Raw genomic sequence first — 54,064 nt, forward strand, 5'->3', positions numbered from 1 at the left:
GATCGCCAGCGGCCTGTCGCGGGGTGCAAACCGCGGCAGGCCATTCCTCACGGAACAGGTCGAGAATAACTGATCGCGCTATTACAAGGGTGGGCAAAGGCGCGCAGCGCCGTGCCCACCATCTTTCCGCGATTGCATTCGAATGGGTGGGGCACGCTTCGCTTTGCCCACCCTACGGCACACTTTCTTACTTCGCCAATTCCTTCGACCGCTTCGTCGCCGCCGCGATGGCGCGGATCATCAGATCGCGCAGGCCGGGCTCGCCCATCAGCACGCCGAGTGCCGCGGCCGTGGTACCGCCGGGCGAGGTGACGTTCTGGCGCAGCGTGCCGGAGGCAAGCTCCGACTGGTGGAGAAGTTCACCCGAGCCGGCGACGGTTTCGCGCGCGAGTTTTGTCGCGAGCGCCTCGGGCAATCCCGCCTCGACACCGGCGCGCGCGAGTTCCTCGGCCAGCAAAAACACATAGGCCGGACCCGAGCCGGACACCGCAGTGACCGCGTCCATCAGGCTCTCATCGTTGACCCATTCGACCGAGCCGGTGGCGCGTAGCAGCGCATCGGCCACCGCGCGTTGCTGTGCGCTGACATTGTTCGCGGCGACAGCCACCGTGATGCCGCGACCGATCGCGGCCGGCGTGTTCGGCATCGCGCGCACCACCGCGCCGCCGCAGACCTCCTCGAGCGAGGCGATCGTGGTTCCCGCCATGATCGACACCACCGCGGTCTTGTCGGAGACGAATGGCTTCAGCTTGGCGCCGGCCTCGCGGAACATTTGCGGCTTCACCGCGACGACGAGCGTCTCGACCTGGCCTGCCGTCGTCACATCAGGATTGAGCGCAATCCCCTTGGCGGCAAGTGCGGTGATCTCGGCCGAGATGTGCGGATCGATCACCGCGACGCGGCGCGGATCGAGCCCGCCCGAAAGCCATCCGGTCAGCATCGCGCCGCCCATCTTGCCGGCACCGGCGAGCAGGATGGTGCCGGTGATGTTCTCGAGAGTGTTGTTGCTCGTCATAGCCGTTGCCACAAACTCAGTGTCGTCCCGGCGAAGGCCGGGACCCATAACCACAACTGGTTTTAATGGATGGAGGTGTTGGCAACAAGCAGCGTGCCACAAGCGAAATCACGCGGTATGGGTCCCGGCCTTCGCCGGGACGACGGCGAGCAGGGAGCGACGCCTTCCTCACGCGCTGGAGAGCTGAGTGCGCTTACGCCTCGCCCACCGTGTCGAACATGGCCGCGTCCATGGCTTCCGTCGTGGACTTGCCTGCCCACACCACGAACTGGAACGCCGGGAAATAGCGTTCGCAGGCGTGGATGGCGCCTGCGAGCATGGCTTCGCACTGGCCGGTGGAGGCGATGAGCCCGCCCGGCAGCACCAGGGCCTGCCGGTGCATGATCATGCCGGTGGTGGTCCACAGGTCGAAGTGCCCGACCCACAATTGCTCGTTGACCGCGGCCACGAGCCGCTGGACCTCCGGTCGCCGCGCAACCGGGATCTTCATGTCAAACGCGCAGGCCAGATGCAGCGCCTCGATCTCGCCCATCCAGGTGAAGGAGATCTGGTAGTCGGTCCATTGTCCCTTGGAGACAATCGTGAGTTCGTCTTCGCCGGAGCGTTCGAACGGCCAGTTGTTGCTGGCAGCGATATCCTCGACCACCGCGAGCGGATGGTTTTTGGAATCGATGGTGCCTTCGAGCAGGGACATGCCGTCTCGACCTCTTGCCTTTTTGTTGTCTTTGATACGCACGCGGTTGGTCCGGCGCGCGCTCCCTTAAATCTTGCTAAGGCGATCCATTCGGATCAGCGCGGGCTTGTCGCGGATCAACTGATGTGATTTGCGGAATCTGCGCAACTGGCTGCCGAGTCCGTCCACAAGTCAGGACTCGTTCGTCCACAGCTCATCTCCGCCACAATTATTAACGCCGGTGAGGCCGAACCGGATGGAGAAGAACAAACCGGAATCGGATTCGCCAAAGGCCTGCCAATCGCTAATTCCGTCGCGTGCCCCCTGGACCGCCATGGCGGCATGGGACCATGCGGTTTTCCCATGCGGAACCCGCTTGCCGCGGCCCCGAACCGGCGTCATATTCCGGTCAGGCCGTTCATCCCGGGCGGCCGATGTTCTCAGGGCGGGGTGAAAGTCCCCACCGGCGGTAAGGGCCGTAAGGCCTAAGCCCGCGAGCGCCTTCCTCAAAGCCTTGCTGAGGGGAAGGGTCAGCAGATTCGGTGCAACTCCGAAGCCGACGGTTAAAGTCCGGATGAAAGAGAACGGTCGGTGGCAGACGCATCGCAGGATGCGGCTGTTTGTCGTTCCGTGTGCCCTGATTCTGGTCCTTAACTGAGGAAAGCCATGAATCAGATGTTGCAAGATCCCCAAGCCGAAACGTCCCAACCAACTCAAACGCCACCGCCGGTTCCGCAAGATCCGGTGCCCGACCATCCGCGCTTCGCGAAACCGCAGCGGGTGGCCTTCGTGCAGGCCTGCTGGCACCGCGACGTGGTCGAGGAGGCCCGCATCGCCTTCGCGAAGGAGGCAGAAGCGCGCCACCTCAATCATGTCGACGTGTTCGAGGTGCCGGGCTCGTTCGAGATCCCGCTGCATGCGCAGATCCTGGCCAAGACACGACGCTACACCGCGATCGTCGCGGCCGGCCTCGTCGTCGACGGCGGCATCTACCGCCATGAGTTCGTCGCCGATACCGTGATCAAGGCGTTGATGGACGTGCAGCTGCGCACCGAGGTGCCCGTGTTCTCCGCGGTGCTGACGCCGCAGCAATTCCACGAGACCGAGGTGCACTACGATTTCTTCCGCAAGCATTTTGCCATCAAGGGCGTCGAAGTGGCAGCCGCCTGCGCGGAGACACTGCTCGGGCTCGAACGCCTGCGCGGCCAGGTCGCCGCGGGAATCGTGTAACGCAGCGCAACGACCATCCCTCATCCCGAGGGGCGCGAAACGCGTCTCGAAGGATGAGGGCGATCGCCGCCGTCATCACCCCAGTGACACCCCCGCTTTGGCGCGGCTGATCCCAAGCGTCAGGATGCGCTGCAGGAGAGCCGGATATTTCAGTCCGTCATGTAGAGCGGCCGTGGCGAACTCCTGGCTCTTGGCGATCTCGGGATTGGGATTGGCTTCGATGAAATATGGCGTGCCGTCGGCAGTGAGACGAAAATCGATGCGCGCATAGCCGTCGAGGCCGAGCACCCGGTAGATGCGTTTCGCGGCCCGCTGGATCCTGGCGGTCACTTCCGGCGCCAGATCCTTCGCAGGCCCGTCGACGATGCCGACCTTCTCCTGATAGTCGGTGTCGTGCTTGGCCTTCTCCGTGGCGATATGCCGTGACGAGCGGCCACCCATGCTGCCGAATTTCAGCTCCCAGACCGGCAGAACGCGCAAGCGATTGTTGCCGAGCACGCCGACGTAAAGCTCTCGCCCCTCGATGAACTGCTCGGCGATGGCGGCGGATTCGACCCGCTCGTGGATGAAGGCAACCCGCTCGGCCAGCTTCTCGTCGGTGTCGACGATGGAGGCTTGCGAGATGCCGAACGAGCCATCCATGTTCAGGCTCTTGACGATCAGCGGCAGCGCAAGGCGTGTCGGGCGTTTCACCTTGCGGCGCATCGGGAAGACCGCAAAGGCCGGCGCAGCGATCCGGCGGTGATGCACCAGCGTCTTGGACAAATCCTTGCCGCGGGCCAGGGTCAGGCCGCGCGGATTGCACCCGGTATAAGGGACCTTCATCAGCTCGAGATAGCTCGCGATGTGCTGGTCGAAGGCGACGTTGTTGTGGAATTCCTCCAGCAGCGTGAACACCACGTGCGGCTTGAACTCCTCGATCGCCTCGCGCACCGGCTTGATTTCCTCCTGCGCGCCGAGTGGTCGAACCTCGTGGCCGGCTGCGCGCAAGGTACTCACGACGTCGTATTCGGTTTTCCACGCGTTGATCTCCTGCACGGTGTGTCCGTCGCTGGAGTCCGGCGGCACGAAGTCCGGATGCATGAGCACCAGAATGCGCAGACGTCTCATAGCGCGATCCATTTTCGTTGAGACGGGCCAAACATCGTGTGCATCGTCTTGGCGGTCACGAGGACGATGAAGTCGAGAACGAGCTTCTGTTCGGGGCCGACGGCACGCAGATCGAGCTCGCGGCAGCGAGAGATCATCTCGTCGAGCACGGCATCGAGTGTAAGCTGATTCTCGCCCGTCCATCGCGCCACCAGCTGCCTGATATGGGCGCGGTGCCGCCGGATCAGGGCCGAAGCCGGCTTCGAGCGGTGATGCCGTGGATCGGCTGAAAACAGCCGGGACAGATCGCGGTCGTAGGTCTTGGGGGGCGTGAAGGCGTAGAACGCCTGCTTCTTCTTGTAGTGCTCTTCGAGCGTCTGGCTCAGCCGACCCAGCGTATCGACACGCTCCCGCGTCGTGATCAGCGGTCGCTTGCCCGCGATCTCGCCCATCAGTTCGTCGACATATTCGAGCTTCTTCAGCGCCGGCCAGCCGGCGTATCGTGTCCGCCAGTTCGAACGGGGCCGCAGCCACACCGCAAAGGTCTCGGCGAAATCCTCGTCCGGATGGCTCTGCGCGTACCAGAGCCGCAGATGCTGGACATAGCGCCGGCTGGCCGGATTGGGCCGGTAATAGCGCGGATAATGTTTCGACGACGGGCCGAACAGTTGCTGCCAGCGCCGGCGGCGCTGCAACTGGTAGCCGTGCTGTATGGCGTGGCCCGCTTCGTGACGGAGGATGGCCATGCATTCACGCCAGGTTCCGCCCTCGACGTCGAACATCATCTTCTTCTCGAGCTTCATCAGGCGGGGATGAGCGAGATAGAACGGAATGGCGATGCCGGGAACGCCGCCCGGACTGAACCATTCGCTCGACATCCAGGTGTGCGGCCGCAGCCGGATGCCGCGCTCCTGGAGCTCCTCGTACAGCGCGCTGACGCAATCCTCGAGCCAGGTGCCTTCGACCGTAACCCTCAGGCTGGAGAGGCGTTGCTTGAGCAACTCATCATCCGACAGCTTCTCCCAGGCAAATTTCCGGCGTGGCATCGGGCATCCAGAGGGCAGAGATGACTCGGGATTCGGATGATGTCATGGGCGCTCGTTGGCAACAACCCGGGGGGCGGCGGCGCGTGAGGCCGTAGGGGGCAAAGCGACTTGTCCGCCGGAACTCGACGAGCGAAGGCGGAAGCGTGCTCACCGTCTTCATGGCCACAAAAAAGGTGGGCACGGCGCGTTGCGCCTTTGCCCACCCTACGATTTTCCGCAAGCGGCCAGAGGCGAAAACCTCAGTCAAACAGGCTCGACACCGACTCTTCCGCCGCGGTGCGCGCGATCGCGTCGGAGATCAGGCTGGCGATCGGCAGCGTGCGGATGTTCGGGGCCTTGCTCACCGCATCCGTCGGCAGGATCGAGTCGGTGATCACCAGCTCCTTCAGCCTGGAGTTCGTGATCCGGGCCGCCGCGCCGCCGGAGAGCACGCCGTGGGTGATGTAGGCGTAGACGTCCTTGGCGCCCTTGGCGATCAGCGCGTCAGCGGCGTTCACCAGCGTGCCGCCGGAATCCACGATGTCGTCGATCAGGATGCAGGTGTAGCCGGCGACGTCGCCGATGACGTTCATGACCTCGGATTCACCCGCCCTCTCGCGGCGCTTGTCGACGATCGCGAGCGGGGTGTTGATGCGCTTGGCGAGGCCGCGTGCGCGCGCCACGCCGCCGACGTCGGGCGAGATCACCATTGTCCTGGAGAGGTCGAACTTGTCCTTGATGTCGCGCACCATCAGCGGCGCTGCGTAGAGATTGTCGGTCGGGATGTCGAAGAAGCCCTGGATCTGGCCGGCATGCAGGTCGAGCGTCATGACGCGGTCGACGCCAGCCTGGGTGATCAAATTGGCGACGAGTTTTGCCGAGATCGGCGTGCGCGAACCCGACTTGCGGTCCTGCCGGGCGTAGCCGAAATAGGGCAACACCGCGGTGATGCGGCGCGCCGAGGAGCGGCGCAGTGCGTCGGTGATGATCAGCAATTCCATCAGATGGTCGTTCGCCGGAAACGAGGTCGACTGGATGACGAAGGCATCCGAGCCCCGCACGTTCTCCTGGATCTCGACGAAGATCTCCATGTCGGCGAAGCGCCGTACCACCGCCTTGGTCAGCGGCAGGTCGAGACCTTGCGCGATGGCCTGAGCGAGAGCCGGATTGGAGTTGCCGGCGACGAGCTTGATGGAGCCGTTCTTGGCCGACATGGACGCTTCCTCCCGCGCTTTGCTGGACACGATGTTCAACATCAAACAATACCCACTGGAAGCACGGTTACGACGGGCGAGGAAATATCAGGCCGGGGGCTGCAATGGCAACCCGGGGCACTACGTTTTCCCTGCGAAATCCCGAGTCCGGCCAACGGTTTGGCCGGAAAACGGGGCCGTGGTTTCGCGGGGGTTAGCGCTCGGCATAGCCCAGCGCCGAGGCCGGCATGTCGGCCAATGGAGCCTCCGGGATCACGCTCGCCACGGCCGGCCCGCGCAAGCCGGGCGCCGAGTTCGGCGCATCCGGTGTACCGTTGATCATGTTGGAAAGTCCGCTGAATCCGGCCTGGGCGATCTTCCGCAGCACGAGGTCGTCGGCAGCGCCCCAAGGATCCCGGCCGCCCTTGGCCGCGGTCGGTTCCTCGCCGGAAAGGCGCAGCGCCCGCTGCTGGTTGGCGTCGTAGACGTCCCAGACCCAGGCGATCACGGTCTTGCCACGAACGATCTGGGCGGAGAGGTAGCTGCGCACGCGGTAGGCAGCCGTCCCCTCGCGGGAGACCACGGACAGGCTGCGCAGCTTGGATTCGCTGTCGAGCACGCCGACCATGCGGTCGAACACTTGCGGCGGCGGCCCGTCGATCGATTCGAACGCGACTGTCGCCCCCGAGCCGGCGCTCGGCGCCATCGCATAGGAGTTCGCGGCGCCACCGCCACCGGCACAGCCGCCAAGCGCGGCCGTCAGCAGCATGACCGCGAGCACGCGCGAACCCGCGCGGCGCAAGATGAATGACGCGTCCCTCATTATGGAGGGCAGCGATATCGTTAAAACGCATTAACGTCTAGGGCGGGGGCGCCACAGGCCACTATCATCGCGCGCAGGCATCGCCCCGGAATGACACGGGGTTGCCTTTGTGTTCACGCTTCGAGCGCGATCGCGTGAACGTGGCGGCCGTAATCCGGCTCCTTGCGATGTACCGAGCGGCGGTAGCTGAAGAAGCGTTCGTCGGCGTAGGTGTCCAGACCGAGATCGTCGATCATCAGGATGCCCGCGGCTTCCAGACGCTTGCGGATGAAGCCGGCGAGGTCGAACATCGCGTGTCCCTCGCGCACCGACGGGATGAAGAACATGGCGTTGTCTCCATCCGCCTCGATGAAGCGCGCCACGAACTCGTTGCCGACTTCATAACTGTCCTGGCGGATCAGCGGGCCGATCGCGGCGATGATGCGGCTCCGCGAGGCGCCGAGTTTTTCCATCGCCGAAATGGTCTGCTCCAGCACGCCGGTGAGCGCACCCTTCCAGCCGGCATGCGCGCCGCCGATCACGCCCGCATTGGGATCGACGAACAGCACCGGTCCGCAATCGGCGGTGGAGACGCCGAGCGCGATGCCGGGCACCTTCGTCACCAGCGCATCGCCCTTCGGCCGCGGCCCGCTCGGCCACCGAGCTTCGGCCACGAGCACGTCGGGCGAATGGATCTGGTGCAGGCTGAGAAAGCGTTCGGGTGCGACGCCGACATGCTCGGCCATGCGGCGGCGGTTCTCCGCAACAAGGGCCTGGTCGTCATTGGAGCCGAGCCCGCCGTTCAGCGCGGAATAGATGCCGCCCGAGACGCCGCCCTCGCGGGTGAAGAAGGCGTGGCGCAGGCCGGGCACCGCGGACAGCAGCGAGGAGGCAAGCGTCATGAATCGTCTCCGGCGCGTTCGAGATCGCTGAGTCCCGCAAGGCCCGTCAGCCGCGGCTCGGAGATGCCGAGCACCTTGAACATCGAACCCATGCCGCTGCGCCCGGTTTCGGTCAGGCGCTTGAGCGCGATCGAAATGTCGGTGGCGACGTCAGGCGCCGCCTTCTGCATCAAGGCGGCTGCACGGGTCTCGATGCCGACGCGTTTGAGGAAATCGCCCTGCGTCACCGGCCCGTGCACGCGGGCGCCGACGTCCTCCGCCCCGCGCGCGAGCGCCTGGAAGTCGACATGGGCTGTGACGTCGGCCTGGCCCGGCGCCTTCAGGGGATCGGTGAAGGTGTGGCGCGCGATCGCCTGGAAGGTGTCGCCGGCATCGCTGCGCAGATGACCGTAATCGATGATCAGCGCCGCGCCGTCCTGGTCGCGCACGCGGCTGGCGAGCTTCATGATCTCGGCATCGGGCCGCCATTCGAACACGGCCCCGACGGGCGCGGCGCGCACCAGAGGCGGCAGCAACACCTCGAAGCGCGGCGTCGGCTCGGCCGCCGCGCCGAATTGAAGTTTTCCGTTGGCGTCGACCTCGATCACGCGCTCGTGCCAGCCGTTCTCGTGTCGGACCATCTGGTGGATCGGCAGCACGTCGAAATATTCGTTGGCGAGGATGATGCTCGGTCCCTCGGGCACGTCGTCGATGCTGTCGTGCCAGGCGATGTTGCGCACGCCCGACAGCGTCGCACTCTGCCGCTCGCGGAGGACGGGATTGACCTCGACCATGTGGATGTGGAGCGCCTGGTAGAGCGGCGGCAGCACGCGGAGCGCGCGCAGGGCGTCGGCCATCATGGTGCCGCGGCCGGGGCCGAGCTCGATCAGCCGCAGGAATTGCGGCGAGCCCATCTGCTTCCACACCGAGGCGGTCCACAGGCCCAAGAGCTCGCCGAACATCTGGCTGACCTCCGGCGCAGTGGTGAAGTCGCCTTCTCGTCCCAACGGATCGCGCGAGACGTAGTAGCCATAGCGCGGATGCATCAGGCACAGTTCCATGTACCGCCAGACCGGCATGGGGCCCGAGGATTTGATCAGCGCCTTGATCTCGTCGAGTAACGGCTGGTCGGTCACGGCCTATCTTCTCAAAAGGAATTAACGAATAGCCCCTACGGGCTCGGGCGCACCGCGCCTCACTGCCAATACAATAAGTATGAGGCCTACAATAAGCATCGGGATCGACAACAGCATGCCCATGGTTAATCCGCCCCAGAGGAAGCCGAGCTGGACGTCCGGTTCGCGGAAATGCTCGCCGGCGATCCGGCTCAAACCATAGATCAGGATGAAGGCGCCGAGGATCATGCCCGGCCGTTTCAGGGCGCCGAAGCGGATCATGATCGCGAGGGCGGCAAACAGCAAAATGCCCTCCATGCCGGCCTCGTAGAGCTGGCTCGGATGGCGTGGCAGCTGGGTGGGATCATTGGGGAAGATCATCGCCCAGGGCAGCTCCGGGTCGGCGGCGCGGCCCCACAATTCGCCGTTGATGAAATTGGCGATGCGGCCGAGCAGCAGCCCGACCGGAGCGACGGCGGTGGTGATGTCGCCGAGCGACAGGATCGAGATGCGGTTGCGATAGGCGAACCACATCACCGCGACGACGCAGCCGAGGAAGCCGCCGTGGAAGGACATGCCGCCTTCCCACAGCCTGAAAATCGCGGCGGGATGGTCGATGAAGAAGGGCAGGTTGTAGAACAGCACATAACCGGTGCGGCCGCCGAGGATGATGCCGAGCGTGACCCACAGAATGAAGTCGTCGATCTGCACCAGCGACATCGGCGCCGGGCCGCCCCACAGCCGCTCCCTTTTCAGGAGCGAGCGCGCATAGAACCAGCCGAACACGATGCCGCAGATATAGGCCAGGGCATACCAGCGGATCGCGAACGGGCCGATCTCGATCGCGATCGGCTTGAAGGCGGGAAAGTCGATGAGCAGAAGTTGCATCGCGCCTTCTATGTCTGGACGAGATTGCGGCGATAGAGCGCCAGCAGACGCTCCCAATGCCGCTCGGCGGCGTCGCGGTGATAGACCGGACGCTTGGGGAAGGCGAAGCCGTGATGGGTGCCGGGATAGATCTCGACTTCGGCTTTGGCGCCGCTCATGCCCTGCTTCACCTTCTCGATGATCTCGGCGGGCGCGTAGATGTCGGTCTCGGCGCAGGCGAAGTAGAGTTCGGCCTTGGTCTTGGCTGCCGCGAGATGCGGGCTGTCGTCCTGGTCGGTTGCGAGCTGCGTGCCGTAGACCGAGGCGGCGGCCTTGACGCGATCAGGGAAATGCGTGGCGGCGTTGACGGCGTAGCGGCCGCTCATGCAGTAGCCGACTGTACCGATCAGTTTGGTGTTCGCGGCCGCCTGGCCCTCGGCATAGGTGAGCAACGCCCGCGTGTCGTCCATGATCATGGCGATCGTGAGCGATCCCATCAGCGCGAACATGCGCTTGCGTTCCGGGGCGTTCGGATCGGCCGGCAGCGCGCCGAGCTCCATCACGCCGGAGCGGTAATAGAGGTTCGGCAGCATCACGTAATAGCCCGATGTTGCGAGCCGGCGCGCCATGTCGCGCAGCTCTTCGCGGATCGCCGGCGCGTCCATGTAGAACAGGATGACCGGAAACGGCCCGCCGCGTTCGGGATGGCTGATGAAGGTTGCGGTGTGACCGTCCTTGGTGGGGATCGCGATCTGCTGATCGATCATCTCGAGCGCCTTTTGTGATTCTTCTTATGCAGGGACGTTGAATACGATTGCAAGGAAACCGGGGCATGACAAGGATACCGCCGATCGGCCCTTGAACCTGCCCAATCGGATTGCCATTGTCTCCCCGCGCGTTCGCGCAGAGTTCATCGAAAGCCGCCAGGAGACCGACATGACCCAGACCAACAACCGGTTTTTCGACGAGATCGGCCGCCTGATGAACGATGCCGCCGGCGCCGCGCAGGGCGTCAAGCGCGAGTTCGACACGGTGATGCGCACCCAGGCCGAAAAATTCCTGCGCGATATGGACCTGGTCAAGCGCGAGGAGTTCGAGGCGGTCAAGGATATGGCGCGCTTGGCGCGCGAGGAGAACGAGGCCCTGAAGGCGCGCATCGCGGCGCTGGAGGCCAAGCTCGGCGGGTAACTCCGCCGGCTCCGTCCGGGCGATCCGGTTCCTTCCGGCCGCCCATTCTCCTTGTTATTTCCGCGTCTTCCGGGTAAAAGCCCGCCACGTCCGCAGCCCCCGCACCCCTGGAGGCTTGCTGCGGCGTATGCCATGGGCCGCGTTGCGGCCCATTAACTTTTGCAAAAACAAGGACTTAACGTTATGGCGACCGTCAAGGAATTGAAGGCGACCGCACGTCCGAAGAGCGGCAAGGGGGCCGCCCGGGCTGAGCGTCGCGCCGGGAGAGTGCCCGGAGTGATCTACGGCAACAACCAGCCCCCGCTGACCATCTCGGTTGACGATCGCGAACTGCGCTCGCGCATCCTCGCCGGCCGGTTCCTGACCACGCTGGTCGACATCGACCTCGAAGGCAACAAGCACCGCGTGATTCCGCGCGACTACCACCTCGATCCGGTCAAGGATTTCCCGATCCACGTCGACTTCATGCGGCTCGGCGAAGGCGCCACCATCCGCATCAGCGTTCCCTTGCACGTGGTGAAGGCTGAAGGTTCGCCCGGCGTGAAGCGCGGCGGCGCCGTGAACATCGTTGCGCACGCGATCGAGCTCGAGTGCGGCGTGGAGAACATCCCGCAGTTCATCGAGGCTGACGTCGGTTCGCTCGAAATCGGCCACTCGCTGCATCTCTCTGACATCAAGCTGCCGGCAGGCGTAAAGGCGCTGACCGCCGAGGACGCGACCCTCGTCACCATCGTGCCGCCGTCCGGCTACGCCGAAGAGCTGAAGGCCGCGGCTGCTGCTCCGGCTGCAGGTGCTGCTGCTCCGGCGGCTGGTGCTGCCGCTCCTGCTGCGGGTGCTGCTCCGGCAGCGGCTGCCAAGGCCCCGGCTGCCAAGGCTCCCGCCGGCGGCGACAAGAAGAAGTAATCTCTCAAAGCTGGCGCGCGGTCCCTGATCGCGCGCCGAGCGAGGGGCGCGCCGCGTCATGCGACTGTTTGTTGGGCTCGGCAATCCCGGCCCGAAATTCGCACGTAACCGGCACAATGTCGGCTTCATGGCCGTCGACGAGATCGCGCGGCGTCATGGTTTCGCACCCTGGCGCCGCAGGTTTCAGGGCGAGACCTCGGAAGGCACGCTCGGCACCGAGCGCGTGATCCTGCTCAAGCCGATGACCTACATGAATGATTCCGGCCGCAGCGTTCAGGAAGCGGCAAGCTTCTTCAAGATCGCGCCGGGCGACGTCACCGTATTCCATGACGAACTCGAACTGCCGCCGGGCAAGGTGCGGGTGAAGATTGGCGGCGGCATCGCCGGCCACAACGGCCTGCGCTCGATCTCCGCCCATATCGGCAACGAGTACCGCCGGGTGCGGCTCGGCATCGGTCATCCCGGCGTCAAGGAATTGGTGCACGGCCATGTGCTGTCGGACTTCGCCAAAGCGGACAACGACTGGGTGGCGACGCTCTGCGAAGCGGTGGCCGAGCACGCGGCATTGGTTGCCAAAGGCACGGACGCGACCTTCGCCAACAGGGTGCACCTCGCCATGCAGGCGAAGGGATTTTTGACCAAGGACGACAACGGCAAGGAATAACGCTCGTGGGATTTAAATGCGGGATCGTCGGGTTGCCCAATGTCGGCAAGTCGACCTTGTTCAACGCGCTGACCGAGACGGCCGCGGCGCAGGCGGCGAACTATCCGTTCTGCACGATCGAGCCGAATGTCGGCGAGGTCGCGGTGCCGGATCCGCGGCTCGATAAGCTCGCAGCGATCGCCAAGTCGGGCCAGATCATCCCGACCCGGCTGACCTTCGTTGACATCGCCGGCCTCGTGCGCGGCGCGTCCAAGGGGGAAGGCCTCGGCAACCAGTTCCTCGCCAACATCCGTGAGGTCGACGCCATCGCGCATGTCGTGCGCTGCTTCGAGGACTCCGACATTACCCATGTCGAAGGCAAGATCGCCCCGCTCGCCGATATCGAGACCATCGAGACCGAGCTGATGCTCGCCGATCTCGACAGCCTCGAGAAGCGCGTCGACAATTTGTCCAAGAAGGCCAAGGGCAACGACAAGGACGCCAAGGAGCAGCTCGACCTCGTCAATCGCACGCTGGTGCTGCTGCGCGAAGGCAAGCCCGCGCGCCTCGTCGAGCGCAAGGTGGAGGAGGAGCGCGCCTTCGGGATGCTCGGCCTGCTGTCGTCCAAGCCCGTGCTCTACGTCTGCAACGTCGAGGAAGGCTCGGCCGCATCAGGCAATTCGTTCTCGAAGGCGGTGCAGGACCAGGCTGCCAAGGAAGGCGCCATTGCGGTCGTCATCTCGGCAAAAATCGAATCCGAGATCGCCACCATTTCGCGCGACGAACGCGCCGACTTCCTGGAGACGCTGGGTCTCGAAGAGGCCGGCCTCGATCGCCTGATCCGCGCCGGCTACACGCTGCTCGACCTCATCACCTATTTCACGGTGGGCCCGAAGGAAGCGCGCGCCTGGACCATCTATCGCGGCACCAAGGCGCCGGGCGCCGCCGGTGTGATCCACACCGATTTCGAAAAGGGTTTTATCCGCGCCGAGACCATCGCGTATGAGGACTACGTCGCGCTCGGCGGCGAAGCCGGCGCCCGCGATGCCGGCAAGCTCCGCCTCGAAGGCAAGGAATACGTCGTCGCCGACGGCGACGTGATGCATTTCAGGTTCAACACGTAAGACGCTGGAGTTCGTGCCCCGGAAGCGCCCTACCGCACCCCGCCGCCCTGATCCCTGATCGCGCCAAGATGCTCGTTGATGCGGAAGATGATCAGGATCAGCTCGGCGAGAATGCGCGAGAACACGATTCCGACGACGACGCTCGCGATCGACGACAGCAGCATCAGGAAGCCGCCGAACGGGCTGATCGCCATCATTGCGAGGCCGGAGAAGATGCCGGAGAGGCCGAACAGGCAGATCAGCGCGATCACCAGCCAGTAGAAGGTCTTGATGATCGTCGGCGTGATAAAGCGGTCCCATTGAAACAGGTCGCTGAATGAAAACATTGCTCTCCCCAGGGCAATTCAGGTGTTGTCGGGCCTTGCAAATGGATCGTGGCCCCTGCTCGATCCGACTCAAGACCGACGCCGGCGCGCCGAATGTAGCACGAGCCATGCGGGCCGGCGGGTTGAGATTGCCGCAAAGTGCGGCCACAATCTGTCGTTCCCTCAAACCTTTCCCAAGATGACCCTGACCTTCGAAGATTTCCCGCCCGGCCGGTTCGGAACATTCGGCCCGCGCCATGTCACGCGCGACGAGATCGTGGCCTTTGCCGCCGAGTTCGATCCGCAGCCGATGCACCTCGACGAGGACGCCGCCAGCAAAAGCATGCTGCGCGGCCTGTCCGGCTCGGGCTGGCATCTCTGTTCGCTGATGATGCGGATGATGGCGGACGGTTTCATCACCCGCGCCGCTTCGCTGGGATCTCCCGGCGTCGACGAAGTGCGGTGGCTGTCGCCGCTCAGACCCGGCGACGATCTCATGCTCGAAGTCGACGTCGTGGAGGCCCGCACCTCGAAGAGCCGCCCGGAGCTCGGCATCGTCAAATTCAAATGCACCGTGCGCAACGCCGGGGGTGATGCGCTGTGCGAGATGACGTCGCCGATCCTGATCAAGCGGCGCGAAGGGGCGGTCTGATGCCGTTTTTCGAGGAGATCGAGATTGGGCATCGCCGTGAGATCGGCGCCTATACGTTCACGGCCGAGTCGATCAAGACATTCGCCGCAAAGTTCGATCCGCAGCGTTTTCACCTCGACGAGGAGGAGGGCAAGAACTCCTTGTTTGGCGGGCTCGCGGCCTCGGGCTGGCACGTCGGGTCGGCCTGCATGAGCCTGCTTGTCGCCGACGGCCAGCGCCTGGCGCGGGAAGCCGCTTCGCGCGGCGAGGAGGTCGCGGTGTGGGGCCCGTCGCCGGGCTTTCGCGACCTGCGCTGGATCAGGCCGGTGCTCGCCGGCGACATCGTCACCTACGTCAACGTCGTCATCGACAAGCGCAGCTCCGCCTCGCGACCCGGTTGGGGCATCCTGACCGCGCGCACCACCGGCACCAACCAGCGCGGCGAGGACGTCTACGCCATCACCGCAACCGCCTTCGTGCCGATGCGTGTGAACGGCGGTTAGATTCGTTCCAGGATGAACGGCGAAAACAGCGCGCGAGTGTTGCCCCCGCGCTATGGACGCGATTCCGGGTGGCTGCCATAAGCCTGCGCAACATGGTTTTCCCGCGAAGCAATGCGCGGAACCATCGAGTTGCTAACCAATTATGAACCTGTCGCTGTCTATTTGAACGAACTGGGCAGAGTACAGGGGACGAGGACCATGGCAGACCGCGGCGCACTCAAGCTGGTCGGATTCATCTTTGCTACCGCGACGCTGGCCGTGATGCTGGTGGCCGGCATGGTGGTGAAGGGCTATGCCGACGGCGCCTACACCCTGGAAGCTTCGACCGTGGAAGCCGCCCGGTAAGATTTCGTTAACTCCGCGGCCTCCGCCTCAGCGGCTATAGACGAACGCCAATATCGCGATCGCAACCGCCAGCAATCCGACAAAACGCAGCATGATCGTGCCGAACTGGTTCGGCGCGGGTCGCAGCGGTATCGGGTCGGTGGTGTCGGGCCGAATGCTTTCCATGAAATGTCCCCAGGCCCGGCCGCGATGGCGGGAGCGCTTGGCGTTAGTCGCCGGATGGATGCGGGAAGTTCAAACCCCTCCGCTGTTATGCCCCGCGAAAGCGGGGCATCCGGTACGCCGCGGCTTCTCGATTCTGGCCTCGCTGCCTCTGGAATACTGGATCACCCGCTTTCGCGGGTGATGACACTTTTCGTGGGGCGCGTGCGCACCGTCACATACCCCACGAATCAAAACCGCCGCGCCCCTTTCGGAACGCGGCGGCTGGTGATGCGGGATGCAGCGATCAGCTGTTGCGCAGGCCGTCGGCGGCGCGCTTCCACTGTGAGACGTTGTCGGCGATCATGCGGGTCGACTTCATCGCAGCCTGGCTGAGCTGGGCGTAGCCGGAGATCTCGCGCTGGACGCGCTGGCCTTCGGCGTGGAGCAGGTCGCGCAGGCTCTCGAGCTCGGAGATCAAATTCTCGATCTCGGCGAGGGAGGTGCCGGCGACGCGCTGGATCAGCGAGTTGACGTTGGTGACGGTGGCCTCCGCGCTCGGATCGAGCGGCGGCGCGTCCGCGGCGGTCGCTGCCGGACGGCGCAGATAGGCGATGTCGTTGCGGACGAAGTCACGGATGCCGGCTTCGACTTCCGTCACTGCGGCAAGGTTGGTGTCGATGGTCTCGGTCTCGGTGGCTTCGGTCTTTTCCGGGCGCATGGCGTTCATCGTTATTCCCCTGTTCGCGTTGAGCGCAGCGCGAGTGTCCCCCGCACGACGACGTCGGTCTGGGACTAGGGCGCCGGATTTTGGCCGCAACTTGGCCGAGGTGCGGCAAGGGCGGTCCATTCGGGGGCTTTGCCGTGGCGTATGGTTACCGGAGTCTGAACGCGGCCGCCGCGCCGAAGTGAATGCGCGGCCGGTCGGTGCTCGACTCCCTCGCCCCGCAGGGGGGAGAGGCGAAAACAGCTACCAGCTCTTCTTGAAACCCGCCGTCAGGCTCTTGTTGATCGCCCCTTGCGAGGTTTCGCCGACCGAACCGGAGACGGTGACGTTGTCGAACAGCTTCTGTTCCGCGCCGACCTTGCGCAGCCATTTGTCGTCCGTGGTCGACAGCGACTGGCCCGCGGTGATGCTGGTGCCGGTATCGGTGAGAGTGACCTTGGCCGACTGCTCGGTCTCGTAATTGCGCGTGACGTGACCGCCGACGCCGGGGAGCGCCGTGGTGCCCTGCTGGTTGACGCTGTAGCCGTTCTGCAGCGTCAGCGACGTGTCGCCCGACAGCGGCACCGACTTGATCAGCGAGGCCCCGAGCTTGCTCTGCTCCGCGCCGGGATCGACGCGAGCCTCCACCGCGGTCTTGTCCCAGATCGCGCCGGCGCCCGGCGCGGTCGCGGCCGCCCAGGCGCTGCCGGACGATTGAGGCACGCTGCCGCCATTGCTGGCCTTCTGTGCCAGCAGCTCGGACATCGTCCGCGGCTCGCTCGTCACCGTCATGTCGGCGCCGATGCGGGCGTCCCAGAATGAGGATACCGACTGCTTCACCGTCACCGCCGAGGAGCCGTTGGCGTTGGCGTTCGTCGCCCAGTTCAGCCCGTCCTTGGCGGCGGCCTGCGCGCGCTTCTTGGCGGCGATGATGTCGTTGAGCGTGCCGGCGTCGATCGCGAGCTGGCCCCAGTCGAGCTTGTCAACGTCGATGCCGCTCAGCACGTCGGGGTCGTTGACGTCGGGGGCCTCCGCCGCTTCGGCGTCGTCGTCGGGCGCTGCGGCCGGGCCGGGGGAGAAGGGCGGAATGATCTGCGCCGAAACCGTCAGCACCGATCCCAAGATCAAAGCGGCCGCCAGCATCGGCAGCCTGGTCCAGCCAAACCCTGTCGCGAATTCCATCGTCCTGCCCGTCAGCCCAGTTCCCGCCGAGGATGCGGAACCATCATTGCGAAATTGTGGCGGTTCCATCAGACGCGAACCAACGGGCCGCGCGAAAGGCGCGCGCCCGATGACGAGCTTCTCCACGATTGCATTCCGGCGGGGCTGGAGGCCAGGACGCGTCGTGGGGTGCATCAGCCATCGGTCCCGAAGTGCGGGGCCCGTTGGTGTTCCGTTCAGCCGACGCTGGTCATCTTCGGCAGATGAATGGCTCGGCCAAGTGCCTGCTCGACCAGATCAAACGTGTCGATCAGCACGCGCATGCTGGTGAGCTTGCCCGCCCTGAACTGGGCAAACTGCGCCACCCGCAAGCTGATCGGCTTGCTGGAATCCAGTGCGGTCAGCGAATAGCGCAGCATCGAGGCGGCGGAATCGACACCGAGCATGATGCTCTCGCGGTCGAAGCGGCGGACCTGGAAATTGTCGGCGAATTGGCGGATGACGTCGAGCACGGCGTCCTTGCCCTGGCGCGCCCCGAGGAACGGAAACATGTCGATCGGCCCATAGAGCGCCCACTCGACGTCCTCGTCGATCAGGGCCTCGATGTCCTCGAAATGCCGGTCGTTGATCGCGCGGTGCAACGCACGCGAGAAACGCCAGAGGCTGTGCTCTGTCATCTTGGGCAGTCCTGAAGCTGGCTTGCGAAAAAGCGAAAAACAACCCCAAGCGCACAGGAAAGGTGCCGCGGGGTCGCTCAACTCATTTGTATGCGAACAAAATACGTCAATTCGGCCAAAACGCAATTCACGTTTTCGCAATGCACAATTGATCCCGGCGTGTGAGATTTACAATAAAACCCCGCATTTTTCCCGGTCCGGGCCGGTTTGGGAGAGAGCTAACGCCCGTCCACCCGCTCGCCCACGATCAGGGGGCCGATCTCACGTTCCAGCACCTGCTGCACCAGATCGTAGGAATCGATGATCTCCCGGATCTGCGCCACCTGGCCGTGGCGAAAAGTGTAGAACACGGCCATGTCGACCTGAATGATGCGGTCGTTGCTGCGGTTCCTGAAGAACACGCGCAGATAGGCCGCGACCGTGTCCCCCTCGGCGACGATCTGCGGCACCTCGTAGCGGATCTCGGCGTATCGCTCCTGCACGGTGCGCCAGAATTCGCCGAGCTCCTGCTTGCCGTGGCACGGGCCCATGTGCGGCAGCACGTCGATCGGCGCGTGGGTGAGGAAGTCGACGTCCTCGGTGCAGCACGACAGCGCGGCCGCGAGATCGCTGCGCGAGATGGCGTCGAGCAGATGCAGCACGCGCTGGCGATTGAGCTTCTCGACCGTCATTCCGCCCGCCCTCATTGGCCGTGTGGAGTTCGCGCAAGGCTAACGCGCTGCCTCGGACACCGGCAATCCGCAAACTACAGGGAATATTGCTGACGTATGACACGCCAGCGCAATGCCAGGTTCATGGCTACAATTTATGATTGAGCGAGCGCGAGCCTTCACGAATTCGTGCAGGCGTTCGGCTGCATGGTCTAGCGAAGCATCGCGTGCGCGCGGGAACCGGGACGGGCCCGTGCCTGTTGAGAGTGCGACACCGCATCCGGAGACATCGATCCATGAAATCCCTCGCCGCCATCGCCGTACTTCTCATCTGTGGCGCGACGTCCGCCGCCAACGCCAAGGGCTGCATCAAGGGCGCCGTCGTCGGCGGCGTCGCCGGCCACTATGCCGGCCATCACGGCGTCCTCGGCGCCGCCGCCGGCTGCCTCTACGGCCGCCACCATGCCAAGGAACAGCAAGAGCAGGAGAGACAGCGGCAACAGCAGAGCCAGGTGAACGGGCAGGGCAAGCTGTAACCCCTGGTCATTCGGGGCGCGCGCGCCTTGTTCCCGCAGAGGAAATGGGCGTGACGCATCTCACATCAGGTCCCCCTGATGACGGCTAGATTCATCTGCATGTCCTCAGGGAGACGTGCCATGGCCGCCGTCGCCAGAGTCAGAAAGTCCAGCATGCACAACGCGCTCGAAGGCCTCGCACTGACCGCGACGCTGCAGAGCTTCCCGACCTTCGCCGCCGCCGCCTTCCTGCTCAAGCTGGTCGGCATCACGACCTGGTCGGCGATCCCGGCGTCGCCATCTTCGTCGTCATCGTCTCGCTCGCCCATGCGCTGCTTGCAGTGAGCTTCGGGCCGAGCTTCCCGCATTTGTTCAAGACCGTCTACGAACCGAAGTCTTCGAGGCCCATCTGTCGCTCGCCGACAAGATCACGGCATGGCGCACCCAGCCGGTCGCCTCGCTGCAACTGATGACAACCGTGCTGCTGCTGTCGGTGATGGCGGTGGTGACGGCGAGCCTGGGGTGAGTTCGCGTTCTCATGATTCTCCGACGCCGCCATGAACAACCATGGGCGGCGCCGGCGCTCCGCGCCCCCTTACCTCTTCTTCCACCCACCCCTATGCCCCGGCGCCCCACCGCTCGACCTCGGCGATGGCCCGAACTCCGGCCCTGACTGCCTTGAATCCGTCGGCTGGATGATGCGGCTCTCGCCACCGAACGGCTTCGACGGCAGCGCGCGGTCGCCCCGATATGGCAACGATTCCGGGCCGTGCATCTCGTCGAGATGCGGCTTGTGGATTCGCGAGCCCTTGCTGCCGCTGGCCTTGAGCGCTGTGGCTGCGCTCTTGTTCTTCAGCGCGCTGACCGGCAAATTGGCGGCGTCGCCGTATTTCTTCGCGCCCGCATAGGCTCCGGCCTTGCCCTGCACCGTGCGCTGCTTGACGGTGGGATCGTCGACCACCGCGAGCTCGGTGGCGCGCAGGCGCTTGACCTCGTCGCGCAGGCGCGCGGCTTCCTCGAAGTTCAGATCGGCGGCGGCCTCGCGCATCCTCGTCTCGAGATCGCCGAGCACGGCTTCAAAATTGTGGCCGATCGAGATGACGTCGTCGGTCATGTCGTGGCCGCCGATCTCGACCAGCACGTGATCGCGCTCGTAGACGCTGTTCATGATGTCGCCGATCGACTTCTTGATGCTCTCCGGCGTGATGCCATGCGCCGTGTTGTACTCGACCTGCTTCTCGCGGCGGCGGTCGGTTTCGGCGATGGCGCGCTCCATCGATCCCGTCATCTGGTCGGCATAGAGGATCACCTTGCCGTCGACGTTGCGCGCGGCGCGGCCGATGGTCTGGATCAGCGAGGTTTCGCTGCGCAGGAAGCCTTCCTTGTCGGCGTCGAGGATCGCGACCAGCGCGCATTCGGGAATGTCGAGGCCTTCGCGCAGCAAATTGATGCCGACCAGCGCGTCGAACGCGCCGAGCCGCAGATCGCGAATGATCTCGATGCGTTCGATGGTGTCGATATCGCTGTGCATGTAGCGAACGCGAATGCCCTGCTCATGCAGATATTCGGTGAGATCCTCCGCCATGCGCTTTGTCAGCACCGTAATCAGCGAGCGATAGCCGGCCTGCGCCGTGGCCCGGACCTCGCCGACGAGATCGTCGACTTGGGTGCGGGCCGGGCGGATGTGGACCGGCGGATCAATCAGACCGGTCGGGCGAATCACCTGCTCGACGAACACGCCACCGCTCTCGTTGATCTCCCAGGCGCTGGGCGTCGCGGAGACCGCGATGGTCTGCGGCCGCATCATGTCCCATTCCTCGAAGCGCAGCGGGCGGTTGTCCATGCAAGAGGGCAGCCGGAAGCCATATTCGGCGAGCGTCGCCTTGCGGCGGAAGTCGCCGCGGAACATGCCGCCGATCTGGGGAACGGTGACGTGGCTCTCGTCGGCGAACACCAGCGCGTTGTCGGGCACATATTCGAACAGCGTCGGCGGCGGCTCGCCGGGCAGGCGCCCGGTGAGATAGCGCGAATAGTTCTCGATACCGGCGCAGCTTCCGGTCGCCTCCATCATCTCGAGGTCGAAGGTGGTGCGCTGCTCCAGCCGCTGGGCTTCGAGCAGGCGGCCCTGATCGTGGAGCTGGTCGAGCCGCATCTTCAATTCGGCTTTGATCGACTTGATTGCCTGCACCAGCGTCGGGCGCGGCGTCACATAGTGCGAGTTGGCGTAGATCTTGATGAATTCGAGCTCGTCCTGCTTGTGGCCGGTGAGCGGGTCGAACTCCTCGATGGTCTCGACGGTGTCGCCGAACAGGTTCACGCGCCAGGCACGGTCTTCATAGTGCGCCGGGAAGATGTCGATGACATCGCCGCGCACGCGAAATGTGCCGCGGGTAAAATCGGCCTGGGTGCGCTTGTACTGCAGCGCGACGAGGTCGGCGATCAGCTGGCGCTGGTCGATGCGCTCGCCCTTCTTCAGGGCAAAGGTCATCGCGGTGTAGGTTTCGACCGAGCCGATACCGTAGATGCAGGACACCGAGGCAACGATGATGACGTCGTCGCGTTCGAGCAGCGCGCGCGTCGCCGAGTGGCGCATGCGGTCGATCTGCTCGTTGATCGAGGAGTCCTTTTCTATGTAGGTGTCGGTGCGAGGGACATACGCTTCCGGCTGGTAATAGTCGTAATAGCTGACGAAATACTCGACCGCGTTGTCGGGGAAGAAGCTCTTGAACTCGCCATAGAGCTGGGCGGCGAGCGTCTTGTTCGGTGCCAGGATGATGGCGGGCCGCTGCGTCGCCTCGATCACCTTGGCCATGGTGTAGGTCTTGCCGGAGCCGGTCACGCCGAGCAGCACCTGCGAGCGGTCGTTGCGGTTGATGCCCTCGACCAGCTCGGCGATCGCGGTTGGCTGGTCGCCGCGCGGCTCATAATGCGACTTGATCTCGAAGCGCACGCCGCCTTCGGACTTTTCCGGGCGCGGCGGCCGATGCGGGGTCCACACCCTGGTGGAGCCGTCGTCCTTGCGGAACTCCGGCCGGCCCTCGCGGATCAGCGATTCCAGCGCGTCGGCGGTGGCCTTGACGCCGAGCGCCTCCATCTTGCTGCGCGGCGGACGAGCCAGGGCTTCGGCATCGTCCTCTTCCGTCGGGAGGCCGAGCTGACGCGCCAGTTCCGGATCGAGCGTCGGTATCGTGGCCGCGGTTCCGTAATTGGCCTGCGGCGCCTCGTCGAAGCCCGCGTCGCGGGCGCCGGGCGGCTGCGGATTGGGCCGCAGCGGCATTGGCCTCGTATTGTCCTGCGGAAACTCTTTCGGCGTCGAGGCCCGCGCGCGATGCGCGGCGGCCTCGCCTCCGGAGCGGCGGTCGCGCGAATTGTCCGGCGGCGGCTGCAGTCCGGTGCCCGATCCGAGCCCGGCATCGCCGCGATTGATCGCGGGATTGAGCAACTCGGCCAACGCCGGCCCGATCGGCTGCACGTCGGGGCGAGACGCCTTGGAATTCGGCGCCTTCGCGTTCGGAGCCTTGGCCTTGGGGGATTTGCCGGATTTTTCGGAGGATGCAGGTTTCTTCGCCATGCTCCGAATATGGGGCGAGTCCGCCTCGCAATAAAGAGCGAATGCCCGGCAATGCTCAGACTGCTGACAGCAGGTTGGCAGCAGGCCTTGGGATCTTGCGATCAGGCCGCCGGCAGCGGTCCCTCATCGTCCCCGGCTGCCTGACGCGGCTCGAGGATGTCGAGATGGATGCCGCCGCAATCGGTGCAGCGCATGGTCCAATACTCGCATCCGGCACGGCCGCCGATCACGCGGAGCACCGTGAGATCGCCCTCGCATTCCGGGCAGCTGGACAACACATTGCGGGTGTAAATCCTCGGCCGCGGCGTGTCTTCGAATTCGATGACTGACATGACCGATTTCCCCCTTTGACCCTGCGCCGTTCCTTGGTTCGCCTGCAGTCCCGCTCGCTTATTCGTCGTCGCTGTCGTCGGCCCGCCGGCGGAAGCGATCGATGTGGTGCTTGGCATGGGCAATCGCGGCATCGGGATCAGGCCAGGCGAAGCCGACTTCCATGGCCGGAAACAGCACGCCGTCGATGGCAACCGGGCTGAAATCGGCACGCCGGATCCGGGCGTGCCACAGCCCCTGGCCAGCTTCGAAGGATTCGATGTCAAAGCCGTCGTAAAGGGTCGTCATTGCAGTCCCCAAAATGTTTTATTCGAGCGCCTTGTTGGAGGGTCAGGGGACCACGTTTGCGGATTTCAGGATGTGAAGCCGTTCACAAGCGGCGGGCTTTTTTGCCAAAGTCCGATAGCAGCGTCAGTTCCGCGCGCTGGTGCGGCCGGGCCGCCGGACGGGACGGGCGGCGGGTTCCGACGCCGCGCGCATGATCCACCGGCGGAACGCGGCAAAGTCGCGCTGCTCGGTCTGGAAGCTGCGATAGAGCAGGTACCAGCGCATGCCCTTGGGCACCGAGAGCTCGAATGGCGCCACCAGCCGGCCGGCGGCGAGGTCGTCGTCGATATAGGGTCGGATGCCCATGGCGATTCCGAGCCCGTCGGCGGCAGCCTGAAGCGCCTGGCCGTAGAACTGGAACTCCGGTCCCCGCGCGTTGACGCGCGCGAGGTTTGCGGCCTTGAGCCAGATCGGCCAGTCCTCGGGCGAATGCGCGACGCGGATCAGGCTCGGTGCCTTGAGATCGGCCGGGCGCTTCAGCGAGGAGGCGAGGCGGGGCACGCAGACCGGCGTGAGGTCGCCGGCGAACAGCGGTTCGGCCACCAGCCCCGGCCAGTCGCCGGTGCCGAGCTGGATGCCGCAGCTCCAGTCCTCGCCGAACGGCACCGACGCGCCGCCGGTGGTGAAGCGCACCTCGATGTCGGGCTCTTCGCTGCGAAACTCCGACAGGCGCGGGATCAGCCAGCGCATCGCAAAGGTGTGGCCGATGCCGATGGTGAGCACGCGGACGCTCGAGGGCGCCGTCACCTGCGCGGTGAGGCTTGCGAGCGCATCGAAGATCGGCGTCAGCCCGCTCTGATAGGCGCGGCCCGCCTGCGTCAGCAGCAGCTTGTTGGCCTTGCGCTCGAACAGCGCGACGCCGAGCCGTTCTTCCAGGATGTGCACCATGCGGCTCACGGCGGCTGCCGATACGCTCAGCTCGAGGCCGGCCGCGGCAAAGCTGCCGGCCCGCGCCGCGGCCTCGAATGCCTTGATGCCGTTGAGAAACAGCAAGCGCCGCAAATGACCGACCCTCAGGAAAGCTGATGCCAGGCCAAGATAACTCAGTTTGCGTAGACGGGGCAAGCGGGGCACGTTTCCTTCGCTTCGCGCCGCGAGCGGGGAGAAGGTCGGGAGATTTTTACGTGACGCCCATCATGATCGCTGCCCTTGGATTGCTGATGGTCGGCACCGCGTTCCTGTCGGGGCTGTTCGGCATGGCGGGCGGGCTGATCCTGATCGGCGTGCTGCTGGCGTTGATGCCGCTGCCGACCGCGATGGTGCTGCATGCGATCACGCAGATGGCCTCCAACGGCTGGCGCGCCTTTCTCTGGCGGACGCATATCCGCTGGCGCCCGGTCGCGAACTATATGGTCGGCGCGGCCTCGCGCTCGCGGCGTGGTCGCTCACGCGCTACGTACCGGACAAGCCGGTCGCGCTGCTGCTGCTCGGGATCACGCCGTTCATGGCGCGGCTGCTGCCCGCCAACATCAAGCCGGATCCCGACCGTCTCTGGCAGGGCACCGTCTACGGCACGATCTGCATGGGCCTCATGCTGATGACCGGCGTGTCGGGGCCGCTGCTCGACACCTTCTTCCTCGGCGGCGATTTCGGCCGGCGCGAGAAGGTGGCGACCAAGGCGATGTGCCAGCTCGTCAGCCATTTCAGCAAGCTGATCTATTTCGGCGGCGTGATCGACCAGGCGGCGACGCTCGATCCCGTGCTCGCGGCCGTCGCGATCGCAGCATCCATGCTCGGCACCACGCTGGCGCGGCGCATCCTCGAAGCCATGACCGACCAGCAATTCGTGGCCTGGTCGATGAAGCTGATCACCACCATCGCCTGCTACTATATCGCCTATGGCAGCTGGCTGCTGGTCCGCACGCCGGTGCTGGCAGCCTTCGACAAGGGAGGTCTGCAATGAGCGAGACTGCCGACCCGCTGGTGCTGGACTTCGTCGAGTGGGTTGCGCGCGAGCCCCGCGCCTATGCCGAGGTGATCGCGACCTGGAAGACGTCGTGCCCGCGCCTCACCATCTGGGAAGACGCCGCCGACCGCGGCTATATCGCGCGCGAGACGCTGCCCGGAATGGGGCTGGTGATCGCGGTGACGGAGGACGGCGAGAGGCTGCTGCGCACGAACGGGCGCTAGCTCTCCACATCCGTCGTTGCGAGCGCAAGCGAAGCAATCCAGAATGCTTCCGCGGCGGCAGTCCTGGATTGCTTCGCTTCGCGTGCAATGACGGAATACCGGGAGACCCTTTCATGTCGCTCAAACTCTTCGAACTCGTCGGCACAGACGCCTCGCGACCGTTCAGCCCGTTCTGCTGGCGCACGCGAATGGCGCTGGCGCACAAGGGCCTTTCGGCGGAAACGTTGCCCTGGCGCTTCACCGAGAAGAGCGCGATCGCGCCACATGGCTCGGAGAAGGTTCCGGTGCTGCTGCATCACGACCAGCCGGTGGTCGATTCCTGGACGATCGCGATCTATCTCGAAGACAAGTTTCCGGATCGTCCGTCGCTGTTTGGCGGCGAGGGCGGGCGCGCCATGGCACGCATGCTCAATGTCTGGGGCGACATCGCCATCGTCGGCGGCATCTTTCCATTGATCATCGCCGACATTCCCAACAATCTGGATGAGGTCGACGCCGCCTATTTCCGCCAGTCGCGCGAGGCCCGTTTCGGCGGCAAAGGCTGGAAGAGATCATGGCCAGCCGCGATGCCGGCGTGGTCGCCTTCCGCAAATCGCTCGAGGTGATGGGGCAGACCCTCAAGAAGCAGCCCTTCATCGGCGGCGCCGCACCGAACTATGCCGACTACATCGTGTTCGGCGGTTTTCAGTGGGCGCGCGCGACGAGCCCGTTCAAGCTGCTGGAAGCGGACGACCCGGTTTACGCCTGGCGCGAAAAGCTGCTGGATGCGTTCGACGGCATGGCACGGAAGTCCCCGGGGCATCCAGTGTAGTTGTCGCGAGCCGTCTCTCCTCAACGTCGTCCTGGCGAAAGCTAGGACCCATACCGCGGACGCGGAGGGTTATGTTGCCTCCGCCGCCGCACGCAAGCACTCCCGGCACAAGCAATCCTCGCCCTTGACCGGCATCGGCAGCCGCGCCGTTTCTTCCGCGCACCAGCAGGTGCCGGAGAGGTCGCAGCCGAACTCGGCGCCGCAACGAGAGCAGGCGAGGCGGCGGGGTTGCTGCGCCGGAATGTCTTGCCGATTTGTCATGATTTGCGCAAAAGCCGCGCTGTCGTTTTCATGCCGGGTTCATCTCCCGCTGCGGTATATTAGGCCTCGCGCACGTATCGGGAAAGCGGTTGGCAGCGCGCGAAGGACATATCGATGGCCCGCGATTCGCAAGCCGCGCTCGTCGCGCTCAACCGTTTCGGCTTCGGCGCCCGCGGCGGCGCATCCGGCGATCTCATCAACGCGGCCTCCGATCCTCGCGGCTTTGTGAAGGCGGAACTCACTCGTCCCAACGGTGTGCTGCTGGAGGCGCCGGGCCTGCAATCCGCGCAGCAGCTCGGGCAGGCCGTGTTCGCCTATCAGGATCAGGTCAAGCAGGCGCGCGAGGCCGCCGCGAAGGCCGGCGCGCCGACTGAAGCGCCGTTGCAAGCGCCGGCCGATCAGAGGCCCGGACCGCGCCGCAATCTCTCGCTGAACGCCGTGGCAACCGAGATCGCCGGCCAGATGGCCGAGGCCAAGCCCGGTAACAATAAGCCGGCTGACAACAAGCCGGCTGACAACAAGCCGGCGGACAATATGGCCAAGCCGGACACTATGCAGCCCAACGCGGCCGCGCCGCCTGCCGCAAAACCCGCCCCGCAGCCGCTCAACGTCATCCAAAAAACCTTTCGCGCCGAGGCACTGGCGCGGTTGCAGCGCGCGACGCTGGTCGAGTGCGGCTTCACCGAACGGCTGGTCGTGTTCTGGTCCAACCATTTCTGCATCTCCGCCAGCAAGGGCGAGCTGGCGCGGATCTGGGCCGGTGCGTTCGAGCGCGAGGCGATCAGGCCGCATGTGCTCGGACGTTTCGCCGACATGCTGAAAGCGGTGGAGCAGCATCCGGCGATGCTGTTCTTCCTCGACAACCAGCAATCGCTCGGACCGGACTCGCGCGCGGGCCAGAACCGCAAGCGCGGGCTGAACGAAAATCTCGCGCGCGAGATCATGGAGCTGCATACGCTCGGCGTCGGCGGCGGCTATACGCAGGACGACGTCACCTCGCTCGCGCGCATCATCACCGGCTGGACCTTTGCTGGCCGGCAGGGACAGCTGGGAGCGCCCGGTTCGTTCGTGTTCAACGTCAATGCGCACCAGCCCGGGCCGCAAATGCTGCTCGGCAAGACCTACGAGCCGACCGGCCTTGCGCAAGGCGAAGCCGCCCTCGCGGACATCGCACGCCATCCCTCGACCGCGAGCTTCATCGCCACCAAATTCGTCCGCCACTTCGTCGCCGACGATCCGCCGCCGGCGCTGGTGGCGCGACTGCGCGATGTCTTCATCAAGACCGACGGGGATCTCAAAGCGCTGGCAACCGCACTGGTCGATTCCGACGAGGCGTGGAAGGCGCCACTGACGAAGATGCGCAGCCCTTATGATTTCCTGGTCGCGAGCGGCCGGCTGCTCGCGCGCGTGCCGGAGGATCCCGGCGCCTATCTCAACAACCTCAATCTGCTGGGCCAGCCGCTGTGGTCGCCGGCCGGCCCGAATGGTTTCGCCGACACCAATGCCGCCTGGGCTGCGCCGGAAGGCATCAAGCTCCGGCTCGACATTGCCGCGCAAATGGGCGCGCGGCTTGGGCCCAACATCGACCCGCTCGATTTGTTGGAATTTGCCGCCGCGGATGCGGCCTCGATCGAAACGCGGCGGACCATCGAGCGCGCGGAGTCGCGGCAGCAGGCGCTGGCGCTGCTGTTGATGTCGCCCGAAATGCAGAGGAGATGATGATGATCGACTGCGTCGAGAACCGGCTCCTCACCTCGCGGCGCGGCCTCCTGCTTGGCGGCGCCTCGTTCGCGGCCTGGGCTTACTTGCCGAAATTCGCGCGCGCCGCGGATGGCCGCGATCCTCGCCTGATCGTGGTGATCCTGCGCGGCGCGCTTGATGGGCTTTCGACCGTCGCGCCCGTCGGCGATCCCGATTATGCCGGCCTGCACGGGGCGATCGCGCTCACGGCGGACGGTGCGCATCCCGCGATCATGCTCGATACTTTCTTTGCGCTGCATCCGGCGATGCCTGAGTTCGCACGCATGTATCGCGACAGGCACGCCGCGGTGATCCATGCGGTCGCGACGCCCTATCGCGACCGCTCGCATTTCGACGGCCAGGACGTGCTCGAAAGCGGCTATGCCGGCCCGGGGCGCGTGCAATCCGGTTGGCTCAACCGCGCGCTGGAAGCGCTGCCGCGCGGCGAGCGGGTGTCGAGTGCTCTTGCCGTCGGCCCGACCATGCCGCTGGTGCTGCGCGGCAATGCGCCGACCGTCGGCTGGGCGCCGGTGGCGCTGCCGCAAGCCGATGACGACACCGCAATGCGTCTGGTCGAGCTCTATCGTCACCGCGATCCCGCGCTGGCGGCTGTGCTGTCGCAGGGCCTTGCGCTGGAAAAGGCCGCGAGCGGCGACGACATGAAGCCGAAGCCGGGCAACGCGGTCGCGCAGATGCGGCAGGTCGCGCGCGGCGCCGCAAAACTGATGGCGTCCGACGACGGCCCGCGCATCGCGGCGCTCGCGTTCGATGGCTGGGACACGCACGCCAATGAAGGCGGCCCTGTCGGTCGCCTCGCATTCCTGCTCGGCGGGCTCGACGGTGCGCTCGCCGAGTTCGAAAGCGGCTTAGGGGAACGCTGGCGCGACACCGTCGTCGTGGTCGCCACCGAATTCGGCCGCACCGCGCGCATCAACGGCACAGACGGCACCGATCACGGCACGGGAACGATCGCGCTGCTCGCCGGCGGCGCGGTGAAGGGCGGCCGCGTCATCGCCGACTGGCCCGGCCTCAAGCCCGCCAACCTTTTCGAGGCCCGCGACCTCAAGCCCACCACCGATCTGCGCTCCGTGATCAAGGGCGTGCTGCAGGGCCAGTTCGGCCTGTCGGATCGCGTGCTGGCCGAGACGGTGTTTCCAGATAGCGCAAGCGCACGTCCGATGAAGGGGTTGGTTGCTTAACCTACGATTCCGGGGCCCGCACCTTGCGGCGCGTCCCGGAATGACGACATGATCGGCCGAACGTCAGGAGACCATCACCCATGTACATCGCCATGAACCGCTTCCGCGTCGCCAAGGGCTCCGAGGCTGCTTTCGAACAGGTCTGGCTTTCGCGCGATACTCATTTGGACAAGGTGCCGGGCTTCGTCGAGTTTCATCTGCTGCGTGGCCCCGAGCTCGAGGATCACACGCTGTACGCCTCGCACACGGTGTGGGCGAACCATGCGGCGTTCGAGGCCTGGACCAAATCGGATGCCTTTCGTGCCGCGCACGCGCGGGCCGGCGACACCAAGCCGACCTATCTCGGCCATCCCCAGTTCGAGGGCTTCGAGGTGATGCAGACGGTGGGGCGCGGCGCCAAGTAGCGCGCGCCGCCGCAAAGATCAGCCCAGCGTGATCTTGTCGATCTCCGCCATCTCCTCCGCACCGAGTTTCCACGCAATCGCCTTCACGTTCTCCTCGACCTGCGCGACGCGGGTGGCGCCGGCAATCACGCTCGACACTTGCGGGCGCGCGGCGAGCCAGGAGAAGGCGAGCTCGAGCATGCTGTGCCCGCGCGCTTTCGCAAATGCCGTGAGCTTCTCGACGATGTCCTCGTTGCGCGGCGTGACATAGCGGTCGCGTAATGCCGGTACCTTGCCGAAGCGCGTATCGGTCGGGGCGGCCGCGCCGCGCTGGTACTTGCCGGTGAGCAGCCCGCTTGCGAGCGGGAAGAACGGCAGCAGGCCGAGCTTGTACTCTTGTGCCGCCGGCAGCAGATCCTTTTCGATGTCGCGCACCAGCAGGCTGTATTCGTCCTGGCAAGAGACGAAGCGGCTGACATTCATCGCGCGCGCGGTGAACTCGGCCTCCGCTAGGCGCCAGGCCGGAAAATTGGAATTGCCGATGTAGCGCACCTTGCCTTGACGGACGAGATCGTCGAGCGCGCGCAGCGTCTCCTCCATCGGAGTCAGCGGGTCGTAATCGTGCTGCTGATAGAGATCGATGTAGTCGGTCTTGAGCCGCGTCAGGCTCGCCTCGACTGCGTTCATGATGTAGCGGCGCGAAGCGCCCTGCTTGGTTCCGTCGGCCGCCATCGGCTTGGAGAATTTGGTGGCGAGCACGATCTCCTTGCGGCGGTCGCCGAGCACGGTGCCGAGCACCGTTTCCGAACCGCCCATGCCGGCATAGATGTCGGCGGTGTCGAACAGCGTGATGCCGAGATCGAGCGCGCCGTGGATCACCTTGCGCGAGGTCTCCAGGTCCGTGCGCTGGCCGAAATTGTTGCAGCCAAGCCCGACCGCAGACACGCGCAGGCCGGAGGCGCCGAGATTGCGAATTTCCATGGGAGATCCCCGTCGGAGATGGGCAGGGGCGCATTGTGACCGCGGTGCCCCGCCGCAGCAAGCCGTGCGCCGCGTTGCTGCCATGCTGACAAGGCTGCCGACAAGGACTGCCGACAAAAAAATGCGGCCCCTGTCAGACGCGGCGACTGACGGGGACCGCTTTGGGGCGCTTGATCGGTGACGGGGGGCTGACCAGACGCAGCTGCAGCCTAGTCCCGCTATGTTACGCGCAGGTGACAGACAGAGTTATCCACAGGCGGCGCGATCGCGAGGATCAGAAGATCTTGCGATAGACGATGAACCCGGAACGCTCGGCGACCTTGTCGTACAGGCGCTGCGCCGTCACGTTGGTCTCGTGCGTCTGCCAGTACACGCGCGGCGATCCCATGAGCTTTGCGCGCTCGTAGACGCCGTGGATCAGCGCCGAGCCGACGCCCTTGCCGCGCGCGGCCTCGGTCGTGAACAGGTCCTGCAGATAGCAGGACGGCTCGATCGCGGTGGTGCTGCGGTGAAACAGGTAATTCGTCATCCCGAGCAGGCGGCCGTCACTCTCGGCGACCAATCCGTGCACCGGCTCATAGGCATCGAAAAAGCGCTGCCATGTCACGCGCGTGATTTCGGGCGAGAGCGCGGTCGGACCGGAGCGGCCGTAGAAGGCGTTGTAGCCGTCCCACAGCGGCAGCCATTGATCGTAGTCCTGCCTGGTGACGGGGCGAATGGTGAGCGACATATGAAATTCCCGCGATCGATGAGGCGTCCTTCATACGTGATGATGGACGTGCTGATCAATCGCGCATCACTCCGCGACGCGCAGATACCGGATCAGCTTGCGGCCCGCGGGATCGCGCAGCGAGCGGTAGTAGTCGGCGCGGGACGGCGCATCGGTGTGGCGCACGAGGTCGGTCACCGGCGTGTAGCTCAGCATGCGGCCGCCGTCGGGCAGCGCGGCACAGACGAAGCGCAACACCTCGCCATTGCGCAAGGCGATGTTGATCGGCGTGGCATCGCCGATCCGGACCATCTCCATGCGCTGAGCGATGAAGGTGCCGAGTTCGTCCTCGGGCAATTCGAACGCGCCGGTGTCGCGGCCGTGATACATCAGCGCGACGAACGGCGGCTTGCCGTCGGCGATGTCGTCCGGCACCGCAAAATAATCGCGGAACGCGCGGTTGATGAATTCGGCGCGCGTCTCGGCATCGAGCAGCACGATGCCGATATCGACCTGGTCGAGCGCGGCCGACAGCCGCGCGGCGATGGCGTGACTCCGACGCTCGGCGGCAAACGTGCCGAGCAGCCGCTGGCGCATCAGGCCGGTGATGCCTGCGGTGCCCGCGGCCGTCGCGGCCAGGAGGCCGAGCTGGATCATATCCGCCGTGGTAAGGCCTGCAACGCCGTGCCGGCTGAGGAGCAGCAGTGCCGCGCCGATGACGGCGATGGCTGCGCTGGCGACGGCGGAAGCGGGACCCGAGAGCGCGCCGGCGAGCGCCACGATGCAGACGAGCAGCGGCGCGGGGGAGGAAGCGGGGACGAAGCGATCGAAAAACATCGTCAGCAGCAAAGTCGCTGCCGTCAGCGCCGGACCGGAGATCGCACGCCATCCCAACCGCATGGGCCTGTCTCGCTCCTTCGTGAACGAGGTAAGGCGGCAACACTGACCGAAGATTGCGCCATTGCGATGCGGTTTCGCGCGGTGTGCTTAAGGTGCGCTTTGGGTCTCGCGCAAAGCTTTCGGATGATTTTAGACCAAGTGCGCGTGCTTGAGACGTTGTTGCAGCGCGGGCGCATTCAGCTTCGATGTCCCCTGGCCCTTGCGCGTGCCGACGAAGATCAACAGCGATGCCGCGACCAGGATGGCCGCGGTCAGGGTGATTGCAACGATGACCACAGGTGATTTCATCGACGTCCTGTCGCGATGCCGGTCGGCGCGGGCCATGCGGCGCCTTGAAGGCGGGTCCAGGATGAAGCGGGAATCAGACCGGCAGACCCATCGCCATGGTCGCCTTGGTCGACAGCACCGTCAGGGTGACGATCAGGCACAGCGAGAGCGCGGCGACGGCGAGCGAGGCCGCGACCGCGTTGGTCAGCCGGGAAGACGAAACGGTAGCGGGTGGGCCCTGAAAGCCTGCCGTGCCGGACGCCCGAATCATGGTCTAAATCCTTCAACGCGCGAGCGAATCACCCGCGACATCGAACAATTTCACTGTTGCAATCGGCAATATTGCGGCGGCCAATCGAGCGAAAATGGCGAGATTGCGGCAATGGTGACCTTTGTGCCCGCTATTTGCCAGAGCGTGATCGCCCCTCAGGCACCAGCAGCGATGCTGGCGGGGTCCTCGATGTCGGCCGGCCGCCAGTCCATTGCGACGTAGCCGGGGGCCGCTTCCACGCGCTTCAGCCAGTCCCGGATCGCCGGGAAGGTCGAGAGGTCGAAGTCGCAGCGGTCGGCGAGGTGGGTATAGCCGTACAGCGCGATGTCGGCGACCGTGAGCTGGCGGGCGGCGAAATAGGCGTTGGTCCTGAGATGATTCTCCATCACCTGGAGCGCGCCATAGCCGCGCTCCATCCAGTCCTCCAGCGAATGAGTCTGGAGGTCGCGGCCGCCCCTCACCAGCGACAGCCAGAAATAGGCCGCGCCGATGTTCGGCTCCAGCGCGTGCTGCTCGAAGAACATCCATTGCAGCGCGTCGGCGCGATCGATGCGGTTCTCCGGCGCGAGCGGCGTGCCGACGGCGACGTACCAGAGAATGGCGTTGGACTCGGCGAGATAGCGGTCGTCGCCGACCTCGAGCAGCGGCACCTGGCCGGATGGGTTCTTGGCCAGGAAGTCCGGGGTGCGGCTCTCGCCGCGCAGAATGTCCACCTCGACCGCTTCGTAAGGCAAGTTCAGCAGCGCCAGCGCAAGGCGGACCTTGTAGCTGTTGCCCGAGCGCTGCATCGAATAGAGCTTGTACATTCTGGGGATGATTCCGGACGACGGGAGGGCGCGGCGCTTGTTGCCCCGCAACGCGGCTAAACAATGATGCCGATGCGAATCCGCCGCAAGACCCGGCCAATAGAAAAACTCGAAAACCCTACCGCATTGCAATGCGGCGGAAGATCATTTCCGTGCGACCATCCAACTCAGTTCACGCTTGCGTCAACGCGCAAGTGCGTTGCTCGACGCGATCGTGTGCGAGCACCGCGGTCGCGTTTTGGGCACTGAAGCTTCCGCATCGTCATGGCCCGGCTTGTCCCGGCCATCTACGCGCTGCACACGGCACGAAGAACGTGGATGCCCCGGGCCTTCGCCTCGCCGAAGCGGCTTCGGCCGCGCAGGCGAGACAGGCCCGGGCATGACGACGTTCTCGTTTCATAGCCCGCGAAGGCCGCAAAATTGCTCCGAGGACACGCGTTGTCGGATATGAGGGGTTTGCGCGGCAAAGTTACGGAATATTGCGGGAAATCGCGGCTCGAAACGCCAGACACGTAAACTTTTGCGGGATCGGACCGAAGTTTCTTGCGGTGCAACGGCACTCGTTTTAGGGTGGTTCATTCCCACAATCGGAGTCGTGAAGCCAAAGGGTTCACGACGCTTGTCAGGAGATGACGATGTCCTTCCTTGCCGCTGCGCTCGACCGTGTGAAGCCGTCCGCGACCATCGCGGTCACGGATAAAGCACGTGCGCTGAAAGCGGCGGGCCGCAACGTCATCGGTCTCGGCGCCGGCGAGCCCGACTTCGACACGCCCGCGAACATCAAGCTGGCCGCGATCCACGCCATCGAAGCCGGTAAGACCAAGTACACCGCGGTCGACGGCATTCCCGAGTTGAAGGAAGCCATTATCGCCAAGTTTCAGCGCGAGAACGGCGTCGTCTACAAGGCGAACCAGATCATCGTCGGCACCGGCGGCAAGCAGGTGCTCTACAACGCGCTGATGGCAACCATCAATCCGGGCGACGAGGTGATCATCCCCGCGCCGTACTGGGTCAGCTATCCCGAGATGGTGGCGCTCGCCGGCGGCGAGCCGGTGCCGGTGGTCTGCACCGCCGCGACCGGCTTCAAGCTCCAGGCCGAGGCACTCGAGCGCGCGATCACGCCGAAGACCAAATGGGTGATCCTGTGCTCGCCGTCGAACCCGACGGGAGCTGCCTACACCAGGACCGAGCTGAAGGCGCTCACCGACGTGCTGGTCAAGCATCCGCATGTGTGGGTGATGACCGACGACATGTACGAGCACCTCGTCTATGACGACTTCCAGTTCACCACGGTCGCGCAGGTCGAGCCGAAACTCTACGATCGCACGCTCACCGTGAACGGCGTGTCGAAGGCCTATTGCATGACCGGCTGGCGCATCGGCTATGCCGGCGGTCCGGCGCAGCTGATCAAGGCGATGTCGACGATCCAGTCACAGTCGACCTCGAACCCGTCGTCGATTGCGCAATGGGCCGCGGTTGAGGCGCTGAACGGTCCGCAGGACTTCATCCCCGCCAACAACAAGGTCTTCAAGGAGCGCCGCGATCTCGTCGTCTCCATGCTGAACCAGGCCAAGGGCATCGAGTGCCCGCGGCCCGAGGGCGCCTTCTACGTCTATCCGTCCTGCGCCGGCACCATCGGCAAGACCGCGCCGTCGGGCAAGGTGATCGACAATGACGAGACGTTCGTCACCGAACTGTTGGAGACCGAAGGCGTCGCCGTGGTGCAGGGTTCAGCCTTCGGCCTCGGCCCCGCGTTCCGCATCTCCTACGCGACCAAGACCTCGGACCTCGAAGACGCCTGCAAGCGCATCCAGCGCTTCTGCGGCAATCTGCGCTGAACTCACAGACATGAAGTGACATCAAAGGGCCCGCGCAATGCGGGCCCTTTTTCTTTCAAGTCTGCACGATCTGGCGCCACCGGAACTGTTGTGGCATAGACCATCGCGCGGCGTGTGCCGCGCCTCCATGCTCGCATCACATTCATCGCCGGAGATATTCATGAGCCGTTCACTCCTCCTCGCCGGGCTTGCCGTTGCGAGCCTCGTCGCCTCCGTTGCGGGCGCCAGCGCGCAATCGCGGATGGTGCAGGTGGGCGTGCTCGAATGCCGCGGCGGCGCCAGCGTGGGCTTCATCGTGGGATCGGTGACCCATCTCGGTTGCGTGCTGCGCGTCGATGGTTTGCCGGACGACCGTTACGTTGCGACGATCCGCAAGGTCGGTCTGGATATCGGCATCACACAGGAGACGGCTTTGGCGTGGGGCGTGTTCGCGCCGGTGAACCGGCTCGGCCCGGGCGACCTCGCCGGCAACTACGCCGGTGCGCAGGGCAGCGCCTCGGTCGGTGTCGGCCTCGGCGGCAACGTGCTGGTCGGCGGCTCCAACAATTCGATCGCGCTCCAGCCGCTCAGCGTGCAGGGCCAGGTCGGCCTCAACGTCGCCGCCGGCCTCGAGAGCCTGGAACTCCGCCCGGGACGTTGAGACTCGGCGCCAGCCGAAGCGCTCCTCCTCAACCTCTCTCCGGGAGAGGAGGAAATACCGACGACGCACCGCAGCGATTTTTGATGCTTGCCAAATCTCGGGGACGGGCAGAGCATCAGCGTTTGCCGACCCAATCATGGGCCGAGCTCCACACCAAGGAGGCGGCGAATGGGACAAGACGTCAGAAGTCCCCGAGGTCCACGGTGCATCGCGCTGGTGGGCCCTTTCCAAAGCGGTAAAACCACACTTCTCGAAGCCATCCTGGCGCGAACGGGCGCAATCCCGCGCGCCGGCAGCGTCGATGCCGGAACCTCCGTCGGCGACGCCACGCCAGAGGCCCGTCATCACAAGATGACCGTCGGGCTGACTGCCGTCACCACGAGTTTCATGGGCGACAGCTACACCTTCCTCGATTGTCCCGGTTCCGTCGAATTTGCCCACGACATGCGCGCCGCGCTGCCCGCGGTCGATGCCGCAATCGTGGTCTGCGAAGCCGACGAGAAGAAGCTGCCGCAGCTTCAGATCATCCTGCGCGAGCTGGAGGAGCTGAAGATCCCGCGTTTTCTGTTCCTCAACAAGATCGACCGCGCCAACAAGCGCATCCGCGAGACGCTCGAGATGCTCCAGCCCGCCTCGCGCGTACCGCTGGTGCTGCGCCAGATCCCGATCTGGAAGGACGAGTTGATCGAGGGCTTCGTCGATCTCGCGCTGGAGCGTGCGTTCATTTACCGCGAGCACAAGGCCTCCGAAGTGGTCGCGCTCCAAGGCGGCGATCTCGATCGCGAGAAGGAGGCCCGCTTTTCGATGCTGGAGAAGCTCGCCGATCACGACGATGCGCTGATGGAGCAGCTGCTCGAGGACATCCAGCCGCCGCGCGATGCCGTGTTCGACGATCTCGCCCGCGAATTGCGCGACGGGCTGATCTGCCCCGTGCTGCTGGGCGCCGCCGCACGCGAAAACGGCGTGCTGCGTTTGATGAAAGCGTTGCGCCACGAGGCGCCCGGTATCGCGGAAACGGCAAAACGTCTCGGCGTTCCCGAAACGAGGGACGCCCTCGGCTTCGTCTTCAAGACGTTGCATTCGCAGCACGGCGGCAAGCTGTCGCTGACGCGCATGCTCGCTGGCCATCTCGACGACGGTGCCACGCTGCAAGCCTCCTCCGGAGGGGCCAGCCGCATCTCCGGCATCCTCGCCGTCACCGGGGCCTACGACACCAAGCGTACCGCGGCGGAAGCCGGCGATACGGTGGCGCTCGCCAAGCTCGACCCGATCAAGACCGGCGACACGGTCTCGAGCGGCAAGATCCAGCCGGCAGCGCTCACCGCCGTAGAACCCACTCCGCCGGTGCTCGCGATCTCGGTTGCGGCCACCGACCGCAAGGACGACGTCAAGCTCGGCCAGGCGCTGATGCGGCTGCACGAGGAGGACCCCTCGCTCGTCTTCGTGATGAACGCGCAGACCCACGACACCGTGCTGTGGGGTCAGGGCGAGATGCACTTGCGCGTCGCGAGCGAGCGGCTGCGCGATCGTTTCGGCGTCAAGGTCGCTTCGCATCCCCCCGCGATCGGCTATCAGGAAACCATCCGCAAGCCGATCGTCCAGCGCGGCCGCCACAAGAAACAGTCTGGCGGGCATGGCCAGTTCGGCGATGTCGTGCTCGACATCAGGCCGCTGCCGCGCGGCGAGGGCTTCAAGTTCGCCGAGAAGGTGGTCGGCGGCGCGGTGCCGCGCAACTACATCGGCGCGGTGGAAGAGGGGGTCATCGACGGGCTCGCCCGCGGCCCGCTCGGTTTCCCGGTCACCGATTTGCAGGTGACGCTGACCGACGGCTCCTATCATAGCGTGGATTCCTCCGACCTCGCCTTCCGCACGGCGGCGCGGGTCGGGCTCACCGAGGGCCTGCCGCAATGCCAGTCGGTGCTGCTGGAGCCGATCCATGTGGTCGAGATCGTCTGCCCGACCGACGCCACCGCCAAGATCAACGCGATCCTGTCGGCGCGGCGCGGCCAGATCCTCGGCTTTGACACCCGCGACGGCTGGAGCGGATGGGACTGCGTCCGCGCCATGATGCCGGAAGCCGAGATCGGCGAGTTGATTGTCGAACTGCGGTCGGCCACGGCAGGCGCCGGCAGCTTCACCCGCCAGTTCGACCACATGGCCGAAGTCACGGGGCGCGCCGCCGACCAGATCATCGCAGCGCATCAGCACGCGGCGTGATCGGTCTGCCGAAGTAAGGGACGCATCACTGTCTCACTCCCTCTCGCCGTTCTTACGGGGAGAGGGGTGAGGTGACGGGCTTCACAATGGGCGTGGCGAAGGTTGGACTCACGCTGCTCCTCCCAACCGTCATTGTGAGCGCAGCGACTTGTCCGCCGAAGCTTTAGCGAAGGCGGAAGCAATCCAGTCTTTCCGCGGAGGAATTCTGGATTGCTTCGTCGCTTCGCTCCTCGCAATGACGGTGGAGACGGATGGCTCGCATGGCGAGCTTCCCCTTGCGTTCGGTCGTTTATGATGTATTTTTCATCATTGTGCATGCTCCAGACATCATTTATAATCTTTCATAGGTGAGGCCAAGGTGATCACGTCGTTCCAGATGCGGGCAGCGCGTGCGCTGCTCGGCATTGACCAGAGGGCCTTGGCGGAGCTCGCAGGCGTTTCGCTGCCGACCATTCAGCGGATGGAGGCGAGCACCGGCAATGTCCGCGGCGTGGTCGAGACCTTGATGAAAGTGGTCGAAGCCTTTGATCGCGCCGGCGTCGAGCTGATCGGCGAACAGGCGCGCAGCGAAGGCGGCGGACGTGGCGTTCGGCTCAAGGAGCCGGGGCCGCCGCGTCGGGTGGGAGCATGATCCCGCAATGATCATGCTCGGGAGCAGTCTTAACTAACGCACCGTCGCGCCCCGATACGCGGCCGCACGATGCATCGGAGCGTTGTGGGCAGCGGAGCATTTTGCTGAAATGAGCATCACAGGCGAACACGCAGGCAAGCTGCACCAGCCTCGTCGGCCGACCTTTACCGAACTCTATCTGCCAAAGCTCGTCACCGTATGGCGCGAGGGCTATGGCTTATCGGATTTCCGTGCCGATGTGTTCGCGGGCCTCACGGTCGCGATCGTCGCGCTGCCGTTGTCGATGGCGATCGCGATCGCCTCGGGCGTGACGCCGGACCGCGGACTCTACACCGCTGTTGTCGGCGGCTTCATTGCGTCACTGCTCGGCGGCAGCCGATTCCAGATCGGCGGTCCGGCCGGCGCCTTCATTGTGCTGGTTGCGGCGACCGCCGACCGTCACGGGGTTGACGGCGTGGTCCTGGCCACGCTGATGGCGGGCCTGTTCCTGATCGCTGCGGGCTTCCTGCGGATCGGCACCTATATCAAGTTCATTCCATATCCTGTGACGGTTGGCTTCACGGCCGGCATCGCCGTCATCATCTTCGCCAGCCAGCTGCGCGATCTCGGCGGGATCACGCTCCTCGCGAAGGAGCCCAGCGAATTCGTCCCGAAACTCGTCGCGCTTGCCGGGGGCCTGCACACCGTCAATCCGTCGGCCGTCGCGGTTGCGATCGTCAGCATTGCCATCATCGCCGGCCTGCGACGCTGGCTGCCGTCCTGGCCCGGTATCCTGATCGCGGTCGTGCTCGCGGCGGTCGCATGTGCCGTGCTGTCGCTGCCGGTCGAGACCGTCGGATCGCGCTTCGGCGGCATTCCGCGGGAACTGCCCTCGCCAGCCTTGCCTGCATTCTCGCTCGCGAAGGCGACCGCCGTGCTGCCCGATGCGATCTCCTTCGCACTGCTCGCCGCCATCGAATCGCTGCTGTCGGCGGTGGTGGCCGACGGCATGACCGGACGCCGTCACCGCTCCAATTGCGAGCTGGTGGCGCAAGGTGCCGCCAATGTCGGCGCGGCGGTGTTCGGCGGCATCTGTGTCACGGGGCTGATCGCGCGCACGGCGACCAACATCCGCGCCGGCGCGCGGGGGCCGCTCGCGGGCATGCTGCATTCGGTTTTCCTGCTGCTGTTCATGCTGATCGCAGCGCCGCTCGCGAGCTACATCCCGCTGGCCGCGCTCGCCGCCGTGCTCGTCGTGGTGGCCTGGACCATGGCGGAGAAGCACGAATTCGCGACGCTCCTTCGCTCGTCATGGGGCGATGCCGTCGTGCTGCTCGCAACCTTCCTGCTCACCATCTTCCGCGATCTGACCGAGGGCATTCTGGTTGGCTTCGCGCTTGGCGCGGTCCTGTTCATCCATCGCATGGCGGAAATGACGGGCATCGAGGAACGATCGCCACTGGTGGCCGCCGATCGTCCCGATGACGATAATGGCGGGCGCGTGCCTTACGACCCCGCACTCGCGGTCGATCGCGACGTGCTGGTCTATCGCATCACCGGCGCGTTCTTCTTCGGCGCGGCCTCGGCGATCGGCAGTGTGCTCGACGGCATCGCCGACAAGCGCAAGGGTTTTGTGGTCGATTTCGCCGACGTGCCGTTCCTGGATTCGACCGCGGCCAACGTGCTCGGCCGCGTCGCCGCCAAGGCCCACCGCCAGGGCATCCGGCTGTTCATCACAGGGGCGTCGCCTGCGGTCCGCCGTGCGCTGCTCACCCATGGCGTCACGCCGCCACGCGCGCGCTATCGCGAGACCATCGCGCGTGCGGTCGCCGACATCAAGGGCGGCGCGGCGCTGCCCGCGGGTGGTGAGGCGGGCACGACCTGACGTCGAGCCTCTCCCGAGACGCCCCGCGCGCTTGACAGCGCCTGCGGGACACGAAATGGATCGCCTCCGAAACGACCCTAGGGGAGGACGACCGTGACCAAGGCTCCCGCAGCCTGTCTGATCGGATGGCCGGCCGCGCATTCGCGCTCGCCGCTGATCCATCGATACTGGCTGCGCACGCTCGGGATCGAGGGCGGCTATGTCATCGAGGCGGTTCCACCCGATAATTTGCGTGACTTCGTCCTGCGGCTGTCGTTGCGCGGGTTCGTCGGCGCCAACGTCACCATCCCGCACAAGGAAGGCGTGCTCGAGCTGTCGACGCCCGATGCCCGCGCGCGCGCGGTCGGTGCGGCCAACACGCTGTGGTTTGCGGACGGCGAGCTGCGCTCGACCAACACTGACGTCGAGGGCTTTATCGGCAATCTCGATGCCAGCGCGCCCGGCTGGGACGCAGCCGAAGAGGCGCTGGTGCTCGGCGCCGGCGGCTCCTCGCGCGCCATCGTGTTCGGGTTGCTTGAACGCGGCATCAAGCGCCTCCATCTCGCCAATCGCACCGTCGGCCGGGCCGAGATGCTTGCAAGGCAGTTCGGGCCGAAGGTGCATCCTGTTGCGTGGGACGGCATCGACCACATTCTGCCGCGTGCAAAACTTCTCGTGAACACAACCTCGCTCGGCATGCACGGCCAGCCTTCACTCGACCTTGAAGTGGCGCGCCTGCCGGATGGCGCCGTGATCGCCGATCTCGTCTATGTCCCGCTGGTGACGCCGCTGCTGGCGGCCGCACAGGCGCGCGGACTGAAGACCGCCGACGGGCTCGGCATGCTGCTGCATCAGGCGGTCCGCGGCTTCGAGCTGTGGTTCGGCCAGCGGCCGCAGGTCACGGCCGAGCTGCGTGCGCTGGTCGAGGCCGATCTCACAAAGACTTGAGAGAATAGCGCGTAATCTCCGGAGTTCTATGTCCGTAGGGACAATAGGGCGCAATCGGAGACCATCATGTCTGTTCAACGTGCAACTTTCACACGTCCGCTCATCGCCGTCGCGATGGTGGCCGTCTCGACCCTCTCGGCCCTTGCGCAAAGGGCGCCGGTGCCGACGCGCGTGCGAGGCACGATCGAAAGCGTCAATGGCGACACGATGCAGGTCAAGGCGCGCAGCGGCGAGGATGTCAAGCTGCACATCGCCTCCGACGTGAACGTGTCGGGCATTACGAAGATTTCACTTGCCGACATCAAGCCCGGCTCCTTCGTCGGCGCCACCACCGTGCCGGGACCGGACGGCGGCGCGAACGCGGTCGAGGTGCACGTGTTTCCGGAGAGCATGCGCGGCACCGGCGAGGGCTCGCGACCCTATGACCTCAAGCCCAATTCCAGCATGACCAATGCGACCGTGTCGGAGAGCGTGGTCGGCAATGACGGTCATACGCTGCTGGTCAAGTACAAGGACGGCGAGAAGAAGGTGTTCGTCGCCGACAATACGCCGGTGGTGACCTTTGTCCCCGGCGACAGATCCGATCTGAAGGCCGGCGCCAAGGTGATCGCCTTCATGAAGCAGCTGCCGGACGGCTCATTCGAAACCAACCGCGTCAGCGTCGGCCGCGACGGCCTGACGCCGCCGATGTAAATGGAGAATAACAACATGTCGAAGAGAACCTGGATATCACGCCTCGGCGTGGCCGCGTTCGCCGCCTGCATCGTCACGTCATCCGCCCTGGCGCAGCAGACGCCGACGGTGCGCATCCGCGGCATCATCGAGAGCGTCGACGGCAACACGCTCGGCATCAAGACCCGCGAAGGAACCGACGTGAAGGTGCGCATGACCGACAACGTCGCCGTCTTCGCGGTGGTGAAGACGTCGTTGTCGGAGATCAAGGACGGCTCCTATATCGGCGTCACCGGCCTGCCCGAACCCGACGGCACCCAGAAGGCGATCGCGGTGCACATCTTCCCTGAAAACCAGCGCGGCGCGGCCGAGGGCTTTCGTCCCTGGGACGCGCGCGCCAACTCGACCATGACCAACGCCACCGTGGCGCAGACGGTGAAGGGCACCGACGGCCAGAACATCACGGTCAAGTACAAGGACGGCGAGAAGAAAGTCGTGGTGCCGCCGGACACGCCGATCGTCACCTTCGTCGCCAGCGACAAATCCGAGCTCAAGCCCGGCGCCAAGCTGATCATTTTCGGCGCGGTGAAGAAGGACGATGGTTCGCTTGAGGCCAACCGGGTGAATGTCGGCCGCGATGGGGTGACGCCGCCGATGTGAGGGCGAACGCTGAAATCTTAGGGTGGGCAAAGGCGCGAAGCGCCGTGCCCACCCTACGATTTGCGAATTGGTGGGCACGCTTCGCTTTGCCCGCCCTACGGCACTGCCGCTGCGGTTCACATCGCGATGATATGTTCGTCGATCTCGTCAATCCTGTTGACGCCGCACAGGCCCATGGTGGTGAGCAGCTCCTTCTGGATGATGTCGATCGCCTTGGCGACGCCGGCCTGACCGCCGGCGCCAAGGCCATAGGCGTAGGCACGGCCGATCATGCAGGACTTCGCGCCGAGCGCGAGTGCGCGCATCACGTCCTGGCCGGAGCGGATGCCGCCGTCGAACATGATCTCCATCCTGTCACCGACCGCCTCGGCGATCTCGGGCAGCACCTCGATCGATGACGGCGCGCCGTCGAGCTGACGGCCGCCATGGTTCGAGACGACGAGAGCCTGCGCGCCGGTCTTGGCGGCTTCCTCGGCGTCCTCGACGTCCAGAATGCCCTTGATGATCAGCTTGCCAGGCCAGATGCTGCGGACCCACTCGACGTCCTTCCAGTTCAACGACGTGTCGAACTGCGAGGCGGTCCATTCGGCGAGGCGATTGAGGTCCTCGGTGTTCTTCACGTGGCCGGCGATGTTGCCGAAGGTACGGCGCTTGCCCCGCAGCACGCCGGAGACCCACGCGGGCTTTGTGGCGAAATCCAGAAATTTAGACATCGTCCACTCGGGGGGGATCGTCATGCCGTTCTTGATGTCCTGGTGGCGCTGGCCGATGACCTGGAGATCGACGGTCAGCACCAGCGCGGAGCATTTCGCCGCGATCGCGCGCTGGATCAACTCCTTGATGAAGCCGCGGTCCTTCATCACATAGAGCTGGAACCAGAACGGCTTCTCGACATTGGCCGCGATGTCCTCGATCGAGCAGATCGACATCGTCGACTGCGTGAACGGGATACCGGCCGCTTGCGCGGCACGGCAGGCATGGATCTCGCCATCGCCATGCTGCATGCCGAGCAGGCCCACCGGCGCGAGGATCAGCGGCATGGTCGAGGGCTCGCCGAGGATCGTGGTCGCGGTGTCGCGTTTGGAGACGTCGACCAGAATGCGCTGGCGGAACTTGATCGCCTGCATGTCTTCGCGGTTGGCGCGCAGCGTTTCCTCGGCGTAGGAGCCGCGGTCGCAATAATCGAAGAACGCCTTCGGCACGCGGCGCTGATGCAGTGTGCGAAGATCGTCGATACAGGTGATGTGCTTCATGAACGTTTCCCGGCCCGTCTTGTCGGAAGAGTCCTGTATGGGAAGACTCTTGCATCGGAAGATCGAGGGGTCATCTAGCATGGTTGGATGCACAGCCAAATCGTTTGCAAATCCTTTGTGGAGAGGAGGGCGCCATGACCAGGCCGCACACCGGACCGACGCCGGAGGACATCAAGGAGAAGCATGATCTCGAGGAAGCGCTGGAGGAGGGTCTGGAAGAGACCTTTCCGGGCTCCGATCCCGTCAGTGTCACCCAGCCGGCGCCGAGCCGCGCCGACGGCCATGTGAAGCGCTCGGACTAGGTGCCGGTTCCGCCCTGTTCCAGTATCTTCAACGGAAATATAATGTTAACAAGACGTTATCGGGGCCGGGAGCCGCCCGGTTCCGTAATGATTCATCATATTTTTTGAAGCCAAGTTAGCCGTGATGGCTCTATAAGACCTCAGCAAATCAGGGATGCGGGTCCCGCTTGGGCACCCGCAGGTTGCGCTGGGGATCCCTGGTTGTTGCGTGGGGGACGATATGAGCCGCAAATATTTCGGGACGGACGGGATCCGGGGCCGCGCCAACGGACTGATCACGCCGGAGCTCGCGCTCAAGGTCGGCCAGGCCGCAGGCCTGGCGTTTCAGCGCGGTGACCACCGCCACAGGGTCGTGATCGGCAAGGACACCCGCCTGTCCGGCTACATGATCGAATACGCGATGGTCGCGGGCTTCACTTCGGTCGGCATGGACGTGCTGCTGGTCGGCCCGATGCCGACGCCGGCGGTCGCGATGCTGACCAAGTCGATGCGCGCCGATCTCGGCGTGATGATCTCCGCCTCGCATAATCTGTTCGAGGACAACGGCATCAAGCTGTTCGGGCCGCAGGGCTTCAAGCTCTCCGACGACGTCGAGAAGCAGATCGAGCAGCTGCTCGATGAGCCCATCGACAAGCGTCTCGCCCAGAGCGCCAGTCTCGGCCGCGCCCGCCGCATCGACGGCGTGCATGACCGCTACATCGAATTCGCCAAGCGCACGCTGCCGCGCGATCTGTCGCTCGACGGCCTGCGCGTCGTGGTCGATTGCGCCAATGGCGCCGCCTACAAGGTGGTGCCGGAAGCGCTATGGGAGCTGGGCGCCGACGTGATCCCGATCGGGGTCGAGCCCGACGGTTTCAACATCAACAAGGAATGCGGCTCCACCTCGCCGGAAGCGCTGTCGAAGAAGGTGCGCGAGATGCGCGCCGACATCGGTATCGCGCTCGACGGTGACGCCGATCGCGTCATCCTGGTCGACGAGCGCGGCCACATCGTCGACGGCGACCAGCTGCTCGCGGTGATCGCGCAGAGCTGGAAGGAAGACGGCCGGCTGTCGCGATCGGGCATCGTCGCCACCGTGATGTCGAACCTCGGGCTCGAGCGCTTCCTTAATGCGCAGGGGCTCGATCTCGTGCGCACGCCGGTCGGCGATCGCTACGTGCTCGAGCAGATGCTGAACGGCGGCTACAATCTCGGTGGCGAGCAGTCCGGCCACATCATCCTGTCCGACTACGCCACCACCGGCGACGGCTTCGTTGCCGCATTGCAGGTGCTTGCCGTCGTGCAGAAGCTGCGCCGGCCGGTGTCGGAAGTCTGCCACCGCTTCGATCCGTTGCCGCAGATCCTGAAGAACGTCCGTTATAAAGGCGGCAAGCCGCTCGACAATTCCGACGTCAAGTCGGCGATCTCCGACGGCGAGCAGCGGCTCAACGGCCACGGCCGCCTGCTGATCCGCTCCTCCGGCACCGAGCCGGTGATCCGCGTCATGGGCGAGGGCGAGGATCGCATCCTGGTCGAGGACGTCGTCGATACCATCGTCTCGGCGCTCGGGAACGCCGCGGCCTGAACTCGCAGCCATCCTTCGAGATGCCCGCTTTCGCGGGCTCCTCAGGATGAAGTTTTGTTTCCAGGCGAAGACGTAGACCCTCATGGTGAGGAGCCCGCCACAGGCGGGCGTCTCGAACCATGCAGGCCGCAGTTTGGCCGCGAAATCTGGCGAATCGCATTCCAGCCATGGGTGTTTGGCGGTGGATCGGTCGCCGCGCGCATCGTAACTAGCTTGTCGCGGCAATCTGCCGCGCCCGCCGGGATGCTCCAGTGAACAAGCCTGTCGTCGTCTCAGAGGAAACACTGACGGAGCCCGTCCTCGTCAGCGACGTCGAGCCCGGCGCCAAAGGTGCCGCGGGGCCGGCCTATGTCGTGCTGGCCGGCATCAGCTTCTCGCACTTCCTCAACGACACCATGCAGTCGCTGATCGCCTCGGTGTATCCGATCCTGAAGGACACCTATGCGCTCGACTTCGCGCAGATCGGCATGATCACGCTGGCCTTCCAGTTCACGGCCTCGCTGCTCCAGCCGGTGGTCGGCCACTACACCGACAAGAAGGCGCAGCCCTATTCGCTGTCGATCGGCATGGCCTCGACCTTCTTCGGTCTGTTGCTGCTCAGCGCCGCCCACCAATATCTCGTCATCCTCGTCGCAGCCGCTCTGGTCGGCCTCGGCTCGGCGGTGTTTCACCCGGAGTCGGCGCGCATCGCGCGGCTCGCCTCCGGCGGCCGCTACGGTTTTGCGCAATCGGTGTTCCAGCTCGGCGGCAGTTTTGGCACCTCGATGGGACCGGTGCTCGCCGCGCTCATCGTCGTGCCGTTCGGGCAGGGCAGCATCGCCTGGTTCTCCTCGATCGCCTTCCTTGCGATCCTCATCCTCTGGCGCATCGGCCGCTGGTACGAACCGCAGATCAAGGCGAAGAAGACGGCGGTGGATCAAGCCCATCCCGACGCGCCGAATTCGCGTCGCGTCATCGTTGCGCTCCTCGTGCTGGTCGCGCTGCTGTTCTCGAAGCAGCTCTACGTCTCGAGCCTGTCGAGCTACTACATCTTCTATCTGATCGACCGCTTCGGCGTGTCGACGCAAGCCGCGCAGATGTATCTCTTCATTTTCCTCGCAGCGAACGCGGTCGGCGCTTTTCTCGGTGGTCCCCTGGGCGATCGCTTCGGCCGCAAGATCGTGATCTGGATCTCGATCCTGGGGGCGCTGCCGTTCACGCTGGCGCTGCCCTATGCCGGGCTCTATGCGAGCGCGGTGCTGTCCGTGATCATCGGCCTGATCATCTCCTCGACCACGTCGTCGATCATCGTGTTCGCGCAGGAGCTGGTCCCGCATCGCTTCGGCATGATCTCCGGCGTGTTCTTCGGTGTCGCCTTCGGCATCGGCGGCCTGGGCGCCGCCTTGCTCGGCAAGCTCGCGGACCACACCTCGATCGCGTTCGTCTACCAGGTTTGCGCCTATCTGCCGGCGATCGGCCTGCTTGCGGTGTTGCTGCCCAAGCTGCCGCGGCACGCGCGTTAACATATCCTGACTTGCTGCAACGCGGCTTCATACATCGTTAGGAAATGCGGCGACGGCGTCGCATTTGGCGCTGCATTTTTGCAACGCTCGCGCCGCCCGCGCGTCCGAGTTGAGAAAAAATCAACCTTAAAAATTAGGGTTAAGTGGCGCTTAAACATTTGCTGGCATCGTCCGGGCCGTGAGTTTCCAGAACGTGAGGCGCCGTATTGCCTCACCGGCCAAAAGGACGAAGCCAATGCGTAGCGTTAAGTCTCTCCTTGCCGCGGGTGCGGCAACCCTGATCTCCTCGATGGCGTTCGCCGCCGACATGCCGATCGCGGCGCCCCCTCCGATGTACGCGCCCCCGGCTCCGCCCGCCGACTTCGGTGGCTGGTACCTGCGCGGCGACGTCGGCTTCAGCAATCAGAAGACGAGCGATCTCCACTACGGTCGCGAGTCCGCCTATTCGCAGCTCACCTCGTTCAATCAGCAGTCGTCGTTCGACACCGCCGGCATCTTTGGCCTCGGCGCGGGTTACCGGTTCAACAATTGGTTCCGCGCGGACGTGACCGGGCAGTATCGCGGCAATTCGAATTTCAAGGGAACGGATCGTTTCACCGGAACCGCGGGCGGCGTGCCCTACAGCGGGATCGATAATTACAGCGCATCCAAGTCCGAATGGCTGGTCTTGGCGAACGCGTATGTCGACCTGGGCACCTGGTGGTGCATCACGCCGTTCATCGGTGCCGGCGTTGGCGGCGCACGCGTCTCCATCTCGAACTTTACCGATACCGGCATCAACGATCTTGCGTTCTCGACGGCGAGCTTCTCGAGCGCACCAGCCGGTTCGAAGTGGAACCTGGCGTGGGCTGCCCATGCGGGTCTCGCGTACAAGGTCAATCCCAACCTCGTTCTCGAACTGGCCTACAGCTATGTCGATATGGGTGAGGGGCAAACCGGTGTCTTGTCGACCTACACCGGGGCAACCACCGGCAACGTTTTCAAGTTCAAGGACATTACCTCGCACGACCTGAAGCTCGGCGTGCGCTGGAATCTCGACAGCCCGCCGGCCTACATGCCGCCGCTCGTCACCAAGGGCTGATCGTCAGCCTGATCGGTTAGGACTTCTTAACGGCGCGGGATCATCCCGCGCCGTTTTGCTTTGCGTATTTTTCATGGCGGGCGGCGACGAAAGGCTCCGGCGCAACCATTGGTTAAGGTTAACGGGCCATGATCACGAGCGAAAGTTCGAGTTCGATGGAGCGTTCGATGCGTAGGCTTTTGTTGGCGGCGGCGATGTTGGGGACGGTTTCTGCCGCGCATGCGGCCGACCTGCCGGATCTGCCGTTCCTGCGCGGCAGCTTCACCGACGGCCTGTCAAAATCGACCCGCAATTGGGACGGCTTCTATGCCGGCGGCTCCGCCGGTTACTCGTCCGCAGCGGTCGACTTCAGCCAGAGCGTCGTCGGCCTGACCAACTTCATCTTCCGCGACAGCGTGCTTCAGCAACCGACCTCGACCTGGTCGCTGATGAACAAGACAAGCACGCAAGGCGTGAATTTCGGCGGCTTCGTTGGTCGCAACTGGCAATGGTACGACGCCATTCTCGGTCTCGAGGGCACCTACAGCTATTTCAACAAGATTTCCACGTTGACGTCAGGCTCCAACTCGCTCGACATCGTCAACCCGCCTGGAGACGTCCAGCCCACCGGCGTGACCAACCACTATCTCACGACATTGACCGGCACCGCCGCGGCGACCGTCAAGGACATGGTCTCACTCCGTGGGCGCGTGGGTTGGGACGGCGGCGATTTCATGCCTTACATGTTCGCGGGCCCGGCCATCGCCCGCATGGACGTCTCGCGCACCGTGACCAGCGATGTGAAGCTGCGCCAGGATGCGACCGTGACGGACATATTCGGCAACGTGTTCACCATCATCGGAACGCCCATGGCGGTTCCCGCGCAGTCGCAGACGCAGTCCCAGCACCGAACCAACAATTTCGTGGTCGGCTGGACCGCCGGTATCGGCTTGGAATATTGCATTTGGAGCGGGCTGTTCGCGCGCGTGGAATACGAGTATGTGCAATTCTCGCCCGTCATGAACACGAAGGTGACGCTGAACAACGCGCGTCTCGGCCTCGGCTACAAATTCTGACGTCGCCGCCCTTCGCCGCCGGTTGACAGCTTTCTTCCGTCCTGATGCTCTGTCGCCGAATGCGCGGGGGCACCGATGCGGATCTACGGCGATAGCAATTCCGGCAATTGTCTGAAGGTGAAGTGGGTCTGCGACAAGCTCGCGGTGCTCTACGAGTGGATCGAGATCGACACCCGCAAGGGCGAGACCCGTACGCCGCAATTCCTCCAGATGAACGGTGCCGGCCAGGTGCCCACCGTCGCTTTCGACGACGGTCGCACGCTGGCGCAGTCCAATGCCATCATCCGCTATCTCGCGCGCGACAGTGCGCTCATTCCGGGCGACGCCTTCACTGCCGCCAAGATGGACGAATGGCTGTTCTGGGAACAATACAGCCACGAGCCCTATATCGCGGTGTGCCGCTTCCAGCTCGTCTATCTCGGCAAGGACGCCTCCGAGCTCGATCCTGAAAAGGTCAAGCGCGGCTACGCGGCGCTCGATCGCATGGAGCAGCATCTGGCGGCAAACCGCTTCTTCGCCGGTGATGACGTTTCGCTTGCCGACGTCTCGCTGCTTGCCTATACGCGCGTCGCGCATGAAGGCGGCTTCGATCTCGGTCGCTATGCCGCCATCCGCCGCTGGATCGGCGAAGCCGAGACCTTTCTTGGGATACCCAAGGTGCGTTAGGCGCGCTTGAGGCAGGAGTAACTTTATGAACGCCGAATCTGTCTCCATTCGTCCCGCGCGCCGCGAAGATGTTGCTGCGATCGTGACGATGCTCGCCGACGATCATCTCGGGAGCGCACGGGAGCGCGTGGAAGACCCGTTGCCTGCGTCCTATTACGAGGCATTCGCGCGGGTCGAGCGCGATCAAAATATCCACCTTGTGGTTGCCGAGAGCGGGGGCAGGATGGTCGGCTGCCTGCAGCTCGCGATCCTGCCGGGTCTCAGCTCGCAAGGCGGCTTGCGCGGTCTGCTCGAAGACGTCCGCGTCGCTTCCGATTGCCGCAGCCGCGGCATCGGCGAGCAATTGGTGCAATGGGCGGTGACGGAAGCGAAAGCGCGCGGTTGCAATCTCGTCGAACTGCTGACGCATCAGACGCGAACAGATGCGCAGCGCTTCTACAAGCGGCTTGGGTTCACGGCGAGTCACGTCGGCATGACTGTCCGCTTTTGACGCAGCACGCTATGAGCCTTGCGCGATCAGCGAAATCGGATCGCGCGTACGTTCATATTAAGAGCTGATAAACCACCGTCACGGCGTTCACGTTGGTGAAGGAACGAACGGTGCTACGGGACGTCGAAACCGGGCTCGATCGGTTCGGGGATTTCGATGACAAGCTATTCGATGATCAAGGTCGGCAACGACTACGTCGTGCAGGCCAATGACAAATGCATTTTGAAAGTCGGCAGCCGCCGCCGCGCCGCGCAATTGATCAGCGATGCCACGGGCTTGCTGAACGCGCTGGCGGTGGTCGATTCCCCCAAGATCGCACCGGAGGCGCCATCACCCGCGCGTGAGGCGCCGGAACTTCCTTGACTGGTCTTCCCGATTCCCGTATCAGCCGCGGCGGGACACCTCCCCCCAACGGGAGGCTTACTATCTGGAAGGGTAGACGATGACTGTAGCGAAGCCCGCTTCGCGGCCGAACGTGCCGCATTTTTCCTCCGGCCCCTGCGCCAAGCGCCCCGGATGGAATGCCCAAAATCTCAAGGACGCAGCGCTCGGCCGTTCGCATCGCGCGAAGGTCGGCAAGACCAAGCTCAAGCTCGCGATCGATTTGACGCGCGAAGTGCTCGAAGTGCCCGCTGATTATCGCATCGGCATCGTGCCGGCCTCCGATACCGGCGCGGTCGAGATGGCGCTGTGGTCGATGCTGGGTGCGCGGCCCGTCACCACGCTCGCCTGGGAATCCTTTGGCGAGGGCTGGGTCAGCGACATCGTCAAGGAATTGAAGCTCAAGGACGTCACCAAGCTCAACGCGGCTTACGGTGAGATCCCCGACCTCTCCAAGGTCGATCCGAAGTCCGACGTCGTCTTCACCTGGAACGGCACCACCTCGGGCGTGCGCGTGCCGAACGCCGACTGGATCAGCGCGACCCGCGAAGGCCTGACCATCTGCGACGCCACCTCGGCCGCGTTCGCGCAACCCCTCGACTGGGCCAAGCTCGACGTCGTCACCTTCTCCTGGCAGAAGGCGCTCGGCGGCGAAGCCGCGCATGGCATGCTGATCCTGTCGCCCCGCGCGGTGGAGCGGCTCGAAACCTACAAGCCGGCCTGGCCGCTGCCGAAGATTTTCCGCATGACCAAGGGCGGCAAGATCAACGAAGGCATTTTCGTCGGCGAGACCATCAACACGCCGTCGATGCTCTGCGTCGAGGATTATCTCGACGCACTGAACTGGGCCAAGTCGATCGGCGGCCTGAAGGCGTTGATCGCGCGCGCCGACGCCAACACCAAGGTGCTCGCCGACTGGAAGGCTAAGACGCCCTGGATCGACTTCCTCGCCAAGGACGGCGCAATCCGCTCCAACACTTCGGTGTGCCTGAAGTTCACCGATCCCGCGATCACCTCACTCTCCGAGGACGCGCAGGCCGAGTTCAGCAAGAAGCTGGTGGCGCTGGTCGAGAAAGAGGGCGCGGGCTACGACTTCGCCTACTATCGCGATGCGCCCGCCGGCCTGCGTATCTGGTGCGGCGCCACCGTCGAGGCCAGTGATGTCGCGCTGCTGACCCAGTGGATCGACTGGGCCTTCGCCGAGACCAAGGCCGCGCTCGCCAAGGCGGCGTAGTTTTTACCTCTCCCCGTTCTTACGGGGAGAGGTCGGGTCGCGCAGCGATCCGGGTGAGGGGCTCTCTCCGCGAGCACCTCGCCTGTGGCTGCCCCTCACCCCGACCCTCTCCCCGTAAGAACGGGGAGAGGGAGAGCAAAGAGCTTCCGAGCAATTCCCCATTCCGGCCCTCAGGCCGATCTCCCTCTAGGGACGGCGAAGGACACATCTCCATGACCAAACCCAAAGTTCTCATTTCCGACGCGCTCTCTCCCGCTGCTGTGCAGATCTTCAAAGACCGCGGCGTCGAAGTCGACTTCCAGCCCAATCTCGGCAAGGACAAGGACAAGCTCGCCGAGATCATCGGCAATTACGACGGCCTCGCGATCCGCTCCGCGACCAAGGCGACCGCGAAGATCCTCGAGAAGGCGACCAACCTCAAGGTGATCGGCCGCGCCGGCATCGGCGTCGACAACGTCGAGATTCCTGCCGCCACGGCCAAGGGTATCATCGTGATGAACACGCCGTTCGGCAATTCGATCACGACCGCCGAGCACGCCATCACCCTGATGCTGGCGCTGGCGCGCGAGATTCCGCAGGCGGACGCTTCGACCCAGGCCGGCAAGTGGGAGAAGAACCGCTTCATGGGCGTCGAGATCACCGGCAAGGTGCTCGGAGTCGTCGGCTGCGGCAACATCGGCTCGATCGTCGCCGACCGCGCGCTCGGCCTGCGCATGAAGGTGATCGCGTTCGATCCGTTCCTGTCGCCGGAGCGCGCCAGGGACATCGGCGTCGAGAAGGTCGAGCTCGACGACCTCTTCAAGCGCGCCGACTTCATCACCCTGCACACCCCGCTCACCGAGAAGACCAGGAACATCATCGACGCAGCCGCGATCGCCAAGATGAAGAAGGGCGTGCGCCTGATCAACTGCGCCCGCGGCGGTCTCGTCGACGAGCAGGCCGTGGTCAACGCTTTGAATTCCAAGCACATCGCCGGCGCCGCTTTCGACGTCTTTGTCGAGGAGCCCGCCACCGCGAAT

At 64.8% G+C, this 54,064-nt stretch carries 60 protein-coding genes, 2 pseudogenes and 1 riboswitch (1 of these 63 cut by a window edge); of the genes and pseudogenes, 34 read left to right on the top strand and 28 right to left on the bottom strand.

The features are described from left to right. Nucleotides 1-187 precede the first annotated feature (187 nt). The gene (gene proC, locus ACFQX9_RS35575; protein WP_018453508.1) at nt 188-1,015 is read right to left on the bottom strand and encodes a pyrroline-5-carboxylate reductase; all 828 of its coding nucleotides are present in this window, start codon (nt 1,013-1,015) and stop codon (nt 188-190) included. A 193-nt stretch (nt 1,016-1,208) separates the two neighbouring features. Next, nucleotides 1,209-1,709: a YbjN domain-containing protein gene (locus ACFQX9_RS35580; RefSeq protein ID WP_018453509.1), complete on the bottom strand. Its 501-nt coding sequence runs from the start codon at nt 1,707-1,709 to the stop codon at nt 1,209-1,211. Between the two features lie 411 nt (nt 1,710-2,120). After that, nucleotides 2,121-2,278, top strand: a riboswitch (FMN riboswitch). A gap of 76 nt (nt 2,279-2,354) precedes the next feature. Here ACFQX9_RS35580 and ACFQX9_RS35585 point away from each other — a divergent pair. After that, on the top strand, nt 2,355-2,918 hold the full coding sequence (locus ACFQX9_RS35585) for a 6,7-dimethyl-8-ribityllumazine synthase (protein ID WP_026232546.1): 564 nt from the start codon (nt 2,355-2,357) through the stop codon (nt 2,916-2,918). 75 nt (nt 2,919-2,993) lie between these two features. Here the strand turns inward: ACFQX9_RS35585 and ACFQX9_RS35590 are convergent, their stop codons facing one another. The 8 genes from ACFQX9_RS35590 to ACFQX9_RS35625 form a co-directional block, all read right to left on the bottom strand. Further along, on the bottom strand, nt 2,994-4,028 hold the full coding sequence (locus ACFQX9_RS35590) for an ATP-grasp domain-containing protein (RefSeq protein WP_018453512.1): 1,035 nt from the start codon (nt 4,026-4,028) through the stop codon (nt 2,994-2,996). After that, nucleotides 4,025-5,053 carry a putative zinc-binding metallopeptidase gene (locus tag ACFQX9_RS35595; RefSeq protein WP_018453513.1) on the bottom strand — a complete coding sequence of 343 codons (1,029 nt, stop codon included), beginning with the start codon at nt 5,051-5,053 and terminating at the stop codon, nt 4,025-4,027. Before ACFQX9_RS35595 ends, ACFQX9_RS35590 begins: the two co-directional genes overlap by 4 nt. 239 nt (nt 5,054-5,292) lie before the next feature. Further along, nucleotides 5,293-6,246 (bottom strand): ribose-phosphate pyrophosphokinase, encoded by a 954-nt coding sequence (locus tag ACFQX9_RS35600; RefSeq protein ID WP_007614838.1) that lies wholly within the window; start codon nt 6,244-6,246, stop codon nt 5,293-5,295. Nucleotides 6,247-6,439: 193 nt separating this feature from the next. Continuing rightward, nucleotides 6,440-7,048 carry a hypothetical protein gene (locus ACFQX9_RS35605; RefSeq protein WP_018453515.1) on the bottom strand — a complete coding sequence of 203 codons (609 nt, stop codon included), beginning with the start codon at nt 7,046-7,048 and terminating at the stop codon, nt 6,440-6,442. A 113-nt stretch (nt 7,049-7,161) separates the two neighbouring features. After that, complete coding sequence (gene pgeF / locus ACFQX9_RS35610) at nt 7,162-7,929, bottom strand: peptidoglycan editing factor PgeF (RefSeq protein WP_018453516.1); 768 nt, start codon at nt 7,927-7,929, stop codon at nt 7,162-7,164. Then, nucleotides 7,926-9,044 carry a class I SAM-dependent methyltransferase gene (locus ACFQX9_RS35615; RefSeq protein WP_018453517.1) on the bottom strand — a complete coding sequence of 373 codons (1,119 nt, stop codon included), beginning with the start codon at nt 9,042-9,044 and terminating at the stop codon, nt 7,926-7,928. The genes pgeF and ACFQX9_RS35615 overlap by 4 nt, the downstream gene beginning before the upstream one ends. Before the next feature lie 21 nt (nt 9,045-9,065). After that, a complete protein-coding gene (gene lgt, locus ACFQX9_RS35620; protein ID WP_204512364.1) occupies nt 9,066-9,911 on the bottom strand; it encodes a prolipoprotein diacylglyceryl transferase in 846 nt (281 codons plus the stop codon). 8 nt (nt 9,912-9,919) lie between these two features. After that, on the bottom strand, nt 9,920-10,657 hold the full coding sequence (locus ACFQX9_RS35625; protein WP_204512363.1) for a dienelactone hydrolase family protein: 738 nt from the start codon (nt 10,655-10,657) through the stop codon (nt 9,920-9,922). 169 nt (nt 10,658-10,826) lie between these two features. On the opposite strand from ACFQX9_RS35625, the gene ACFQX9_RS35630 reads away from it, so the two are divergent. The 4 genes from ACFQX9_RS35630 to ychF all read left to right on the top strand — a co-directional run bounded on the left by ACFQX9_RS35630 (nt 10,827) and on the right by ychF (nt 13,748). Further along, complete coding sequence (locus tag ACFQX9_RS35630; protein WP_007596812.1) at nt 10,827-11,078, top strand: accessory factor UbiK family protein; 252 nt, start codon at nt 10,827-10,829, stop codon at nt 11,076-11,078. Nucleotides 11,079-11,261: 183 nt separating this feature from the next. Further along, nucleotides 11,262-11,981 carry a 50S ribosomal protein L25/general stress protein Ctc gene (locus ACFQX9_RS35635; protein ID WP_085350059.1) on the top strand — a complete coding sequence of 240 codons (720 nt, stop codon included), beginning with the start codon at nt 11,262-11,264 and terminating at the stop codon, nt 11,979-11,981. Between the two features lie 58 nt (nt 11,982-12,039). Next, nucleotides 12,040-12,645 (top strand): aminoacyl-tRNA hydrolase, encoded by a 606-nt coding sequence (gene pth / locus ACFQX9_RS35640; RefSeq protein ID WP_377791863.1) that lies wholly within the window; start codon nt 12,040-12,042, stop codon nt 12,643-12,645. Between the two features lie 5 nt (nt 12,646-12,650). Next, nucleotides 12,651-13,748 (top strand): redox-regulated ATPase YchF, encoded by a 1,098-nt coding sequence (gene ychF / locus ACFQX9_RS35645; protein ID WP_204512361.1) that lies wholly within the window; start codon nt 12,651-12,653, stop codon nt 13,746-13,748. A 29-nt stretch (nt 13,749-13,777) separates the two neighbouring features. Here the strand turns inward: ychF and ACFQX9_RS35650 are convergent, their stop codons facing one another. Then, complete coding sequence (locus tag ACFQX9_RS35650; protein WP_018453524.1) at nt 13,778-14,074, bottom strand: DUF4282 domain-containing protein; 297 nt, start codon at nt 14,072-14,074, stop codon at nt 13,778-13,780. A gap of 178 nt (nt 14,075-14,252) precedes the next feature. Between ACFQX9_RS35650 and ACFQX9_RS35655 the strand changes: the two genes are divergently transcribed. The 3 genes from ACFQX9_RS35655 (at nt 14,253) to ACFQX9_RS35665 (ending at nt 15,532) form a co-directional block, all read left to right on the top strand. Next, nucleotides 14,253-14,705: a MaoC family dehydratase gene (locus tag ACFQX9_RS35655; RefSeq protein ID WP_018453525.1), complete on the top strand. Its 453-nt coding sequence runs from the start codon at nt 14,253-14,255 to the stop codon at nt 14,703-14,705. Further along, nucleotides 14,705-15,187 (top strand): MaoC family dehydratase, encoded by a 483-nt coding sequence (locus ACFQX9_RS35660; protein ID WP_018453526.1) that lies wholly within the window; start codon nt 14,705-14,707, stop codon nt 15,185-15,187. Before ACFQX9_RS35655 ends, ACFQX9_RS35660 begins: the two co-directional genes overlap by 1 nt. 198 nt (nt 15,188-15,385) lie before the next feature. Then, nucleotides 15,386-15,532 carry a hypothetical protein gene (locus tag ACFQX9_RS35665; RefSeq protein WP_007596790.1) on the top strand — a complete coding sequence of 49 codons (147 nt, stop codon included), beginning with the start codon at nt 15,386-15,388 and terminating at the stop codon, nt 15,530-15,532. 27 nt (nt 15,533-15,559) lie between these two features. On the opposite strand, the gene ACFQX9_RS35670 is transcribed toward ACFQX9_RS35665, so the two are convergent. From ACFQX9_RS35670 to ACFQX9_RS35690, 5 genes are all read right to left on the bottom strand, one after another. Beyond that, on the bottom strand, nt 15,560-15,697 hold the full coding sequence (locus ACFQX9_RS35670; RefSeq protein WP_007614812.1) for a hypothetical protein: 138 nt from the start codon (nt 15,695-15,697) through the stop codon (nt 15,560-15,562). Between the two features lie 283 nt (nt 15,698-15,980). Next, nucleotides 15,981-16,403, bottom strand: coding sequence for a hypothetical protein (locus tag ACFQX9_RS35675; protein ID WP_018453528.1), 423 nt, complete (start codon nt 16,401-16,403; stop codon nt 15,981-15,983). Between the two features lie 240 nt (nt 16,404-16,643). Further along, nucleotides 16,644-17,561 carry a hypothetical protein gene (locus ACFQX9_RS35680; RefSeq protein WP_026232548.1) on the bottom strand — a complete coding sequence of 306 codons (918 nt, stop codon included), beginning with the start codon at nt 17,559-17,561 and terminating at the stop codon, nt 16,644-16,646. Between the two features lie 215 nt (nt 17,562-17,776). After that, nucleotides 17,777-18,217 (bottom strand): nuclear transport factor 2 family protein, encoded by a 441-nt coding sequence (locus ACFQX9_RS35685; RefSeq protein ID WP_018453530.1) that lies wholly within the window; start codon nt 18,215-18,217, stop codon nt 17,777-17,779. A gap of 218 nt (nt 18,218-18,435) precedes the next feature. Beyond that, nucleotides 18,436-18,888 (bottom strand): nuclear transport factor 2 family protein, encoded by a 453-nt coding sequence (locus ACFQX9_RS35690; RefSeq protein ID WP_377791865.1) that lies wholly within the window; start codon nt 18,886-18,888, stop codon nt 18,436-18,438. 275 nt (nt 18,889-19,163) lie between these two features. Here ACFQX9_RS35690 and ACFQX9_RS35695 point away from each other — a divergent pair, with 275 nt between their 5' ends. Both ACFQX9_RS35695 and ACFQX9_RS35700 read left to right on the top strand, forming a co-directional pair. After that, nucleotides 19,164-19,403, top strand: coding sequence for a hypothetical protein (locus tag ACFQX9_RS35695; RefSeq protein ID WP_018453532.1), 240 nt, complete (start codon nt 19,164-19,166; stop codon nt 19,401-19,403). A gap of 120 nt (nt 19,404-19,523) precedes the next feature. After that, nucleotides 19,524-19,727: a hypothetical protein gene (locus tag ACFQX9_RS35700; protein ID WP_231190249.1), complete on the top strand. Its 204-nt coding sequence runs from the start codon at nt 19,524-19,526 to the stop codon at nt 19,725-19,727. Nucleotides 19,728-19,977: 250 nt separating this feature from the next. Here ACFQX9_RS35700 and uvrB read toward each other — a convergent pair whose 3' ends face one another. The 4 genes from uvrB to ACFQX9_RS35720 all read right to left on the bottom strand — a co-directional run bounded on the left by uvrB (nt 19,978) and on the right by ACFQX9_RS35720 (nt 24,612). Beyond that, entirely contained in the window at nt 19,978-22,953 is a 2,976-nt protein-coding gene (uvrB, locus tag ACFQX9_RS35705; RefSeq protein WP_377791867.1) for an excinuclease ABC subunit UvrB, read from the bottom strand. A gap of 101 nt (nt 22,954-23,054) precedes the next feature. Continuing rightward, entirely contained in the window at nt 23,055-23,285 is a 231-nt protein-coding gene (locus ACFQX9_RS35710; protein ID WP_018453534.1) for a hypothetical protein, read from the bottom strand. 58 nt (nt 23,286-23,343) lie between these two features. After that, a complete protein-coding gene (locus tag ACFQX9_RS35715; RefSeq protein WP_007596778.1) occupies nt 23,344-23,571 on the bottom strand; it encodes a hypothetical protein in 228 nt (75 codons plus the stop codon). A gap of 123 nt (nt 23,572-23,694) precedes the next feature. Beyond that, complete coding sequence (locus ACFQX9_RS35720) at nt 23,695-24,612, bottom strand: LysR substrate-binding domain-containing protein (RefSeq protein ID WP_018453535.1); 918 nt, start codon at nt 24,610-24,612, stop codon at nt 23,695-23,697. A gap of 122 nt (nt 24,613-24,734) precedes the next feature. On the opposite strand from ACFQX9_RS35720, the pseudogene ACFQX9_RS35725 reads away from it, so the two are divergent. From ACFQX9_RS35725 to ACFQX9_RS35735, 3 genes and pseudogenes are all read left to right on the top strand, one after another. Next, a pseudogene (locus ACFQX9_RS35725) lies at nt 24,735-25,513 on the top strand (TSUP family transporter). Then, entirely contained in the window at nt 25,510-25,740 is a 231-nt protein-coding gene (locus tag ACFQX9_RS35730) for a hypothetical protein (protein ID WP_377791868.1), read from the top strand. The pseudogene ACFQX9_RS35725 and the gene ACFQX9_RS35730 overlap by 4 nt, the downstream one beginning before the upstream one ends. Before the next feature lie 113 nt (nt 25,741-25,853). Continuing rightward, nucleotides 25,854-26,551 (top strand): annotated as a pseudogene (locus ACFQX9_RS35735) (glutathione S-transferase family protein). Between the two features lie 69 nt (nt 26,552-26,620). Here ACFQX9_RS35735 and ACFQX9_RS35740 read toward each other — a convergent pair. Beyond that, nucleotides 26,621-26,812, bottom strand: coding sequence for a cysteine-rich CWC family protein (locus ACFQX9_RS35740; RefSeq protein WP_247489261.1), 192 nt, complete (start codon nt 26,810-26,812; stop codon nt 26,621-26,623). Nucleotides 26,813-26,926: 114 nt separating this feature from the next. Between ACFQX9_RS35740 and ACFQX9_RS35745 the strand changes: the two genes are divergently transcribed. The 3 genes from ACFQX9_RS35745 to ACFQX9_RS35755 all read left to right on the top strand — a co-directional run bounded on the left by ACFQX9_RS35745 (nt 26,927) and on the right by ACFQX9_RS35755 (nt 30,155). Then, nucleotides 26,927-28,531 carry a DUF1800 family protein gene (locus ACFQX9_RS35745; protein WP_377791870.1) on the top strand — a complete coding sequence of 535 codons (1,605 nt, stop codon included), beginning with the start codon at nt 26,927-26,929 and terminating at the stop codon, nt 28,529-28,531. A 2-nt stretch (nt 28,532-28,533) separates the two neighbouring features. Further along, the gene (locus ACFQX9_RS35750; RefSeq protein WP_377792034.1) at nt 28,534-29,751 is read left to right on the top strand and encodes a DUF1501 domain-containing protein; all 1,218 of its coding nucleotides are present in this window, start codon (nt 28,534-28,536) and stop codon (nt 29,749-29,751) included. Nucleotides 29,752-29,831: 80 nt separating this feature from the next. Beyond that, a complete protein-coding gene (locus ACFQX9_RS35755; protein WP_007596764.1) occupies nt 29,832-30,155 on the top strand; it encodes an antibiotic biosynthesis monooxygenase in 324 nt (107 codons plus the stop codon). A gap of 18 nt (nt 30,156-30,173) precedes the next feature. On the opposite strand, the gene ACFQX9_RS35760 is transcribed toward ACFQX9_RS35755, so the two are convergent. From ACFQX9_RS35760 to ACFQX9_RS35785, 6 genes are all read right to left on the bottom strand, one after another. After that, nucleotides 30,174-31,115, bottom strand: a complete 942-nt coding sequence (locus ACFQX9_RS35760) for an aldo/keto reductase (RefSeq protein ID WP_018453541.1) — start codon at nt 31,113-31,115, stop codon at nt 30,174-30,176. 274 nt (nt 31,116-31,389) lie between these two features. Next, nucleotides 31,390-31,845, bottom strand: a complete 456-nt coding sequence (locus ACFQX9_RS35765; protein WP_018453542.1) for a GNAT family N-acetyltransferase — start codon at nt 31,843-31,845, stop codon at nt 31,390-31,392. A gap of 66 nt (nt 31,846-31,911) precedes the next feature. Then, nucleotides 31,912-32,724 carry a PAS-domain containing protein gene (locus ACFQX9_RS35770; RefSeq protein ID WP_085360574.1) on the bottom strand — a complete coding sequence of 271 codons (813 nt, stop codon included), beginning with the start codon at nt 32,722-32,724 and terminating at the stop codon, nt 31,912-31,914. Nucleotides 32,725-32,853: 129 nt separating this feature from the next. Beyond that, on the bottom strand, nt 32,854-33,048 hold the full coding sequence (locus tag ACFQX9_RS35775) for a hypothetical protein (RefSeq protein ID WP_018453544.1): 195 nt from the start codon (nt 33,046-33,048) through the stop codon (nt 32,854-32,856). A 37-nt stretch (nt 33,049-33,085) separates the two neighbouring features. Beyond that, a complete protein-coding gene (locus ACFQX9_RS35780; RefSeq protein ID WP_007614766.1) occupies nt 33,086-33,262 on the bottom strand; it encodes a hypothetical protein in 177 nt (58 codons plus the stop codon). A gap of 155 nt (nt 33,263-33,417) precedes the next feature. Beyond that, complete coding sequence (locus ACFQX9_RS35785) at nt 33,418-34,068, bottom strand: glutathione S-transferase family protein (protein WP_018453545.1); 651 nt, start codon at nt 34,066-34,068, stop codon at nt 33,418-33,420. 635 nt (nt 34,069-34,703) lie between these two features. Between ACFQX9_RS35785 and ACFQX9_RS35790 the strand changes: the two genes are divergently transcribed. The 8 genes from ACFQX9_RS35790 to ACFQX9_RS35825 all read left to right on the top strand — a co-directional run bounded on the left by ACFQX9_RS35790 (nt 34,704) and on the right by ACFQX9_RS35825 (nt 43,517). Continuing rightward, a complete protein-coding gene (locus ACFQX9_RS35790) occupies nt 34,704-35,906 on the top strand; it encodes a pyridoxal phosphate-dependent aminotransferase (RefSeq protein WP_007596745.1) in 1,203 nt (400 codons plus the stop codon). A gap of 160 nt (nt 35,907-36,066) precedes the next feature. Beyond that, the gene (locus ACFQX9_RS35795) at nt 36,067-36,546 is read left to right on the top strand and encodes a DUF992 domain-containing protein (protein WP_085360572.1); all 480 of its coding nucleotides are present in this window, start codon (nt 36,067-36,069) and stop codon (nt 36,544-36,546) included. 168 nt (nt 36,547-36,714) lie between these two features. Further along, nucleotides 36,715-38,763 (top strand): elongation factor G, encoded by a 2,049-nt coding sequence (locus ACFQX9_RS35800; RefSeq protein WP_204512355.1) that lies wholly within the window; start codon nt 36,715-36,717, stop codon nt 38,761-38,763. Nucleotides 38,764-39,121: 358 nt separating this feature from the next. After that, a complete protein-coding gene (locus ACFQX9_RS35805; RefSeq protein ID WP_007614761.1) occupies nt 39,122-39,394 on the top strand; it encodes a helix-turn-helix domain-containing protein in 273 nt (90 codons plus the stop codon). A 109-nt stretch (nt 39,395-39,503) separates the two neighbouring features. After that, a complete protein-coding gene (locus tag ACFQX9_RS35810) occupies nt 39,504-41,258 on the top strand; it encodes a SulP family inorganic anion transporter (protein ID WP_018453548.1) in 1,755 nt (584 codons plus the stop codon). 93 nt (nt 41,259-41,351) lie between these two features. Next, complete coding sequence (locus ACFQX9_RS35815; protein ID WP_018453549.1) at nt 41,352-42,185, top strand: shikimate dehydrogenase; 834 nt, start codon at nt 41,352-41,354, stop codon at nt 42,183-42,185. A gap of 66 nt (nt 42,186-42,251) precedes the next feature. After that, nucleotides 42,252-42,878 (top strand): hypothetical protein, encoded by a 627-nt coding sequence (locus tag ACFQX9_RS35820; protein WP_018453550.1) that lies wholly within the window; start codon nt 42,252-42,254, stop codon nt 42,876-42,878. A gap of 15 nt (nt 42,879-42,893) precedes the next feature. After that, on the top strand, nt 42,894-43,517 hold the full coding sequence (locus tag ACFQX9_RS35825; RefSeq protein ID WP_377791872.1) for a hypothetical protein: 624 nt from the start codon (nt 42,894-42,896) through the stop codon (nt 43,515-43,517). A gap of 116 nt (nt 43,518-43,633) precedes the next feature. Here ACFQX9_RS35825 and ACFQX9_RS35830 read toward each other — a convergent pair whose 3' ends face one another. Next, nucleotides 43,634-44,770 carry an alpha-hydroxy acid oxidase gene (locus ACFQX9_RS35830; protein WP_018453552.1) on the bottom strand — a complete coding sequence of 379 codons (1,137 nt, stop codon included), beginning with the start codon at nt 44,768-44,770 and terminating at the stop codon, nt 43,634-43,636. A gap of 134 nt (nt 44,771-44,904) precedes the next feature. On the opposite strand from ACFQX9_RS35830, the gene ACFQX9_RS35835 reads away from it, so the two are divergent. The 10 genes from ACFQX9_RS35835 to serA form a co-directional block, all read left to right on the top strand. Next, nucleotides 44,905-45,072, top strand: a complete 168-nt coding sequence (locus ACFQX9_RS35835; RefSeq protein WP_368507079.1) for a hypothetical protein — start codon at nt 44,905-44,907, stop codon at nt 45,070-45,072. A gap of 220 nt (nt 45,073-45,292) precedes the next feature. Then, nucleotides 45,293-46,636, top strand: coding sequence for a phosphoglucosamine mutase (gene glmM, locus ACFQX9_RS35840; protein ID WP_085348797.1), 1,344 nt, complete (start codon nt 45,293-45,295; stop codon nt 46,634-46,636). A gap of 251 nt (nt 46,637-46,887) precedes the next feature. Continuing rightward, on the top strand, nt 46,888-48,138 hold the full coding sequence (locus tag ACFQX9_RS35845; RefSeq protein ID WP_377791873.1) for an MFS transporter: 1,251 nt from the start codon (nt 46,888-46,890) through the stop codon (nt 48,136-48,138). 235 nt (nt 48,139-48,373) lie between these two features. Further along, nucleotides 48,374-49,219, top strand: a complete 846-nt coding sequence (locus ACFQX9_RS35850) for an outer membrane protein (RefSeq protein WP_240543166.1) — start codon at nt 48,374-48,376, stop codon at nt 49,217-49,219. A 167-nt stretch (nt 49,220-49,386) separates the two neighbouring features. Beyond that, nucleotides 49,387-50,274, top strand: coding sequence for an outer membrane protein (locus ACFQX9_RS35855; protein ID WP_377791874.1), 888 nt, complete (start codon nt 49,387-49,389; stop codon nt 50,272-50,274). A 75-nt stretch (nt 50,275-50,349) separates the two neighbouring features. After that, nucleotides 50,350-50,940, top strand: coding sequence for a glutathione S-transferase family protein (locus ACFQX9_RS35860; RefSeq protein ID WP_085348793.1), 591 nt, complete (start codon nt 50,350-50,352; stop codon nt 50,938-50,940). A 25-nt stretch (nt 50,941-50,965) separates the two neighbouring features. Further along, nucleotides 50,966-51,430, top strand: a complete 465-nt coding sequence (locus tag ACFQX9_RS35865) for a GNAT family N-acetyltransferase (RefSeq protein WP_085348792.1) — start codon at nt 50,966-50,968, stop codon at nt 51,428-51,430. A gap of 171 nt (nt 51,431-51,601) precedes the next feature. Next, nucleotides 51,602-51,793 (top strand): hypothetical protein, encoded by a 192-nt coding sequence (locus tag ACFQX9_RS35870; RefSeq protein WP_240543165.1) that lies wholly within the window; start codon nt 51,602-51,604, stop codon nt 51,791-51,793. A 79-nt stretch (nt 51,794-51,872) separates the two neighbouring features. After that, a complete protein-coding gene (locus ACFQX9_RS35875; RefSeq protein WP_377791875.1) occupies nt 51,873-53,045 on the top strand; it encodes a phosphoserine transaminase in 1,173 nt (390 codons plus the stop codon). 212 nt (nt 53,046-53,257) lie between these two features. Continuing rightward, nucleotides 53,258-54,064, top strand: the 5' portion of a protein-coding gene (serA, locus tag ACFQX9_RS35880) for a phosphoglycerate dehydrogenase (RefSeq protein ID WP_247337608.1). 783 nt of this gene lie beyond the right edge of the window; 807 of the gene's 1,590 nt are visible here — the first part of the coding sequence; it begins with the start codon at nt 53,258-53,260; the stop codon falls past the right edge of the window.

Origin of the sequence: Bradyrhizobium sp. GCM10028915 (assembly GCF_042666195.1) — a bacterium.
In the GTDB taxonomy this organism is placed as follows: Bacteria; Pseudomonadota; Alphaproteobacteria; order Rhizobiales; family Xanthobacteraceae; genus Bradyrhizobium; species Bradyrhizobium canariense_D.

Bases quoted from the DNA above. Each gene is read 5' to 3' on its own strand.
- proC (WP_018453508.1), bottom strand. From the start codon at position 1,015: ATGACGAGCAACAACACTCTCGAGAACATCACCGGCACCATCCTGCTC.
- ACFQX9_RS35580 (WP_018453509.1), bottom strand. From the start codon at position 1,709: ATGTCCCTGCTCGAAGGCACCATCGATTCCAAAAACCATCCGCTCGCG.
- ACFQX9_RS35585 (WP_026232546.1), top strand. From the start codon at position 2,355: ATGAATCAGATGTTGCAAGATCCCCAAGCCGAAACGTCCCAACCAACT.
- ACFQX9_RS35590 (WP_018453512.1), bottom strand. From the start codon at position 4,028: ATGAGACGTCTGCGCATTCTGGTGCTCATGCATCCGGACTTCGTGCCG.
- ACFQX9_RS35595 (WP_018453513.1), bottom strand. From the start codon at position 5,053: ATGCCACGCCGGAAATTTGCCTGGGAGAAGCTGTCGGATGATGAGTTG.
- ACFQX9_RS35600 (WP_007614838.1), bottom strand. From the start codon at position 6,246: ATGTCGGCCAAGAACGGCTCCATCAAGCTCGTCGCCGGCAACTCCAAT.
- ACFQX9_RS35605 (WP_018453515.1), bottom strand. From the start codon at position 7,048: ATGAGGGACGCGTCATTCATCTTGCGCCGCGCGGGTTCGCGCGTGCTC.
- pgeF (WP_018453516.1), bottom strand. From the start codon at position 7,929: ATGACGCTTGCCTCCTCGCTGCTGTCCGCGGTGCCCGGCCTGCGCCAC.
- lgt (WP_204512364.1), bottom strand. From the start codon at position 9,911: ATGCAACTTCTGCTCATCGACTTTCCCGCCTTCAAGCCGATCGCGATC.
- ACFQX9_RS35625 (WP_204512363.1), bottom strand. From the start codon at position 10,657: ATGATCGATCAGCAGATCGCGATCCCCACCAAGGACGGTCACACCGCA.
- ACFQX9_RS35630 (WP_007596812.1), top strand. From the start codon at position 10,827: ATGACCCAGACCAACAACCGGTTTTTCGACGAGATCGGCCGCCTGATG.
- ACFQX9_RS35635 (WP_085350059.1), top strand. From the start codon at position 11,262: ATGGCGACCGTCAAGGAATTGAAGGCGACCGCACGTCCGAAGAGCGGC.
- pth (WP_377791863.1), top strand. From the start codon at position 12,040: ATGCGACTGTTTGTTGGGCTCGGCAATCCCGGCCCGAAATTCGCACGT.
- ACFQX9_RS35650 (WP_018453524.1), bottom strand. From the start codon at position 14,074: ATGTTTTCATTCAGCGACCTGTTTCAATGGGACCGCTTTATCACGCCG.
- ACFQX9_RS35655 (WP_018453525.1), top strand. From the start codon at position 14,253: ATGACCCTGACCTTCGAAGATTTCCCGCCCGGCCGGTTCGGAACATTC.
- ACFQX9_RS35660 (WP_018453526.1), top strand. From the start codon at position 14,705: ATGCCGTTTTTCGAGGAGATCGAGATTGGGCATCGCCGTGAGATCGGC.
- ACFQX9_RS35665 (WP_007596790.1), top strand. From the start codon at position 15,386: ATGGCAGACCGCGGCGCACTCAAGCTGGTCGGATTCATCTTTGCTACC.
- ACFQX9_RS35670 (WP_007614812.1), bottom strand. From the start codon at position 15,697: ATGGAAAGCATTCGGCCCGACACCACCGACCCGATACCGCTGCGACCC.
- ACFQX9_RS35675 (WP_018453528.1), bottom strand. From the start codon at position 16,403: ATGAACGCCATGCGCCCGGAAAAGACCGAAGCCACCGAGACCGAGACC.
- ACFQX9_RS35680 (WP_026232548.1), bottom strand. From the start codon at position 17,561: ATGGAATTCGCGACAGGGTTTGGCTGGACCAGGCTGCCGATGCTGGCG.
- ACFQX9_RS35685 (WP_018453530.1), bottom strand. From the start codon at position 18,217: ATGACAGAGCACAGCCTCTGGCGTTTCTCGCGTGCGTTGCACCGCGCG.
- ACFQX9_RS35690 (WP_377791865.1), bottom strand. From the start codon at position 18,888: ATGACGGTCGAGAAGCTCAATCGCCAGCGCGTGCTGCATCTGCTCGAC.
- ACFQX9_RS35695 (WP_018453532.1), top strand. From the start codon at position 19,164: ATGAAATCCCTCGCCGCCATCGCCGTACTTCTCATCTGTGGCGCGACG.
- ACFQX9_RS35700 (WP_231190249.1), top strand. From the start codon at position 19,524: ATGGCCGCCGTCGCCAGAGTCAGAAAGTCCAGCATGCACAACGCGCTC.
- uvrB (WP_377791867.1), bottom strand. From the start codon at position 22,953: ATGGCGAAGAAACCTGCATCCTCCGAAAAATCCGGCAAATCCCCCAAG.
- ACFQX9_RS35710 (WP_018453534.1), bottom strand. From the start codon at position 23,285: ATGTCAGTCATCGAATTCGAAGACACGCCGCGGCCGAGGATTTACACC.
- ACFQX9_RS35715 (WP_007596778.1), bottom strand. From the start codon at position 23,571: ATGACGACCCTTTACGACGGCTTTGACATCGAATCCTTCGAAGCTGGC.
- ACFQX9_RS35730 (WP_377791868.1), top strand. From the start codon at position 25,510: ATGAGCGAGACTGCCGACCCGCTGGTGCTGGACTTCGTCGAGTGGGTT.
- ACFQX9_RS35740 (WP_247489261.1), bottom strand. From the start codon at position 26,812: ATGACAAATCGGCAAGACATTCCGGCGCAGCAACCCCGCCGCCTCGCC.
- ACFQX9_RS35745 (WP_377791870.1), top strand. From the start codon at position 26,927: ATGGCCCGCGATTCGCAAGCCGCGCTCGTCGCGCTCAACCGTTTCGGC.
- ACFQX9_RS35750 (WP_377792034.1), top strand. From the start codon at position 28,534: ATGATCGACTGCGTCGAGAACCGGCTCCTCACCTCGCGGCGCGGCCTC.
- ACFQX9_RS35755 (WP_007596764.1), top strand. From the start codon at position 29,832: ATGTACATCGCCATGAACCGCTTCCGCGTCGCCAAGGGCTCCGAGGCT.
- ACFQX9_RS35760 (WP_018453541.1), bottom strand. From the start codon at position 31,115: ATGGAAATTCGCAATCTCGGCGCCTCCGGCCTGCGCGTGTCTGCGGTC.
- ACFQX9_RS35765 (WP_018453542.1), bottom strand. From the start codon at position 31,845: ATGTCGCTCACCATTCGCCCCGTCACCAGGCAGGACTACGATCAATGG.
- ACFQX9_RS35770 (WP_085360574.1), bottom strand. From the start codon at position 32,724: ATGCGGTTGGGATGGCGTGCGATCTCCGGTCCGGCGCTGACGGCAGCG.
- ACFQX9_RS35775 (WP_018453544.1), bottom strand. From the start codon at position 33,048: ATGGCCCGCGCCGACCGGCATCGCGACAGGACGTCGATGAAATCACCT.
- ACFQX9_RS35780 (WP_007614766.1), bottom strand. From the start codon at position 33,262: ATGATTCGGGCGTCCGGCACGGCAGGCTTTCAGGGCCCACCCGCTACC.
- ACFQX9_RS35785 (WP_018453545.1), bottom strand. From the start codon at position 34,068: ATGTACAAGCTCTATTCGATGCAGCGCTCGGGCAACAGCTACAAGGTC.
- ACFQX9_RS35790 (WP_007596745.1), top strand. From the start codon at position 34,704: ATGTCCTTCCTTGCCGCTGCGCTCGACCGTGTGAAGCCGTCCGCGACC.
- ACFQX9_RS35795 (WP_085360572.1), top strand. From the start codon at position 36,067: ATGAGCCGTTCACTCCTCCTCGCCGGGCTTGCCGTTGCGAGCCTCGTC.
- ACFQX9_RS35800 (WP_204512355.1), top strand. From the start codon at position 36,715: ATGGGACAAGACGTCAGAAGTCCCCGAGGTCCACGGTGCATCGCGCTG.
- ACFQX9_RS35810 (WP_018453548.1), top strand. From the start codon at position 39,504: ATGAGCATCACAGGCGAACACGCAGGCAAGCTGCACCAGCCTCGTCGG.
- ACFQX9_RS35820 (WP_018453550.1), top strand. From the start codon at position 42,252: ATGTCTGTTCAACGTGCAACTTTCACACGTCCGCTCATCGCCGTCGCG.
- ACFQX9_RS35825 (WP_377791872.1), top strand. From the start codon at position 42,894: ATGTCGAAGAGAACCTGGATATCACGCCTCGGCGTGGCCGCGTTCGCC.
- ACFQX9_RS35830 (WP_018453552.1), bottom strand. From the start codon at position 44,770: ATGAAGCACATCACCTGTATCGACGATCTTCGCACACTGCATCAGCGC.
- ACFQX9_RS35835 (WP_368507079.1), top strand. From the start codon at position 44,905: ATGACCAGGCCGCACACCGGACCGACGCCGGAGGACATCAAGGAGAAG.
- glmM (WP_085348797.1), top strand. From the start codon at position 45,293: ATGAGCCGCAAATATTTCGGGACGGACGGGATCCGGGGCCGCGCCAAC.
- ACFQX9_RS35850 (WP_240543166.1), top strand. From the start codon at position 48,374: ATGCGTAGCGTTAAGTCTCTCCTTGCCGCGGGTGCGGCAACCCTGATC.
- ACFQX9_RS35855 (WP_377791874.1), top strand. From the start codon at position 49,387: ATGCGTAGGCTTTTGTTGGCGGCGGCGATGTTGGGGACGGTTTCTGCC.
- ACFQX9_RS35860 (WP_085348793.1), top strand. From the start codon at position 50,350: ATGCGGATCTACGGCGATAGCAATTCCGGCAATTGTCTGAAGGTGAAG.
- ACFQX9_RS35865 (WP_085348792.1), top strand. From the start codon at position 50,966: ATGAACGCCGAATCTGTCTCCATTCGTCCCGCGCGCCGCGAAGATGTT.
- ACFQX9_RS35870 (WP_240543165.1), top strand. From the start codon at position 51,602: ATGATCAAGGTCGGCAACGACTACGTCGTGCAGGCCAATGACAAATGC.
- ACFQX9_RS35875 (WP_377791875.1), top strand. From the start codon at position 51,873: ATGACTGTAGCGAAGCCCGCTTCGCGGCCGAACGTGCCGCATTTTTCC.